Raw genomic sequence first — 55,144 nt, 5'->3', positions numbered from 1 at the left:
GCCTTATGGCGATTGATTAAGGCATTAGTCGAGAGAGTTCATTGGGCGCAGATTTCAAACGAAACACGCCTGTGCATGGAGGAGACACTGTGCTGAAGAACATTGATCCGCTGTTGAACGCCGACATCCTTTACGCGCTTGCCGCGATGGGGCATGGCGATGAAGTCGTGGTTTGCGACGCCAATTTCCCGGCGGATTCCGTCGCGCGTCAAACGGCGCTTGGAAAGCTGTTGCGCGTCGATGGCGCGAATGCACCGCGCGTCGTGCGCGCAGTGCTGTCGGTATTGCCGTTGGATACTTTCGTCGATGATCCCGCGGGCCGCATGGAAGTCGTCGGCGATTCATCCGCGTTGCCCGCCGTGCAGCAGGAAGCGCAACGCGAAGTGAACGAGGCCGAAGGACGTGCGCTGGACTTTGCACCTATCGAACGCTTCGCTTTCTATGAGCGAGCAAAGAAAGCCTATTGCGTCATTGCGACAGGCGAAGCGCGCGGTTACGGCTGCTTCATCTTCAAGAAGGGCGTGCAACTCGCGCCCGATGCACCACAAGGGGATGCGCGATGAGCGGCAGCGTCGTCATTCTCGGCATCTACGTCACCGACCTCGCGTTTCGTGCGCAACGCATGCCTTTGCTCGGCGAGACGGTGACAGGGTCCGCGTTTGCAATGGGGCCGGGCGGCAAGGGTTCGAATCAGGCCGTTGCGGCCGCACGCGCAGGGGCGGACGTGATCTTCTGCACGCGCATCGGCAACGATGCGTTCGGCAAGATCGCGCAAGCGACGTGGGCTGCGGAAGGCATTACGTCGCGCGCCACTGTCATCGACGAGGCGGCCACCGGCGCCGCGCATATTTATGTCGATGAGAACACGGGCGGCAACGCAATCATCGTTGCGTCGGGCGCGGCAGGCACGCTGGGTCCTCAGGATGTCGACGCGATCGAAGCGGACATCGCGCGTGCGGCCGTGTTCGTCACGCAACTCGAACAGCCCATTCCGGCTGCGCGACGCGGGCTCGAGCTCGCAAGAAAGCATGGCGTGACGACGGTGTTCAATCCCGCGCCCGCATTGCCGCTCTCTGACGATATCTATCCGCTTTGCGACTACATCACGCCTAATGAAACGGAAGCGGCCGCTTTGACCGGCATCGCGGTTTCATCAGTCGATGATGCACGACGCGCGGCGGCCATTCTGTTGAGCAAAGGCGCTCGCGCCGCGATCATTACGCTGGGTGAAGCGGGTGCGCTTCTGCACACGGCGAGCCAATCGGTGCTCGTGCCGGCCTTCGATTGCGGGCGTGTGGTTGAAACGGCAGGTGCAGGCGATGGCTTCACCGGCGGCTTCGCAGCGGCGCTCGCACGCGGCGATAGCCCGATCGACGCGGTGCGATTCGGCTGCGCGCTCGCGAGCATATCGGTGACACGGGCCGGCACCGCGCCTTCCATGCCGCGCCTCGAAGAGATCAATGCGTTGCTCGCCGAAAGGAGCGTTGTGCAATGAAGGCGTCGAAGTGGCTCGCTGACCGGCAGTTCAATTTCCTCGTCGGCGTGAACCTGCTTGTCATCGTCATCGCGACGTGGCTGTCGCATGGCCAGTTTCTCGACATCGACAATTTGCAGTCGATGGGCGGCCAGTTGCCTGAACTCGGCTTGCTCGCGCTCGGCATCATGCTTTCGATGGTGTCGGGAAATGGCGGCATCGATCTGTCGGGTGTCGGGCTTGCGAATCTCTCAGGCATGGTCGCGGCGTTGCTGTTGCCGCAAATGGTTTCCGCCGACGATTCTCCCGCGCTCTATACCGCCGTGTTCATAGGCGTCGTCGTGACCATGGGCCTGATCGGCGGCCTGCTCAACGGTGTCGTCATTGCGAAGCTACGACTCACGCCCATTCTTTGCACGCTCGGCACGCAATTGCTTTTCACGGGCATTGCGGTGGTGTTGAGCAACGGCGCATCGGTGCGCGTCGAATATGTCGATGCGTTATCGAATATCGGCAATGGCGTCTTCTTGCTCGTGCCCATTTCGCTGTGGATCTTCATCGCAGCGGTTATTTTGCTTGGCTGGATCCTGAAGCGCACGCCGTTCGGTTTGCGGCTGTACCTGATGGGCACGAATCCGAAAGCGGCTTTCTATGCCGGCATTCCGCGCGCGCGGATGCTGATTCTCACGTATGGCATGTGCGGCGTGCTTGCATCGCTAGCGGGTCTCATCAGTGCAACGCATACGTCCAGCGCGAAATGGGACTATGGCAATTCATATCTTCTGATTGCCATTCTGATCGCGGTCATGGGCGGCGTGAATCCGGCGGGCGGCTATGGCCGCATCGTCTGCGTGTTTCTCGCGGCAACCGTGCTGCAATTCCTGTCGAGCCTGTTCAATCTGCTTGGCGTCTCGCAGTTCTTTGGCGATTGCGCCTGGGGTTTTCTGTTGCTGGCGTCGCTTGCTTTTGCGGGTGGCGAACGCGTCCGCGCGATCTTTGGCATCGGCGGCGCCGCGCCTACTACGAAGGTTCCACCGCCGCCTGCATCGACGGGACGCTGATACTTGCCGTGTGATTGCTTCAAAAGACCAATCGAGATCTATTCGAAACATAAAGGAGACAGCGCAATGAAGCTCAAAAAATTCGGCACGGCTCTTACGGCGATCGCGCTTGCCGCAGGAGCCATCGCAGCCGCGCAGGCCGCGACCAACGAAACCATCGTGACCGTCGTCAAGGTGACGGGCATCAACTGGTTCAATCGCATGGATGACGGCGTGAAAGAGTTCGGCAAGGAAAACCCGAATATCAGCGTCTATCAGACGGGCCCCGGTCGTGCGGATGCCGCGCAGCAACTCAAGATCATCGAAGACCTGATCGCGAAGAAAGTGACCGCGATTGCAGTCGTTCCTTATGATCCGCCGACGCTCGAACCTGCATTGAAGAAGGCGATGGATCGCGGCATCAAGGTCGTTACGCATGAAGCGGACAACGCCAAGAACACGATGGTCGATCTTGAAGCATTCGACAATACCGCCTATGGCGCAGGCCTGAACGAGCGGCTCGCGAAGTGCATGGGGCAGCAAGGCAAATGGGCGGTGCTGGTCGGCTCGCTCGGAAGCCGCTCGCAAGTGCAATGGGCGGACGGCGGCATCGGCAATGCAAAGGCCAAGTATCCGAAGATGGATCTGGTCGAGCCGAAGCTCGAAACCAATAACGACGGTGAGCGCGCTTATCAGGTCGCCAAGGAAGTGTTGCGCAAGCATCCCGATCTCACTGGTTTCCAGGGCTCGTCGTCGCTGGACGTGATCGGCATCGGCCGCGCGGTGGAAGAGGCGGGCAAGGTCGGCAAGATCTGTGTCTATGGAACCGGCTTGCCGACTGAAGCAGGCAAGTTCCTCGAAAGCGGCGCAATCAATGGCATCGCGTTCTGGGACCCGAAGCTTGCGGGCATCGCGATGAACAAGGTCGCGCAAATGCTCGTCGATGGCAAGTCGGTGCAGAACGGCGCTGACCTCGGCGTGCCCGGCTACAACAAGGTCACCGTCAGCAAGGGGCCGGGTAAAGGCGTGATCGTGCGCGGCACCGGCTGGGTGGATGTGGACAAGACGAACTACAAACAATATCCGTTCTGATGTGATGCTTGCGGCGCGTGTATGTCACTCACGCGCCGCGCGAAATCCTACGCCATGACAAAAGAGACACCGCTCCTCGAAGTCGTCGATATTCATAAGCGCTTTACCGGCGTCTATGCGCTGCGCGGCGTGTCGCTCGCATTCGAGCGCGGGCAGATCTATCACCTGCTTGGCGAGAACGGCTGCGGCAAGAGCACGCTCATCAAGATTATTTCGGGCGCGCAACCCCCGGATCAAGGCGAACTCGTCATAGAAGGCGTGCGCCATGCGCGGCTGTCGCCGCTGGAAGCATTGTCGGCGGGCATCGAGACGGTCTATCAGGACTTGTCGCTGCTGCCCAACATGAGTGTGGCCGAGAACGTCGCATTGACGTCTGAACTCGCGGAGCATGCCGGAAAGCTTGCACGCACGTTCGATCGCCGCGCGCTTGCCGCCACCGCTGCACGCGCGCTCGAAGCCGTAGGTCTGCCAGGCGACGTGAGTTTTCAAGGAACGTTGATCGAACAGTTGCCGCTTGCGACGCGTCAACTTGTCGCCATTGCACGCGCCATCGCCAGTGAGGCGAAGTTCGTCATCATGGATGAACCGACGACTTCGCTCACGCAAAAGGAAGTCGACAATCTGATCGCCGTGCTCGCGAAGCTGCGTGCGCAAGGTGTTGCAGTGCTGTTCGTGAGCCACAAGCTGGACGAATGCTATGCGATCGGCGGCGAAGTCATCGTATTGCGTGATGGCCAGAAGATGGCACAAGGCCCGATCGAAAACTATACGAAAGCGCAGATCAGCGAGCTCATGACGGGCAAGCATCTCTCGACGGAGCGTTATCGCGGCGAAGGGGATAGCGTTGCTTCGCAAGTGGTGCTCGACGTGAAAGGCCTGGGACGTAAGGGGCAATTCGCGGATGTGTCATTTGCGTTGCATAAAGGCGAAATACTTGGCGTAACGGGATTGCTCGACTCCGGACGCAATGAACTGGCGCGCGCGCTGGCTGGCGTGGCGCCCGCGGATAGCGGCGTCGTGACGCTCGACGGCATGCGCGTGCGCTTGCACTCGCCCGCCGACGCGAAGGCGCAGCGAATCGGCTATGTGCCCGAAGACCGCCTGAATGAAGGCCTGTTCCTCGACAAGCCGATACGCGATAACGTGGTCACCGCGATGATTTCGAGCCTGCGGGACCGCTTCGGTCAAATCGATCGCAAGCGTGCGCAGGCGCTTGCCGAGCGAACGGTGAAGGACTTGCAGATCGCCACGCCCGATGTCGACAAGCCGGTGCAATCGCTCTCTGGCGGCAATCAGCAGCGCGTGCTGATCGGACGCTGGCTGACCATCGATCCACGCGTGCTGGTGCTGCACGGGCCCACGGTAGGCGTCGATGTCGGATCGAAGGACATCATTTACCGAATCATGCAGCGGCTGTCGAAGGAAGGTATCGGCATTGTGCTGATCAGCGATGACCTGCCCGAACTGCTGCAGAACTGCGACCGCATTTTGATGATGAAGAAAGGCCGGATTGCGAACGAGTATCGTGCGGACACATTGAACGAGGCCGACCTTTATCACGCGCTACTTTCTGAGGCAGCATGAGCATGAGTGAATCTATCCGGCGCGCAGGAAGCGAGACAATGACGGCACAGCCGAGCGAAGTCGCGCCGCGTGTGCGCAAGGGCAATCTGTATGCGCAACTGATGCGCAATCCTGAATGGTTCACGGTCGGGTTGATCGTCGTGACCTGTCTTGTCGTGGGTGGCCTCAATCCGCGCTTCTTCCAGTTCGCGACGCTGTTCGACATGCTTCATTCGGCGACCACCGTATCGCTGTTTGCGCTCGGAACGCTCGTGGTGCTCGCCTCGGGCGGCATCGACGTGTCGTTCACTGCAATTGCCGCATTGACGATGTATTCCATCACCAAGGCCGTATTTGCGTGGTGGCCCGAATGTCCGTTCGCGTTGATCCTGCTCGCCGGCGCGGTCGGCGGCGTACTGCTCGGCATCGTGAACGGCATCTTGGTGCACCGGCTGAAGGCGCCCTCGCTGATTGTCACCATCGGTACGCAGTATCTGTTTCGCGGTTTGCTGCTGACCTTCGTCGGCACGCAGTTCTTCATGAACATTCCGCATAGCATGGATACGTTCGGCCGCTTGCCGCTCTTTTTCTATCACACGGCCGATGGCTTGCGCGCGGTGCTGCCGGTATCGGTGATCGCGCTCGTGATCGCGGCGATCGTCACATGGTGGCTGCTCAACCGAACGATGATGGGCCGAGGCGTCTACGCGATGGGCGGCAGCCTCGCCATTGCCGAACGTCTCGGCTATAACCTCCGCGCGATTCATCTTTTCGTCTTCGGCTATACCGGCTTGCTTGCCGGCGTGGCGGGCATCCTGCATGTATCGACGAACCGGCTCGCGAATCCGTTCGATCTCGTCGGCACGGAGCTGGATGTGATCGCCGCCGTCATTCTCGGCGGCGCGCGCATTACCGGCGGCACGGGGACGGTGATCGGCACGCTGCTGGGTGTCGTGCTCGTTACGCTCATCAATAGCGTACTGATTCTCGTGGGTGTGCCGAGCACCTGGCAGAAGGTGATCATTGGCGCGTTCATTCTCGTCGCGGGAACGTTGTTCGCACTGGGGCGCCGACAGTAGAACCTCAGGCGCGCTTGCGTAAATCCTGTCCGTGCTCGGTGATGATCGAATCGAATTCTGAAAGCTGAGAGAAGCGCACGGCTTTGACTTTGCCGAGCTTGCTGGAATCGACGACCAGATGCCGTTCAACGGCGCTTGCCATTGCAGCCTGTTTGATCGCGACTTCGTGAAAGTTCCAGCAGGTGACGCCGCGCGCTTCGTCCACGCCGCCCGCCGACATGAAAGCCTTGTTGATACCCATGCGCCTTAGCGTCTCGCCGCTTTCATCGCTTGCGAACGATTCAGACGAAGGCACGTACACGCCGCCCAGCAGAATCATGCGGACATTGGGCTTGCGCCTCAGAATTTCCGCCACGTTGAGGGAATAGCAAACCACCGTCAAATGCATGTCGGCGGGAATCTGTCGCGCCAGCGTGATCAGCGTAGTGCCGCAATCGATAAAGATCGTCTCGCTATCCACGAGCAGGTTAGCCGCGTGTCCAGAGGCAATGGCCTTTGCTTGCGCGAAATGATCCTTTTCCTCGTCGATGGTATAGCCCGCAGCATTCGGTAAATCCGCTGCGCTGACGATATAGCCGCCAAGATAAGTGAACTGGCCGGGATTCGCCGTGATGTCCCGGCGAACGGTCATTTCGGATACACCCAGTAAAGCCGCCGCGTCGCGCAGGCGCAAGACGTTTTGTTTTTCTAGCGCGCTTGCGAGCGTGCGGAGGCGGTCGGTCTTGGCCATTGAGTTCGCAGTCTGGCAACGCGTCGCCGCGGTGTTAGCTTCTAGTCGTGGAATGAGAGAATTATAACAATGCAAGGCGAATCGATATGCGCGATACAAGCGCGCCGCGGGTAAATACGGAGTGGAAACCTACTCGCCGTCGCTCGCTTCCAGAATGACCGAGAGGGTGCCTGCTTCGCTCTGAACGCCCGCATCGAGATCGATCTGATGAGGCGTCATCTTCGCGATGGCCCTGAGAAGACGCGGCGAAAACGTTGCGCCAAAGCGGGCGATTGCATCGTCGCGTTCTTTGTCGTTTGCATTGGCAAGTGCACGCAGCTCCTCGAGAGGCAGGCCCACGAACAAGTCGACGGGATAGGGCGGGGCGTCCGGATCGGCTGTCGTCGCTGGCGACTCGGTTCCGCGCACACGCAAACCGGGCTGGAGATGAGTTTCCAGTTCCATCACGATTTCATAGTCTGCCTCCGCTTCGAGCGACGTGCGCGCTTCACTCTGTAGAAACGGCGCGATGGGTTGCAGGCGGGCGAGTTCTTCATCGGTCAGCAACATGCAGTTCTCCTTCGAGTAGTGGTCAAAGCGCTTCGGCTTTAACGCTGTAGCCAATTGCTTGCCTGATGCGCGTTGAAGAAATCGGCGATCGCGTCGTTCACCGCGCTGGCGGCGTCACGATGCGGCGAGTGACCGCAATCCGGCAACTTGGCGAGTTGAATGTGCGGTACATGTGCCTTAATTCGGTCGATCTGCTCCATCGTGGAGTATTCGTCGTCATGGCCCTGAATGGCAAGCAAGGGCCGCCGGATCGATGCAAGCTCTGCCGCAATGTCCCAGTGACGAAACGCGGGGTCGAGCCACACATCGTTCCATCCATAGAAAGCGGAGTCGACGTCATCGTGGTAGCGCGCCAGTCTTGCGCGCAAGTCAGTGGATTCATACGCGACTTTGGTCTGCGAGATTGCATCGACCGTCATCGCTTCGACGAATGTATGCGGCGCGAGCACAGCTGCGCCAGCGAGCGCGTCGGGAAACGCGCTTGCATACAGCAGGGCGATCGAGCCGCCGTCGCTGTGTCCGACGATCCACATGCGCCTGCGTTCGGCATCGTCGAAGCCAATCGCATCGAGCAATGCAGGCAAAACCACTTGCGCCTGAAGATGCAGAAAGTCGACCGGCCATTTTTCGCCCGCCGGACGCGGTGTCGAGCGTCCATAGCCCGGGCGTGAATAGACGAGGCCACGGCATCCGAGCCGATCACATAGAGACTGCGGCCAGTCTTTCCAAAGCGCAATCGAGCCAAGGCCCTCATGCAGAAACAGGACGACGGGCGCATCGGAACGATCACCGTTGATCCATTGATATCCGATGCTCAGGGGATAAGCGCCGCAATTGAGTTCGGCGAACTGCACGTGATCGTTCATGGCGTATCGGGGCTTTCAATACGCTCAAGGTTAGCAGAGACGACTCAGCCCGGCGTCGTTTCAGCCAGTTGCGCGTGGACATCGTGCGCGAGTTCGAGCATGACTTTGCGATCGATACCGCCTGACACCGCATAGCCAAACGCGCCGTCGACCCAGTAGAACACGCTCACAGGCCCATCCTGATAGAGCTTGAATGCAGTCGTGTTGGCGCTCGTCTTGCGCTGCGATATGCAGAGCGTCACGCGCTCGCCTTTTGCGTCGCGGTACATGAACTGCGCCATCGGGCCGTCCTCTCCGGGCAGAATGCGGCCGCCCATCAACTGAAAGCCGCTCTTCGTCAGCATCGGAGGATGGACATCGGTTCCGAGCTTGTTGGACAAGTACTGCACGAAGTCGTGTTCCCGGTCCTTGCCGATCTCACTGGGACGATCGACCGTCGGCATATAGACCACATGCGCGAGCGCGGCTTCGCGCGCCATCGTTTCGCTCGTGTCGGCGGCGACCGTATCAACCCGCGATGAATTGGCCCAAGGCAAATACGAACCAGTGCCAACGCCGATGCCGATGCCGAGCACGAGCGTCGCAGCAAGGGCGGCGAATTGCGGCCAGTTAGCGCCGCTCCATGCGCGCCGCTTGTTTTCCAACGCCCGCAGGCGAGGCGGTATCGGTTCATTGAGCACCCGGTCATAGCGCTCATGGAACATGTTGTTCAGCGAGAAATAATCGCTCACGCGCGCAGCCAGCGCCGGATTGAGTTCAATCGCACGTTCCACTTGCTCGCGGCGCTCGGACGATAGCGCGCCATCGACATACGCGTGAATGTCTTCTTCGCTGATTGCAGTCGGTTGCTCGCTCATCGCACCACCTTCAGTTTCGCTCCGGGCTGGGCGCCCGCCATCAAGGAGCGCAGCCGTTCGCGGCCGCGCGAGAGCCGGGACATGACTGTGCCGATCGGCACGCTCAGCGCGTTCGCCACTTCGGCGTAGCTCATTTCTTCGAGTCCGACGAGCAGGACGACCTCGCGCTGTTCCGCTGGAAGACGCTGCAAGGCATAGTCGAGATCGCGCACTTCGAGCGAATGCAACTGGCCGCCCGATGCGGCAAGCTCGGTTTCGCCAAAGGCTTCATCGTCGACGGAAACATGCACCGCGCGTGCCGAAGCCTTCCGCACCTGATTGACGAAGACGTTGTGCATGATCGTGAAAAGCCACGCCCGCAGGTCAGTGCCGTATTCGAACGTGCGGCTTCGCGAGAGCGCGCGTTCGAGCGTGTCTTGTACGAGATCGTCGGCGAGCTCGCGATTGGTCAGCAGCGCCCGCGCATAGCGGCGCAATCGTGGCACATGCTCCATCAGGTCATTGCGGATATCCATGCTCAATCCGTCGCTCGTTGCCCGTCGCAGCCGGTTGCAGGCGCGCTCCTTCAGAGAGAGAACAAGCGCGTTGGCATTTTATTCCCGATCCGTCGAACAAATTATGGGTCGGCTAAGCGCCACCGCGTTGTCTATGCGATGTGCGTCATCCGATTGGCGATGCCCGACGTATGCCGCAACTCATCGACGGTGAGCCGGATTGCATCGATCAATGCGCGCGCGGCCGGTGAGGGCGTGCTGCCCGCGCGTACCGTGAGGCCGATATCGCGACGCGTGTTTTGCATTGCAATTTCGAGTACGACGAGTTGTCCCGCTTCGCATTCGTAGTGCAGCTGCTGGGCGGATACTGCCGCCAGCATGTCCGTATGCGCGAGCAGTCCGCGAATGACGGCAAGATCCGCCGTCTCGACAGTCGGCATCGGCGGTTTGAGTTTGAGCCGCCTGAATTGCGCTTCGAACATGCCGCGCGCCGGCGCATGGCTGCGTGGCAAAACCCATTGCGCCGAGATCAATTCTTTCAGCGTTAGCGCTTGAACGCGCGCCAGCGGATGATCCCGCCTCGCGATGACGACCATGTCTTCGGACATCAACCGTTCGTTCGCGAGGCCGCTCGATGCATCGTTCGCTCTGAGCGCGCCAAGAACGAAATCGATATCGCCCGCTCGCAATCCGGCGACGAGCGGTTCATAGGCGCTTTCGTCGGTTGCGATGCGCACACCGGGATAGTGCGCCGCGACGCGCGCAATCGCGCCGGGCAAGATCAATGTCCGGCCAAGCGGCAGCGCGCCGACCGTCACATAGCCTTGAATCGTGCCGCGCAAAGCAGCGAGATCGTCGGGAATATGGCGCAATTCATTCAGCGCGCGACGCACGTGCAGTACGAAAGTCTCGCCTTCGCTGGTCAGCAACAGCCCGCGCGGGCTGCGGTGAAACAACTGCATGCCCGCGCCCGTCTCCATGATGCGAATCGCACTGCTCACTGCGGGCTGACTCAGTCCGAGCGTTTGCGCTGCGCTTGGCATATGCCGATGACGCGCGAGTGCGGAAAACAACTGCAACCGCCGCGTATTCAACAGAAACGCCGGCAACGCATTACCCGATGCCGAACGCCGGCGCGACTGCCGCGCGGCGCACCATTGCGCAAGTGTTTCGAGTTCGGAGAAGATGCGCTCGCATCGCAGCAGCACGGCGCGTCCGGCGGGCGTAGGCAACATGCCTGACGGACGGCGCTCGAGCAGGGTTTCGCCCACCGCCGCTTCCAGTTCTTGCAATGAGCGCGTGACCGCCGATTGCGCCCGGAATAGTGCGGCTGCGGCGCGCGTCGCACTGCCGGTTTGGGCGACGAGCCTGAATGCGCGCAGGTACGCCAGATTGAGCAGTTCGCGGTTGTCCATTCGCTCGAAAGAGATGACGTCGAGCCATCAGTTTAATTTATCGGACGCCTTCTTCTTCTCCGATGAACGCACTGAATCAGTCTTCGATCGTCCCATGCACGCCTTGCTCGCCGCGCTTCCAATAGGCCGACGCACGAATGCGTCGCTTGTCGATGCCTCGCTCGTTGCACAGCAACTGGCGCACTGCGCGCATGAGCGTCGCTTCGCCGCCGGCCCAGACGTAGCCGTCGCCGTCGGGCAAGAAGAGTTCGCGCAACGCAAGCAGCAGGTCGTTCGAATGCCCGTCGTCGTTGCGATAGCACCATTGCGCGTACAGATTGGCGCGGGAGTGCAGTTCAATGCGCGACGAAGGATCGGCCACCTGGATCAGCGCGGCTGCGCGTGTGCCCTCGGGCAGTTCTTCGAGGCGACGCGCGATGGCAGGCAGCGCGGTTTCATCGCCGATCAGCAGATGCCAGTCGAAGTGCGTAGGCACCACGAAGGAACCGCGTGGACCGCCGATACCAAGAAATTGGCCCGGCGCCGCCTGGGACGCCCACGCCGTCGCCGGGCCGGCATCGTGCAAAGCGAATTCAATATCCAGTTCGAGCGCTTCGCGATCGAAACGGCGCGGCGTGAAATCGCGCGAAATCGGGCGAGGCTTTGCCGGATCGAATATGGGACCATCGGGACCCGCCTCGGGAACAACGGGCATCGTCTCGCCGGGTTGCGGGAAGAAAACCTTCACGTGGTCGTCGAAAGACGCGCTTTCGAAATCCGCGAGCGCCTCGCCGGTCAGCGTCACCCGGACGAAACGCGGGTTGAGCGCATGCACGCGGGTTACTTGCAGCAACCGGAACTTGAGCGCATGGCGCACGCGCGTGACTTCGAGATGGGGGCGGTCCTGCCGCTCCTTGACGGAATAATCGTTCATCGGGTTGTCCCTGAGACCTGCGGGCGTGCGTCGCCCTGTTCGATTTCCGCCGTCGCACGCGCGAGTATCTCCGCGATACGGCGCTGTTCATCCTGCGATGCCTCGGTGCGCAGAAGCAAAGCCCGCTTCAAGGCGCGGCGGGCGGCGACCAGTTCGGGCGCCCATCCTGAACCGGCGGCTGCTTCGTCTGGTTCTTCGCCCGCATAGGCGCGACGCACGAGGTCCATCTTGCGTGCAAAATGCAAAAGTCTTGCAAGCATCAGGTCGACGCGTTCGCGATTCGCGGCAAGGTACTCACGGCCTCCGTCGGATAGCGCGTAACGCTTGCGGTTGCCTTCGAGTTCGACCGTTGCGTAGCCCAGTTCTTCGAGATACGTCAGCGCCGGATACACCATGCCGGGACTCGGCGTATAGAAGCCGTTGGAGCGGTCAGCCAGCGCCTTGATCAGCTCGTAGCCGTGACGCGGCGCTTCTTCGAGCATCGCCAGCAGCAGCAGTTGAAGGTCGTCCGACGAGAACTTGCGGCTGCGCGGCATGCCGCCCATGTCGTCGGGGCCGTCCCCGAATCCGCCGAGGCCGCCCGGGCCACCGCCGCCGCCGAAACGTCCGCCGCCGCCATGCCGATGCCGCCCGATCATGCCCCAGAGCGCGTGCGCGACGTGCGGAAGAGCGAAGGGCGAGTTGAATTCAAAATGCCGACGATGATGGTGTCCGCCGGGCTTGCCATCCCGCCCAAAATGGTGAGATCTCATGATGAGGGTCCTTAGATTGTCGTAAAACATATCTAAAGATATATATCGTAAGAGTGTCTGTCAAGGCGTTTCAGCGGGCGCCTACAATCTCGCGTCTCCACATTTCTGGCCAATTTCTCCATGACTCACTTTCTTCCCGTCGCACTCGAACACGCCAGCCGCTTGATCAACCACGGTCCGACCGTCCTCGTCACGAGCGCCCACGGCGATCGGCGCAATATCATGGCGGCGGCCTGGTCGATGCCCGTCGAGTTCACGCCGCCGCGTATCGCTATCGTGATCGACAAGAACACCTTCACGCGCGAACTGGTCGCGGCAAGTGGCACATTCGGCGTATGCGTGCCGGGCGCGGCGTTGATCGACCTTGCCTATGCCGTGGGAACGACGAGCGGCCGCGACATCGACAAGTTCGATGCATTCAAAATTCAATCGACGAAGGGACCGGTATTGAAGGTGCCGCTCATCGAGAGCGGCTGTGCGGCCTGGCTGGAATGCCGGCTAATCAGCGAGCCGCACACGGAGCAGGCTTACGACACGTGTTTCGCGGAGGTCGTGGCAGCGGCAGCGGATGCGCGCGTATTTGCGAACGGGCACTGGACCATCGATGAATCGAATGCAGACTTGCATACGATTCATCATCTGGGTGCCGGCAAATTCGTGCGGGCGGCGGAAGTGCGGCAGGCGGTGGCGATGCCGCGTTGACGGTCAAGACTTGCGATTAGGCTCGGCTTCCGTGTCGGTGCCCGTCTTGCCGTCGCTGCGGTTCGTCACTGCGCCGGTCTCGTCGAGCACATCGTCGAGGTCGTCGCTGTCGGCGTCCGCGGGCTCATCGTCTGGCGTCGACATCGAGCGGACAATCGGCGGTAGCGAATTAGATATCACGAGTTGCAGAGTCAAGATGTTCTCCTGTCTGACGTCGAGCCGCCTAAAGCAGCTTGGCAGCCGCCTTGAATCGACGCTTCTGTTCCTTATGCAACGCATGCAGCGCTCTTTCGGCTGCCGCGCCATCGACCGGTGACGAACGATGTTGCTGCAGCAAATCCAGCGTAGCGACGACATCATTGAGCGCGCCAAAGCGCTTCTGGATTCGCTTAAGATCCTTGAGGCCTTTGCGTTGCTTCTTTCCGATCAACGGCCCAAAAAATTCAACCAGGTAACGTACTTTTTTACCCGCCTTGCGCACCTCATGAAACGACGCGTAGTCATTGCGGCTGGCTTTGGAAGCCGTGTGCATCCGCTTCTCGAGTTGCTTCTGAGCCGTGGCGACGCGTTTTCTCGCGAATTTGACCAGCGGCGTCCGCTTCGCCGCCGTGTTCAGTTCGCGATTCGCCTCGCTCACCGCTTCGCGCAGCACTTGCTTCACATTGGCATGGGAAAGCGTCGCCAGGCTTCTTTGCGATGCCTCGGCACGAGCTTGCTTGAAGGATTCCGCCGCATCGTGCTCGCCCGTTGCTTCGACGAGTTGAATCAGAATGTCCCAGTCGCGTGTATTGCCAGCGGCGTTCGCAAGAAACTTGTAGATCGCCCGCTGTTGCGTACCGAACTTCGAATCGAGCATCGGACCATATGCCCAGATCAGTGTCCGCAAGCGACGAAGCGCGACCCGCAGCTTATGCAGCTTCTCTGCATCGGCAGCGGATTCGAGGGTTGCGGCTTCGGCTATGGCATCGCCGACGAGCGGTTCAGCGTATGCAGAGAAGCTGGTTTCCGCAGTCTGGTTGTCACGGGCGCCGGTATCTGCGTCAATCTTTTTCATGTCGTTATGCCGTAGTCTGGACTCATAGATGGAGGCAAGTTGCATACCGACAACGCGCGATCTACTGGTTGTCATCAAAGATTCATGAGCGACGTCCGGCGCTCGCTCAGGCTTCCTCGCGCTGCGTGTTCGTCACCGCGGCCGCTTCTGCAAGCACTTCTTGCGCTTCTCGTTCCGCTAGCGCGGCGAGCGTATCGCCGAAGCCGCCTCTTGCCTTCGATGCAGTGCGCGCGCTCGTCACGACGCACGGGGCCGCGCTCCATGCGATCCGTGCGCCGGTCTCCGCCAGTTTCAAGGTTAGCGCAACGTCTTCGCTGCATGCGAGCGGCGGAAAGCCGCCTGCCCGCCGATACGCTTGCGCCGATACACCGAGGTTCGCGCCATGCACATGCCGATGCGCGTCCGCATGCGTGTATCCGCGATAGAAAGCCTCGCGCGTGGCCGATTCGTGCAGGCTCCAGTCATCGACGGTCACGCATCCGCACACGGCATCCGCCTCCAGCCTGAGCTGCTCGACGATCCAGTCCGGCGCGACGCGGCTGTCGGCATCCGTGAAGGCAAGCCAGCGCGCACCGCGCTCCAGCATGAAGTTCGCGCCCGCTGCTCGCGCACGTCCTACATTGCGCGCATCGAGCGCCAGCACGTGCACGTCGAAACACTGCGCGATGGACATCGAATCATCGCTGCAACTGTCGAGCACGACGATGATTTCAACGGTCTCATCGAGCAGTGCGGCATGTGCGGCTGCGCGTTGCGCCGCTTCGAGGCAATCAGCAAGAAAGGCTTCCTCGTTATGCGCGGGGATCACAATGCCGATCATGCGATGCCCTCGCGCTGTGCGATCGAACGCCCGTCTTTCGACCACACGTCGAGGATGAAGTCGGCTTCCGCATGTTGGACGATGCGCACGCCATGAAACGCGGCGTCGAAGGTCGCATGAATATCCTCAGCAGATTGCAGCTTGCCTTCGAATGGGTGCCGCCAATGGCATGCGACGAGCGTGCCGTTATCGCTCAAAGAAGTCGATGCATGCCGTGCGAGTGTCGCAGTCGCTTCGGGCGAAAGATAGTACGCAAGTTCGCTGATGACGATCAGATCGAAGCGTGCGTCGGTTGGCCATTCGTCGGGAACGGCGCGCTGTTCCAGCGCGATGTTCGATGTATCCGCGAGGCGCTCGCTTGCGCTGCGCACGGCCGCCTCGCTGACGTCGCATGCGAGCAGGCGCGTGCATCGGCGAGCGATCATCGCGGATAATTCTCCGTTCGAGCAGGCCGGTTCGAAGGCTGATTCATATCGCTCGCGCGGCAGTGAAGCGAGCACGAGGTCGCGCTTGCGCCGCTCGTACCAGCTTGTGCGATACCGCCAGGGATCATCGTTGTTGCGATAAAGATCGTCGAAGTAACTTCGCGAAGTGGACATGCTCGGTCCTTGTTTGTGCTTTTCGTTATCGGTGGTGCCGCCGGACGATGAGCTTGCGCGTCATCGGTTGCTTCGTGCGTAGTCGTCGATCAGCGTCTTTGCGAGTGCTGCTTCATCGCGTTCAGCGTGGCTCTGGCGGACGAAGATCGGCAGATCCGCGAGTGCGCGCGCGAGCCATGCGTCGGTGCAGGCGGGTGCCGGACCGATCGCGCGAGTCACGTGGGTGATGACGTCCATCGCCACGCGATCGATCGCAACGCGCGCGCGCAACGCCCCTTGCTGCGCGCTGGATGAAGGATGCGCGTCGATCGATGCAGCCGTTTCGCGCAGCAATGCGGCAGCGGAGGCGAGCGCCGCGTCCACTGCGCCGAGATGCGCGAGCGCGTGCGGATCGTCGCGGCGTGCAACGTTGTCAATGAGCGTCGTTGCGATGGCCGCTGCGCTTCCGAGCCAACATGCCGCGATGCCCGCGCCGCCATGCCAGAAGCCCGGACGATTCACATATGCTTCGGCATCCCCGATCAACGTCGCCTGCACGCCGTCGAAGCGCACGCTGGCGGTGCCTGTCGCGCGCATGCCGACGGCTTGCCAACCGCTTTCGTCGATCGCGATGCGTTGCTGCGACAGGTCCACTGCGGCCAGCACGGGCTGGTCGTTGCGCCAGGCCGTGACGAGCGCATGCGTGATATGACTCGCGCCCGAGCACCATGCCTTGGTGCCGTCGAGAAGCAACGACTGTCCATTCAATGTCCGCGCAACAAGGCGGGCGTTAGGTGGTTCGGCGGCCCAGACGGCCCACGTTCCGTGTGGCGCATGCTCGGCGCAATGCAACTCCGCAAGGATGGCGAGCGCATCCGCATGGCTTTCGTAGAGTTTCGCGAGCGACAAGTCGCATGCCGCGACAGCCCCGAGCGCACGCCAACGCGATGATGTATTTCCAGAGCCGGGCAGCGGCAGTCTGTCCAGGTCAAGACCGCGCAGTTCGTTTAGCGTTGCAACACGGCTCGCGCAACGGTCGTCCGTGAAGAGCACGCCCGCGAGCACTTCTTCCAATGTGGCATTGAACGCGTCCTCTTTGTGGACGCGCCATGAAGCCGGGATCGCGCGCTTACGCGGACCGCGAGTCATATCGTTCATGCATTCCTCCGTGGCTGGCGCTGATCGCCGCGCTGGCGAATCACATCTATCGACTATGTGAAGGCAAGGACCGTACCTGTCGAGGACACGTGTCGACGGAGCGGCCTCTGGCGAGGTCGGCATGCGCGTTGCTCGCCTGAACCGGGCACTTCCTCACGAGCACGGCAATGACCGATCAAACTCCTATGCAGAAAGTCGCGGCGCTGTCGGACCTGGACGCATGCGCGATGAAGCGCGTCGAAATCGGCGATACGCCCATACTGTTGATCCGCTCCGGAGAGCGCGTCGTCGGCTATCAGGCGGATTGCCCGCACGCAGGCGCACCGCTGGAGGAAGGCGCGTTGTGCAATGGCCGGCTCATTTGTCCATGGCACAGAGGGACATTCGATATCGAAACCGGCGGGCTCGTCGAACCGCCGCCGCTGATGCCGCTCAAGCGTTATCCGGTGCAAGTCGATGGCGACGATATCCTTGCCAGCGCGATACCGTTCGACGAGCCGGCCGAATCGAAGCCAAAGGATGGCAGGACGTTTGCGGTGATCGGCCTCGGCGCAGCGGGCGCTGCTGCTGTTTCAACGTTGCGTCAGGCGGGCTTCGCGGGCCGCATCGTCGTGATCGAACGTGAACCGCACACGCCCTACGATCGAACGTCGCTAAGCAAGTTTGTACCGTCTGGAGAAATGTCGCCGGATGAAGTGCCGATGTTGCTGCCAGATGATTTCTTCGCCCTCGAGTCCATCGAAGTCATACAGGCCGAAGTTCATGCGCTGGACGCGAGTGCGAAGCGCATCGATATCGGCAGCGCACCGTCCATTCATTACGATGCCGCGCTCATCGCAACGGGCGGCGTGCCGAAACGTCCGTCGCTGCAAGGCGGCGATGCCGAAGGTGTCGTCGAATACATACGGCTTCTGCGTGGCCGCGACGATGCACGGCGTCTCGTGGACAACGCAGTAAAGAAGAGTCACGCGCTCGTGCTGGGCGCGAGCTTCATCGGGCTGGAAGTCGCGGCTGCGCTGCGCGGGCGCGATGTCGCGGTGACGGTGGTATCGCCCGGCAACGTGCCGTTCGAAAAGCAGTTCGGCCCCGAAGTCGCGCGGCTCCTGCAAGGTCTGCACGAAACGCATGGCGTGCAGTTCCGCATGCGGCGGCACGCCGTCTCCGTCGCGCGCAACGAAGAGGGCAGCGACCGGCGCTTGCGCGTGACGCTCGATGACGGCAAGACCATCGACTGCGACTTCATCGTCGCCGGCCTGGGCATTCGGCTGGCGACCGACTTCATCGTCAACGTCGATCGAAACGACGACGGCAGCCTCGACGTGGACGCGTCGATGCAAGCCGCCGACGGCCTCTTCGCGGCGGGCGATATCGCGCGCTTCGAATTGCCGATCGAGCCGGGCGGGCGCATACGCGTCGAGCATTGGCGGCTGGCGCAACAGCACGCGCGCATCGCCGCGCACGCGATGCTCGGCGCGCCGCCGAGAGAGCCTTTCGTGCCTTTCTTCTGGACGTATCACTTCGGCAAGAACATCGAGTATCTCGGGCACGCGCGTCATTGGGATCAGACCGTCATTACAGGATCGCCAGAGAGTTTCAAGTTCATCGCGCTGTTCGGCGACAAGGGCAAACTCGTCGCGGCAGTGGGATGTGAACGTAATCGGCAGATGAGCGCGCTTGCCGAGGCGATGCGGCATACGTTGACAATCGACGATGCACTCAGCATCGCGAACGAGCAATGAACATCATGCGGTGGGCATTAATGCGGAGGGGCATACCATCATGGATCTCGACTACAAGCAGTTCCGCATCGAAGCTTCGTGCCTGAACGAGGGCGGCCGCTACTATGCGCGCGCGAAGATTCTTCGAGTTGCATCGGAAGAAGGCACGCTTGAAGAGGTGAAGTGGTCGGGGGATATCGGCGAATACAGAAGCGAGGCCGAGGCCGTCGATGCAGCACAGCAGTGGGCAACGCGATGGTGCGACGAGCAAGCGGATTGAGAAGGACGTAGCCGTGAAGACCCGCGCCGTCGCCGCCGCCCTGGTAGTGACCATGGCCTGCACGGCATGCTCGTCATCCGACGAGGAACAGACTGATGCGCGCATTGCGCTGTCATTCGCGCGATCCGCGTCGATGTGGCTCGACGGCTGGATGAACGACGGCGTACCGCGCGCCTACGTGAAGCGTTCGCTGGAAAGCACCGGTGAGGCGCTCGGCAAGCGCATCGACAAGCTGCCAGGCTCGATATCGTCGTCCGTGAGCGCCCCGATGAAAGACATCGCGCATGACCTCGATACAGCGAGTCATGCAGTCGATGCCGGGGACAAAGCGCGCGTCGAACTCGTGCTGTCGCGTCTGCGCAAGTCGACTGCGGCACTTGACGCGTGGAAGCAGACTCATCGGGAATCCGGCTCATGAAGAAGCTGCTTGAAATATCGCTGGGCGTGGTGACGAGCATCGGCGGGTTCCTCGAGATGGGCGAGATGTCCACGGCCGCGCAAGCCGGCGCAGCGTTCAACGTGCAGCTCGTCTGGGCAGTCGTGCTTGGCACTATCTGCGTTGCGTTTCTGGTCGAAATGGCCGGGCGCTTTTCGGCGGTAAGCGGGCATACCATCATCGATGGCATTCGCGATCGCTTTGGCATCAAGGTGCTGGCATGGCCGCTCGTGACGACGGTGCTCGTCAGTCTGCTCGTCCTCAGCGCCGAGATCGGCGGGGTATCCATCGCACTCGAATTCGCGACCGGAATCACATATCGATGGTGGGCGGTCCCCGTGGCTGTCGCATCGTGGTTGTTTCTATGGCGCGGCACGTTCGGCATGCTGGAAAAAGGCGTGACGTCGCTGGGCCTCATCACGCTATGCTTCGTCGTCGCCGCGTTCAGGCTTCAGCCGGACTGGGCGCAAGTCGCCGCCTCCGCGATACCGAGCAAGCCGCACACGCAGGCCGCTACATACTGGTTCATGGCCGCGAGCATTCTCGGCGCGTCGCTGTCGCCGACGCTTTTTCTTTTCTATTCCTCCGGGGCCATAGAAGACCGATGGGATCGCAGCTATGTCGGCGCTAATCGAGCGATTGCCGCGCTAGGCATGACGTTCGGCGGCGTCATCTCCGCGGCGGTGCTCGTGGTCGCGGCGCAGTCGATGCACGCGCACGGCATTGAGAGCATCGAGGACTTTCATCAACTGCCGCTGCTGCTCATCGACACGTTCGGAATGTGGGGCTTTGCGCTGTTTGCGGCGTCGCTGGCGATTGCATCGTTCGGTGCAGCGGTGGAAGTCGCGTTGTTGCAAGGCTATCTGTTCGCGCAGAGCTTCGGCTGGAACTGGGGACAGGATTGCCCGCCGCGCGCGAATCCGGGCTTCAGTCTCGCCTATACGTGCGCGCTCGTCATCGGGGCAATACCGATTGCCGCCGGCGCCGACCCGCTCAAGCTGACTATTCTTTCGATGGCGCTCACCGCTGTGAACCTTCCGTTGATGGTCGTCCCGTTCATTGTTTTGATGAACGACGAGCATTACATGGGCGAACATCGGAACGGGCCGGTATCGAATGCGGCGGTGCTTGGCATCACCGGGCTTGCTTTCGTGCTCGGCGTCGTGACCCTTCCTTTGCAAATCATCGGAGGCACATGATGGACCTCGTGCACGACGTGCTGGACAAGCAACTCGTCGATCGCAACGGCGTGCGAATGGGCCGCGCCGATGGACTGATAGCCGAACTGCGGGAAGGCCAGTTGCCACGCCTCGTTGCAATCGAAACAGGTACGATCGTCATCGCACGGCGCTTCGGATCGCGCACCGAGGGCATGGTGCGGGCACTACTTGTAAAGGCAAGGCTTTCGCATCGAACGGAACCGTATCGCATTGCATGGACGAATGTGCGCAAGATCGGCGTGGATATCCAGCTCGACATCGGCTGCGACGATACGCCGGTGCATGACTGGCAGCGCTGGTTGCAAGCGCGCGTGATTGATCGCCTGCCAGGAGCGCGATGATGAACGTCATCGCGCTAGACGGACTTGTCGGAATGCCAATCCATTCGCGCAGTGGAAAAAGCGTCGGGAGGATTGCGGGAATCGTCGCAGAGGAGCGGGGTGGCGAATGCGTGGTCGTCGGAGTGCAAGTGAACTCGCATGGTTTCAGTGGCCGCGTAATGCGCTGGATGCTCAATGCTTTTACGCCGAGTGTTTGGCGAGGCCGCAGCGAGAATTCGGTGCGTACCTATGCGTGGGAAAGCATCGATTGGACTGATCTTCAGAATCTTCGTTTGCACGATGCTTGATGCGATAGCCATGTGCTCGCTGGGGCCTTATGAAAACCTTCTCTCACTGCTCCATCGCACCGAGCAGATCGTCTGCATGAACCATCAATTCGCGCACCTGCCGCAGCATCGCGTATTGGTCGAGCACGCTCTTCCATCGCGGCGATTCGATCAATGCCTGCCATACGGGCTCCAGCGCGCGGGAGTCGGCGTGCGCTTCGTCCATCAACGTGCTTGCATAACCGAGACTGCCCGGCGCGGACAAGAGCTGCATCCTGCTCGCCGCGTTAAGCAGTCGCGGGGGCTCGTCGGGTAGGGCGTCGCAGCAATACAGCACCGTGTTCGCGACGCGGTCGCCCTCTACAGGCAGCGCATGCAGTGACGCTCCTCGAATACGCACGATGCCTTGTTGCGTTTCAAACGAGTAATCGGCGGTTGCGTCGGCGCTGGCGAGCAGGCGCATGCCACGCAGGAGCCGCGCGAAGTCCGTCGTTGCCGCATCGACGGAAGCCTTCGCTTCGATCAGAAGGCACACGTCCCAGACTGCTGCATCGTGGACCGTCGCTGCTTGCCGCAACAGCACGGCGCCCCATTCAGTCTTCGCGTGCTCGTGACTCGAAGGCATCGATGCTGGAACACGCATTGACGTGACAACGCGATACGACACTGGCGCTTCCGCCTCGTTCAGTCGTTGAGCCAGTGCTTCGAGTGCGCGGGCGGCGAGCGCTTCGACGTCGGCACCGCGCTGCTTTGCGGCGACTCCTTGTGCGGCGGCGGCAACGCTTCCCGAGCGAGGACCATGCTGGTCCAGAAGCAATCGATATCGTTGAACGGATACATCGCCTCCCAATGACTGAAGCGTTCGTAGCCGCACGAGCGCTCCGTCGTTCAACAACTGCTGCGGGCGCCGATTGACGGAGGCATCGCCGGCGCTGTCAGGCAGATCGAGCAAACGTCGAGCATGATCTTCGACTTGTCCCCACGACGATGAAGTCGCCGACGCATGCAACGCAGCCAGCAGTTCTCGTTGCTGTCCAGGCACCATGCGTTGCAGCTTCGCCGGATGCGCGATCCCATTGACGGCGGCGTGAACGAATCGGCGATCGCGTTCGGCTTGCGCGGACAGCGACGCGTATTCTTGAACCGTCGTTTCACGATGCCGAAGCAGCATCGCCTGAAAGACTGCATCGCCGGTGTGAGGATGCATCGCACAGGCGATCACGCGCGCGAGCGTATCGAAGAAGCGCTGTCTCAGCGCCGCATCCGGCACCGTGCCGCCTGCCGTCGCGATGCGAACCTGTTCGATGACGAGCGCCAGCGCCGTCTCGGGACTGAGTGCATGGGTATCGAGTGAATGCACATTGAAGTTCGGCAGACGATAACGACGGGCGATGGTGTCCAGCGTGCGTTCCAGTAGGGAAGACGTTTGCGGCATGACGGTCGGTTCAGTGCGAGCGCGCGTGTTAGCCGATCGGTCTCGGGCCAGATGCACGCCTCCTCGTCACTTGATGAGTTCGGGCGCCTCGCCACGGCTTCCGGCACGACTTCCGCCAATCATCTCCGCAAGCCAGCTCACGACGAGCGCCGTGTACGCGCGTTGACTGCCTTCGTCGGACAGGCCGTGATCCGCGCCCTCGATCACGCGATACGTCAGCGAGTGAGCCTGCAAAAACGCTTGCAGATAACTGGCGAGCACCGTATGCGGCACGGTTTCATCGTGCTCGGATTCGACCAGCAGCACGTCGCCGCGAAATTCGGCGGCCGCCCGCAGCGCGCGATTCTCGCTGGGCGCAACGATGCGTCGTCGATACGCGGCGAGATCGTGCTCCTTATGCAGCGCGCGCTTGGGCAGCGTCCATCCCTCGTCGAGATAGAGCGCCGGCACCCGAAGCCCCAACCAGCGCACGGGCCGCAGCGACGTGACAATCGACGCGAGATAGCCGCCATAACTGCTGCCGACCACGGCGATCGACGTTGCATCGACGAGCGGATGCGCGACGAGCGTGTCATATGCCGCGAGCACGTCGTTGAGGTTCGTCTCGCGCGTCACCGTCTCCTGTTCTTCCTGCGTGCGCGCATGGCCGGTCAAATCGAACGTGAGGCACACGCAACCGAGCGCCGCCGCCTGCCGTGCGCGCTCCATGTATTGCTCCTGATTACCGCCCCAGCCATGCACGAACAGGATGCCCGGAATCGCGGTCTGAGGCACGACGAGCGTGCCATCGAGATAGCCGCGATCGACGGAAATTTGTATCTGCTGGCGGCCTGCTGTCATTCCCTTGCTCCTCTCGTGCGCGGGCCGGGCTCGACCGTGAAGAACTTGGTGACGCGTCCCGAATGCGCGTCGACGCCCTGATAGATGATGCCCGCGTTAGCAGGAACATCAACGTCTTCCCCATACAGTTCGACGGTGGATGCCCGCACGACAGTCAGCGCCGGATCGTTCTCGAACGCGCGAAGCGCGCCGATTTCCGCGCCGCTTGCACCGCCGATCCTCCACGACTGCTCCAGCACGCCGCGATAGGCATGACCGTTCTCGTCGACGCCCGAGGCAACATCGTAGTTTCTTCGCGATGCAATGAAGCCGGGGAACGCGCTGCGAATGGCGTCATCGAATTCGCGCGCGCATTGCACGGCGGCGCGCGCTTCGCCGGGCATATCCGTGCGTTGCAGCGCATCCAGCGTGCCGCGCACGACGACAAGCCCCGAGCCGCCATAGACCGCGTGACCGTGGTTATTCTGCGTGAGCCGTTGCACGCCGTAATAGCTCGCATGATGCCCACGCACGCGGACTTCTCCGACGCTGAACGTCGTGATCTCGCGCAAGTTGCGCTCCAGCACGATGCCCTCGGTCATGAGCGTGGCATCGCCGATGCCGTTCAGTTGCGTGTCGAGTTCCCGTCGATCCGCGATAACCGCCTGTCCAGCGCCCCCGATGCCCGAAGGGCGTTTGAGGCGTACCGGGCCGTTCCTAAGAAGCAGCGCGGCGGCGGTGTGCGCATCGTCGCGAGTAAAGGCAGAGAAACCGGGCAGCACCAGTTCGCTTACGCGTTCGCCGAGTGAGTCTTGCCATCCTTCCGGCTTGACTTGCGCGCCGGGCGGCAGACCATGCACGACGACTTTTGTACCGACGAACGGATATGGCACGACGCCGCCGAAAAGATCGTCGTCAGAGGCGATGCCTAATCGACGGGCGGTCTCGAGAGGCAGTGTGTCGTCGGGGACAAAGTACCGTTGCGGCGGATAACTGCGTTCGGAGTCGAATTCGACGCAATCTGACGCGTGCAGCAGCAGCGCGAGTTGCCCAGCGAGCGCGCGTTGCGTGTCGACTTCATGCTGCGATCGCGCGCTCCTTGTGCCGCCGTGGCACACGACCACGATCGCACGTGGCTCGGTAGACGAGGTATGCATTCGCGCGTCCTCCGTTGGAAAGCCTTCTGCCGGGTTTCCCAGAGCTTGCAGTTGGCCTGCTGTTCAACGTTGGGAGCAAGGTTTGTTCCGCACTATCAGCGCGACTCATTCCGCCAAAGACAAAGGCCGCGCATGTTCGCGCGGCCTTTGTCCATTGCGGACGATTTGAAGCGGAGATCAACGTCCGTCGTCGTCCCTGTCCCGCGAACGCAGCACGGACAGGTCGATCGCATTCGCCATCGCAACATAACCCGCGTCGTTCGGATGCAGATGATCGCCGCTATCGTATTGAGTCTGCATCGAGGTCGGTTGCGCCGGATCGCGAATCACGGCATCGAAGTCCACGACGGCATCGAACGCGTGGCTATTGCGAATCCAGGCGTTGACGGCCTGCCGCACGGATTCCTTCTGCGCCGTGTAATACCCTACGTTGGGCGTGCCCTGCAGCGCATTGCGGAACGGCGTGAGCGTGCCGCCCATGATCCGTATGCCGCGCAAATGCGTGCGCGCGATGATTTGCTTGTAGCCATCGATGATGTCTTCCGCGGTGGCCTGCGGCGCCGATGGATCGAGCGCCGTGCCGGGCCAGCCGATATCGTTGATGCCTTCCAGCATGATCACCCACTTGACGCCTTGCTGGCTCAGCACGTCGCGGTCATAGCGTGCAAGCGCGCTGATGCCCGCGCCATCGCTCAGGACGCGATTCCCGCTGATGGCTTCGTTGAGAATCGCCGTGCCGTGGTGCGACTGCCCGTTGTTCAGCCGTTGCGAGAGATTGTCCGGCCAGCGGCGATTGGCGTCGACGGTCGACGAGAAGCCGTCGGTGATGGAATCGCCGAACGCGACGATGGCATCCGTACGCCCGCGCGTGTTGACGAGCACGCCCGACAGATAGAAGCGGTTCGTGTAGGTCTTGGGCGAGGGCTGATCAGGCGAGGCGGTGTTGTCGCCGCTCGATACATACGCGTTCTGCACCGCAAGCTGGTGCACGGTCTCCAGCTTCGTCGCCTGTGGCAGGAACAGGCTGATCGCCAGATTCGCGAACGGACCCACGGTGATATCGAGAGGATCACTGAGTATCGGTGCGCCGGCGTAGAGCGTGACCGATGTCTTCCCTCCGAAGGTCAGCGTCCTGTCCGTGTTCGGATAGATCTTCGATCCACCCGCCGATACCGCGATATGCACGGGACCGACCGTGACCGGCGAAAGACCGAATTCATTCGTGAGCCGCACGCGCACCTGATTGCCGCCAACGCTCGTGTGCACGATTTGTCGAATGGTCGTGGCAGCGTTGAAGTTCTGCGGCGTCGTGATGTTGTTGTTGCGGTCGGCGCTTGCAGTCCATGTCGACAGCCAGCCATCGCTCGGATCGCGGTCGCCTCGATCATGGGAGAAGGAGGCGGGCGCGGCCAGCATTGTCGCTATTGCAAATAGCGGCACGACGGCGCGAGCCAGCAGCCTCGTTAATGAACGGTTTTGCATTCTTGCTCTCCAGACTCGTAGTTGGCCGCGCCGGGAATCGGTCGGACACCGAATGAAAATATGGTGGACGCGCTTACATCCGAAAAGATCGTTTACCCGTATGTGCTTGCATCATTCAGAGAGGCCGGCAAATCCGTCTCATGCAGATGCGCATCGAAACGAAACGTGATGCGAACGCGCGCCTATGAAAGGCTTGTAATGATCGGCATTGAGTCGAGCCGGCGGCGCACATGCTAGGGGATTACACCGTCCTTAGGGCAAGTCATAGCTTCCATATAACCGGCCATTACCGCACATTTTTCCGCCCTTAGACTTCGCATCAAAGGAGGAACGACCCATGTCCTGAAACTGATTCACACGATGATCCGCGTGCGGGACCTGGACAAGTCGCTGCGCTTCTATCAGGACGCGCTCGAACTGCGCGTTGCGCATCGGCTGGATTTTCCGGACTTCACGCTGGCGTACCTGCGTAACGATGAAAGCGCGAGCGAACTCGAACTCACCTGGAACAAAGCCCGCACGGAGCCGTACACGCACGGCGACGGGTACGGGCATGTCGCGGTAAGCGTCGCCGACGCGAAGGCGGAACGCGACCGATTGATTGGTCTCGGCATGGAGCCACTCGACCTGAAGGAGTTCAAGGGCGACGATGGTCAGCTCATCGCGCGCTTCTTCTTCATCCTGGACCCGGACGGATACAAGATCGAAGTGCTCGAGCGTCACGGGCATTACGAATAAGCGCAAAAAACAGACGCCAATACATGAGCTGGAGCGGTACCCCACAAGGAGAGAGACATGCGAGACACGATCATCCCGATCGTCGCGCCGGCTCGCGCGCACGACGGTCAGCACAGTCATGCCGAGTCAACCGCGTCGCCAAGGATCGCACTGACGCGACGCGAATTCCTGCGCGGCTCGGGCGTCCTCGTGGGGACGCTCGCTTTCACGTCGATATTCGCTGGCCTCGCGCCGAGCCGTGTCTGGGCGCTCGAGCTTCAGGGACTCGACACGCATCAGGGCGAAGTGCTGCTCGCGTTCACGAAGCAGGTATTTCCGCACAAGACGCTCGACGATGCCGTCTACGCCCTCGTCGTCAAGGATCTCGATGCGAAGGCCAAGGCCGATCCTTTGGTGAGACAGCAGATGGCCGACGGCATCGCCAGGCTCGATGCAACCGCCGGTTCCGACTGGAGCAAGCGCGCGCCCGATCAGCAGGCCAAAGACGTCGCCGCGCTCGCCGGCACGCCGTTCTTCGAGACGATCCGCACCACGGCCGTCGTCTCGCTCTATAGCAACGCGATGGCCTATGCGCACTTCGGATACGGCGCTGCACAGGGCGATGGCGGCTATCTGTATCAAGGCTTCAATAATCTGTCATGGCTGCCCGATCCGCCCACTGGCGACAGCGGTCCGATTCCGAAAGACGGTTGAGGCGCAGACCTCGCGGCATCGAACGGAACGGACAGCGGATTACGGAGACAGTCATGTACGCAGAGAACAAGGCACAGTTCAAACACAACGACAATCACGTCGTCGTGGTCATCGGATCGGGAGCGGGCGGAGGCACACTTGCCAACGAACTCGCGCAGAAGGGCATCGACGTGGTCGTGCTCGAAGCCGGTGCGATGCATACGCAAGGCGACTTTTCGACGGAAGAGTGGAACGCATGCAAGCAGCTCTCGAGGCTCGACAAGCGCACGACATCCGGTTAAGGCTGGATGAATCTCGTTTCCGCAGTCCATCTGCGGAACGCATCTTGCTCGCTCGGCATGAGCCTTACGTCCGGCTTCGCCGGTTGACGAGGCCCATCAAGGGGGATGACGAGATGCGCATCGACAGGTCTTTCACGTTTCCCGCCGCCCGATACCGCATCGGCCGCGTATGCCGCGCATCGATGTTCGCGTTGCTTGCAGCGTGGGTTTCGGTGTCGAGCGCGGCCACCAATGACAGTGCCGAGAAGTTTCTCGCCGATGCGCTGCAGGATGGACGCGCGGAAATACAGACCTGCGAGCTTGCGTTGAAATCGTCGCATGAACCGGCGGTGCAGGCATTCGCGAAGCGCATGATTAAGGACCATCAGGCGATGAACGACAAGATCGTCGCGCTCGCGAAACAGAAAGGTTACCGCTTGCCCGACGAACTCACGCTCACTCAGCGCGCAACGTACACCGCGCTCAAGCCGTTGAGCGGCCATGCGTTCGACAGCCTGTTCATGAAGCACAACCTCTCCGACCACGAGTCCGATATCAAGCTGTTCGGCGACCAGGCCGTCCATGCGAGCGATGAAGACGTCAGGGCGCTCGCCGGCGATGGACTGGCGACCTTGCGCGAACATCTCCAGCTTGCGAAACAGACCGACGCGGCGTTGAAGAAGTAGGCAGTTCTCGCGACGAATGAACCTTGGGCCGGAACCGGGCGGTTCCGGATGGATCTTCAACACGAGACGTGCGGATGACGACGATTGTCCTGATTGTATCGACGGTTGTAGTGACGCTCATCGCCGTGCTGCTGGTGGCGAACCTTACCAGCGGCGAGAAGAAGATCGAACACAGGATCGAGCGCCTTTACTCCAGCGACGATCCGCAGTTCATCCGCTCGATGGGCCTGTTGCTCGGGCCGCCCGTCGTCGACAGCAATCGCTTCAACGTGCTCGTCAATGGCGACGAAATCTTTCCGTCGATGCTCGATGGCATTCGTTCGGCGCGGCACACGATCACGCTGGAAACATTCATCTACTGGAAGGGCGCGATAGGCGAGGACATTGCGCGTGCGCTTGCCGACAAGGCGCGCGCTGGCATCGCGGTGCACGTGCTGCTCGACTGGGTCGGATCGTCGAAGATGGACAAGCGCTATCTCGACACGTTGCGCGAAGCGGGCGCCGAGGTGGTCAAGTATCACAAGCCGCACTGGACGGGTCTTGGCCGCATGAACGACCGCACGCACCGCAAGCTGCTCGTCATCGACGGACACATCGGTTTCACGGGCGGCGTGGGTATCGCGGATGAATGGACCGGGCATGGGCAGGACGAGAAGCACTGGCGCGACACGCACTATCGCATCGAGGGTCCGGCGGTCGGGCAGATGCAGGCGGTCTTCATGGACAACTGGGTAAAGGCGACAGGCAACGTCCTGCACGGCCCGAAGTACTTCCCGCAAATCGAAGCGGCCGGCAATGGCCTCGCACACATGTTCAGCAGTTCGCCTTCAGGCGGCAGCGACGACATGCAATTGATGTATCTGATGGCGATCACCGCCGCAACGCACTCCATCCACCTGTCGAGCGCCTACTTCGTGCCGGACAAACTGACCATCAACGCGATCGTCGAAGCGGCGAAGCGCGGGGTGAAGGTACGCATCATCACGCCGGGCAAGCGTATCGACACGCATACCGTGCGCGAGGCTTCGCGGGCGTGCTGGGGCGATCTGCTTGCTGCGGGCGTGGAGATGCACGAGTATCAGCCGACGATGTTCCATTGCAAGGTGATCGTGGTCGACGAGTATCTGGTCTCGGTCGGTTCGACGAACTTCGATAGCAGGTCGTTCAAGCTGAACGACGAGGCGAACCTCAACATCTATGACCGTGATTTCGCCCGGCAACAGCGGGAGATTTTCGACAGCGATGTCGCAAAGTCGAAGCGCATTACGCTCGACGAGTGGCGGCGGCGTCCGTTACTCGAGAAGTTGCTGGACCGTACCGTTGCGCTGTTCGATCCGCAATTCTGACGGTGCGTTCAGGGCGCGTCGGCGCGGCAGATTCAGCGCCCGCGCTCGCTTACCTTGTTCAAGCTACGCCGCGCCAGCACGCTGATGAAAAGCGTGCCGCTGACGAGCGCCGCGAGATACACGCCGGCCATCATCCATTCGAATTCGTTCACGGTCATTCTCCTTTCGACTCTGCCGCGGTGTGAGTGCCGCGGTAGGTGATTTACGCGATTGCAAGCAGGTCTTGCCTGGATTAACGGCAGGCGCGCGCAGAGGTTTAGCGGCTGATGGCAAAAACGACACGTTTCGCGTTCTTCGCCGGGTGGATCGCAGATCGAGGGACGGATGCGCACGAGCGTTCGACAAGGCGATTTATACGCTGTCAGCGCACGGCTTCAATGGAATCTGGCTGTGGAGAACGGAGCCGCGAAATCTTGGCTCCCTTTGCTCGTTGATTGGGCGGACAGGCTTTCACGGAATTGTGTCCAAGTGGCGAGATAAGACACGCAGTGCCCGCATTCTGACTATCTATGAATATAGTTAGTATGGCTATCGTTGTTGCGCGAACAGATCCCTTAGGCGCCAACGCGTTTCCGGTCGGCGCATGCTCTTTGAAGATCCAAATGGACAGCACCCGGGCGCTGGGCGTCACGTCGAAAACGCAGGCCGATGTTCATCTCCGCCTGCGGCAACCCTTCTAACGTCACGCAGCCTGCGCAGTGACGACGGCGCGCAATGCGCTGCGGTCCTGACGCGGACTTGCATTGAAGCGCGCGCGATACGTCCGCGAGAAATGCGAAGGCGACTCGAACCCGCATGCGACACAGACCGCAAGTATCGACATGTCGGTTTGCTGCAGCAGTTCGCGGGCGCGCGTCAGACGCAGGCCGAGATAGAAGTGCGTCGGCGTATCCTTCAGCGCCGCGCAGAAGAGACGTTCAAGCTGCCGCCGCGTGACGCCGATCGACTCAGCGAGTGCATCCGGCGACAGTGGCTCCTCCATGTGCTGCTCCATCACGCCGATAACCTGTATCAGCTTGCGATTGTGGATGCCGTAACGCGCCGCGATCTTCATGCGCTGATGGTCGCTGCGCTGCCGAATGCGCCCGAGCACGAACTGCTCCGACACCTGCGCGGCGAGTTCGGCGCCGTGATCGCGTGCAATGATATCCAGCATCAGATCGATGGACGCCGTGCCGCCCGCGCACGTGATGCGCCGCGCATCGATTTCGAACAACTCCTGACTCGTTTCGATCGAAGGATAGCGTTCCGAGAACGCAGCCAGCGCCTCCCAATGCAGCGTCGTGCGCTTGCCCGCGAGCAGACCCGCCTCGGCGAGAATGAAGCTGCCGGTATCGATGCCGCCGAGCGTCGCGCCCGCACGATCCAGCCGGCGCAACCAGTCGCCGATGCCGCGCGTGTAGCGTGCAAGCGGCTCGAATCCCGATACGACGATGACCATGCGCGCATCGGCAGTCTCGTCAATGGACGCATCTGCATTGAGCGAGATGCCGTTGCTCGCGACGACCGGCCCGCCATCGACCGACACGATGCGCCAGCGGTATAGCTCGCCTCGAAAGCGGTTCGCGACGCGCAGCGGTTCGATCGCCGACATGAATCCGATCGACGAGAACTGCGGCAAAACGAGGAAGTGAAAGTCTTGAGGGGCGGGCATCGAATGATTGGGCACCAGGCGGCGATCCTGCACGCTAACAAGCGCAAAAACCGGGCGCAATCGGGCGTGTCCCTGAAAACCCTGACGTCGCTGGCAGTCAACTCGCAGTCGCAATCGGACGTTTGGGTGTTTTAATGCGGCGGTACTTTCTACTCACGTTCTCCAGACGGACACTTAAACATGAAACATCGCCTGCTCTCGATTCTCATTGCATCCGCCTGCGCTGCGAACGTCGCCTGCGCCTTTGCTGCCGACGACGCGTCATGCCGTACCGTGCGCTTCGTCGATATCGGCTGGACCGACATCACTTCGACGACCGCGCTTGCGTCCGTCCTGTTCGAAGGGCTCGGCTATACGCCCCGCACGACGGTGGCGTCGGTGCCCATATCGCTGGCGGGCCTGAAGAGCAAGCAGATCGACGTCTCGCTCGGCTACTGGTGGCCGGTGCAGGAAACTGCGGTGCAGCCTTTCCTGGATGCGAAAAGCATCGACAAGATCGAACCGCCGAATCTCTCGGGCGCGAAGGCGACGCTCGCCGTGCCGGGTTATGCATACGACGCGGGCATCAAGACGTTTGCGGACATCGCCAAGCACAGGGACGAACTCGAAGGCAAGATCTACGGCATCGAGCCGGGCAGCAGCGCCAACGCCAAGATTCAGAAGATGATCGACACCAACCAGTTCGGTCTCGGCGGGTTCAAGCTGGTGCAATCGAGCGAGGCGGGAATGCTGGTGACGGTCGAGCGCGCCATTCGCGAGAAAAAGCCGGTGGTGTTCCTCGCCTGGGAGCCGCATCCGATGAATATCCAGATGAAGATCAACTATCTGTCCGGCGGCGATGAGGTATTCGGCCCCAACTACGGCGAAGCCCGCGTCTATACGCTGACCAACACGGATTTCCTCACGCGCTGTCCGAACGCAGGCAAGCTCGTCAAAAACTTGCGCTTTACGACCGACCTCGAGAACCGCCTGATGCAGCCGGTGATGAACAAGGAGCGTCCCGCCGAAGCCGCCAAAGCGTATCTCAAGAAGAATCCGCAACTGCTCGATTCATGGCTTGCGGGCGTGAAGACCGTCGATGGAAAAGACGGGCTGCCCGCAGTCAAGCAGTACCTCGGGCTCTGAATGGCTGGCCGGTGACGCGTTCACCGGCTTTTATGAACGATTAGGCATCCATATCGACCATGAACTACGACGTCATCGTAACGTGTGCAGTAACCGGGGCGGGCGACACCACTTCCCGGCATCCCGCGATTCCCGTCACGCCGAAGCAGATCGCCGATGCGGCTATCGAAGCAGCGCGCGCCGGCGCGACGGTGGCGCATTGCCATGTGCGCGATCCGCGCACCGGTCGCGGCAGCCGCGATCCCGCGCTGTATCGCGAAGTCGTGGACCGCATCCGTTCTTCGGACGTGGATGTCGTCATCAATCTGACGGCCGGCATGGGCGGCGACCTCGAGATCGGTCCGGGAGAAGAACCGATGCGCTTCGGCAGAGGCACCGATCTCGTCGGCGGCCTCACGCGTCTTGCTCACGTCGAAGAACTGCTGCCTGAAATCTGCACGCTCGATTGCGGCACGCTCAATTTCGGCGATGGAGACTACATTTACGTGTCGACGCCCGCGCAGTTGCGAGCGGGCGCGAAGCGCATACAGGAACTCGGCGTGCGGCCCGAACTCGAGATATTCGACACGGGCCATCTATGGTTCGCGAATCAGCTGCTCAAGGAAGGACTGCTCGATGCGCCGCCGCTCTTTCAGCTTTGCATGGGCATTCCATGGGGTGCGCCGCCGGACACGGGCACGTTGAAGGCCATGGTCGACAACTTGCCGCCCGGCGCGCATTGGGCGGGCTTTGGCATCGGCAAGATGCAGATGCCGATGGTGGCGCAAGCGATGCTGCTCGGCGGCCACGTGCGCGTCGGACTGGAAGACAACCTGTGGCTCGATCGCGGCGTGCATGCCAGCAACGGAACGCTGGTGCAGCGAGCGGTCGAGATTATCGAACGGCTGGGCGGCCGCGCGCTCACGCCGGCCGAAGGGCGCAAGAAACTCGGCTTGCCGCCGCGCGGCGAGCGTCCGCTGGAAAAGCGTGCAGTCGAACAATTTGCCTGAGCGTCGAAGGGGAAATACATGCAAGTAAAGAAATTTGCCGCGCTTGGCGCCGGAGTCATCGGCAGCGGATGGGTCGCTCGCGCGCTCGCGCATGGTCTCGACGTGACCGTGTGGGACCCGGCTCCGGACGCCGAGGCGGTCGTCCGCGCGAACGTCGCGAATGCGTGGCCTGCGCTGGAGCGCGTCGGACTCGCGCCGGGCGCATCGCAGGAACGGCTGCGCGTGGTGGATACGGTCGAGGCATGCGTCGCCGATGCGGATTTCATCCAGGAAAGCGCGCCGGAACGCGAAGAACTCAAGCTCGCGCTGCATGAGCGCGTGAGCCGCGCAGCGAAGCCTGACGCCATCATCGCATCATCGACGTCGGGACTCTTGCCGAGCGACTTCTACGCGAGCGCGGTTCGTCCCGAGCGATGCATCGTCGGACATCCGTTCAATCCGGTCTATCTGCTGCCGCTGGTCGAAGTGCTGGGCGGCGGGCGGACGTCGGAAGAATCGATCGACGCCGCCATGACTTTCTATTCGTCCATCGGCATGCGGCCGCTGCGCGTGCGCGCGGAGGTGCCGGGATTCATCGCCGACAGACTGCTCGAAGCGTTGTGGCGCGAGGCGCTTCATCTCGTGAACGAGGGCGTCGCGACGACCGGCGAAATCGACGACGCGATACGCTACGGCGCAGGCATCCGCTGGTCGTTCATGGGCACGTTTCTGACCTATACGCTTGCAGGCGGCGAGGCGGGCATGCGGCATTTCATGCAGCAGTTCGGGCCGGCGCTCGAATTGCCGTGGACGAAGCTGGTTGCACCGAAGCTGACCGATGAACTCGTCGATCGCGTCGTGGACGGCACCGCCAAGCAGACGAACGGGCGCAGTATCAAAGATCTGGAACGGTATCGCGACGACTGCATCACGAGCGTCGTCGAGGCGATTGCGCAAGCAAAGGCGCGTCACGGCATCGAGGACTGAACGATGATCTATCGCGACACGGTCAAGCCCGAATGGGTCGACTACAACGGCCACTTGCGCGATGCGTTCTACATGCTGATCTACAGCCTCGCGACCGATGCCTTCATGGACGGCATCGGTCTTGGCGATGAAGCGCGACGCACGCGGCACCGCACGTTGTACACGCTGGAGGCGCATATCAGCTATTTGCGCGAACTGAAGGAAGGCGCGGCCGTGCGTGTCGATGCCCGCGTCATCGCACATGACGCGAAGCGCATCCACCTGTATCTGCAGATGTTCGAAGGTGAGGGCGTCGATCCGGTCTGCGCGTGCGAACAGATGCTGATTCATATCGACACCAGCGGCGCGCCCAGGTCCGCTCCGTTCGACGAAGACATCGCCGCGAACATCGCCGCACAGGCGACGATCGCAGCGGCGGATGCCAGTCATGCGGGACGTGTGATTGGCTTGCCGGTGAACCGGCGTTAGTGAACAACGGCGAACGCGGTCAGATGGCCTCGGTGTGATAGCTGATCTCGCGCTTGGCGGCTGTCAAGACGCGGATCGGCTTTCCGTCCATCCAGGCCCTGATATTCTCTACCGACTCGCCGTAATAGAGATGATACGAACTCTCGGTCACGTAGCCGATGTGTGACGTGCCGATCACATTGCCGAGCGACCTCAAAGCGTGTTCCGCCGGCAACGGCTCGATGTCGAAAACATCGAGCGCAGCGCCCGCGATGCGCTTCTCCCTTAGCGCTTCGATCAGCGCGTTTTCATCGACGATGGGCCCGCGCGCCGTATTCACCAGCAGCGCATGCGTTTTCATCTGCGCGAGTTCCTTTGCGCCGATCAGTCCGCGTGTCCGGTCCGACAAGCGAACATGAATGGAGACGATGTCGCTCGTTGAGAGCAACTCGTCCTTGCCGACGTATTGCGCTCCGTGCTCGGCGGCCGTCTGCACGGTCATGTTCTGGCTCCATGCGATCACTCTCATGCCGAAGGCGCGGGCGACGCGCGCAGTGGCGCTTCCCGTGTAGCCAAGTCCGAGCAGACCGATCTTCTTGCCGTGAAGATCGCTGCCAACGGAGACTTGCCAGCCGCCGCTTTTGAACGAATCGACCTCTCGCGGGATGTGGCGCATGGCAGCGAGGATCAGCGCCCACGTCAACTCCGCCGCAGCCGTCGGTGAAGACGCGGTGCCGCAAACGGTGATGTTCAGCTCATCGGCGGCTTCGATATCGATGGCGGCATTCCACGGCCCCGTGCTCGCGATCAGCTTCAGGTTCGTGAGCCGCGACAAGACGCTTCTCGTGAACCAGGTGCGTTCTCGCATGACGCACAGAATGTCGAAGGGCTGCAGGCGTTCGATGAGTGCTTCCTCATCGCTGATGTGATCGTTGAAGATCGTCACTTCGGCGCGATCCTTCAGGCTGTTCCAATCTCCGAAGCGGAGCGCCGCGTTCTGATAGTCGTCGAGGACTGCGATTTTATGCATGGTGAGCCGGGTATGTGCGGACTGAGAAAAGAATGGACGACCCGCGCAACGCGTTGTGGCGGGCGTGACGATAACTCATGCGTTTGCCGCTTTCTGTGGCCTGAACCCCAGCAGCATCACGAAGATACCGAGCACCAGAATCGCTGTCATGACGTACAGCCCGCTGACGAGCGTGCCTGTCGCCGTCTTGAGCCATCCGATGACGAACGGACTGCAAAATCCACTCAGGAGACCGATGCAATTGACGAATGCGATGCTCGTCGCAGCGGCGGGCGAGCCATGCAGGTAATCCGCGGCGAGCGACCAGATAAGCACGTTCGTCGCAAATATGCCGACCGAGGCCACGCTCAGCAACGCGACGGTCAACGCAGGCGAATGATTCGGATGCGACACCAGCAGCAATGCAATCGCACCGATAGCGCCCGCAATGGCCGCGTGCCAGCGGCGTTCCAGCATGCGATCGGAACTGCGGCTGATCGCGACCATGCCGACCGCCCCGAGCGCATAAGGAATCGCCGCAAGCCAGCCGAGCAGCGAAAGATCCGAGAGGCCGGAGTCTTTCAATACGGTCGGGAGCCAGAACGTCACCGAGTAGGTGCCGCAGACGAAAGCGAAGTCGATGAACGCCAGCATATACACCTTGCGATCCGACAGCGCTTCTGCGAGTCTGCTATGGCCGCGTTGATTGGTCCTGCGCTTGCGCTCCGTTTCAACCAGAAAGCCTTGCCGCAAGACTTCCTTTTGCGCTTGCGTCAGCCACTTGGCCTTGTCGATGTTGTCGTCCAGCAGGAAGAGCGTGACGAGGCCCAGCAGCACCGCAGGCAACGCTTCGACGATGTACAGCCATTGCCATCCGGCGAGATTGCCGACATGAGCGAGCTTCGTCATCGCCCATCCCGAGACCGGCCCGCCTGCCAGACCCGCCACCGGAAATCCCACCATGAAGCACGCGATGATCACGCCGCGCCGGCTTTCGGGAAACCATGAGCTCAGGTAGAAGATAACGCCCGGAAAGAAGCCCGCCTCGAAGACGCCGAGAAGCAATCGCACGATATAGAACTGCGTGACGTTGCTGACAAACGCGGTGCATGCACCGACGATTCCCCAGCAAATCATGATGCGCGCGATGGTCTTCTTCGCGCCCATGCGCTTGAGAAGCATGGCGCTGGGCACTTCGAGCAGACAGTAGGAGAGGAAGAAGATGCCCGCTCCGAGGCCGTAGACGCTGTCGCTGAAACCCAGCGCGTCCTGCATCTGGAGTTTGGCGAATCCGACATTGATGCGGTCGAGAAATGCGACGACGTAGCATACGAACAGCAGCGGCACGATACGCAAAGTCACTCTGAGATAGAGCGCGCGCTCTTCGGCGCTGGATGTGGAAATCGACGACAGGGGATGACTTGACGCTGGTTCTGATTCGAGTGCGGTTGGTTGCACGCGTGTCTCCTTCGCTTCAGTTGTCTAATGGCGATTCAACATGTCCGTTTCTGTTTTCATGTAACTAACGAATGACTCATATCCGCACGACATGCGACGCATTCGGCAATGCGTCGACGCGGATGCGAGCGTGCAAGCAGTGTAGGTGGCAGCAATTGCTGCACATAATGAATCGTTTCGATCAGGTGAGACGCGGCGGTTATATCGGTGCTAACCAGTAGACGTGTTGAACGGGAAGTCGACGCCACGGCGCGCCGCAGGCGAGCGCATCAGGCAGGCACGGGTTCCGGCTGGCGCACGCCCTTCGATCCACGCACGGTAGCCAGCAGCGATGCCGCCACGATCAACCCTCCGCCAGCCCATGCAGTGAGCGAGATTTTTTCGCCGAGCCACAGGCATGCGAACAACGCGCCAAACGCCGGCTCACTGCCCATCAATAGCGCGACGCGCGTCGGACTGCTGTGCTTGATGCCGTAGTTTTGCGCGAAGAACGCGAAGAGCGTGCAGGCAAGCACCAGATACAGGACGCATCCCCAGAACGTGAGATGGCCTGTGATGGACGGCACGTGTTGCCACTGCGCAGGCGAGAGCATGAGCGCCGCCGCGCCGCTGCCGAGCGCCACCACGCCGGATTGCACAGCGGTCACCGTCAAAGGCGGTAGCGCCGCATCGCGCATCAACTGCTTGGTCACGCAGACGGTAATCGCGCGCAGGACCGCGGCTGCAAGAATCAGCAGATCGCCGCGACCCAGCGTCAGCGCGCCGTCGCCGGTCAAAAGCCACGCGCCGAGCAACGAGACCGCAACCGCGATCCATTCGATGCGCGCTGGCCGGCGCTTCAGAAGCGACCACTCGACGAGCGGCGTCAGCACCACGCAAAGGCCAATGAGAAACGCCGCGTTGGCTGCGCGCGTGAGCAGCAAGCCGAACGTCTCGCACAGAAAGATGGTGAGCAGTAGCAGGCCGGCTCCGGTCACGCCGCTCAACGCGCGCAAATTCACGTGACGCATCGGGCGCAGCGCGGGCAACAGCAACACGAACGTCATGCCGAAACGCAGCGCAAGCAGCCCGAGCACCGGGTAATACGCGAGAGCGCTTTTGGCAATGCCGTAGCTGGAGCCCCATACGACGGCGACTGCCAGCAGCATGAGGTCGGAGAGTAATTGCAAGCGATACGGTCTGGACATGGCGAACCCCGGTAAAAGGAGTCGCATTGTCGGTCTTTGCAATCGCGGTGATAATCGGGTCGCGGCGCATAGCAATTGTGCATGCTACGCATCAATCCCCAGGCGCTTCCCGGACACGATGGACTCCAACGATCTCTTCGCCTTATTGCCCGATATGGCGGTATTTGCGCGCGTCGTCGATGCCGGCAATTTCTCGCTGGCCGCGCGCCAGCTAGCCAGCACGCCATCGACGGTCAGCCGCCAGATCAAGCGTCTCGAAGAGGCGCTGGCTACCCGCCTGCTCGAGCGTTCGACGCGCAAGGTGCGTGTCACGGAATCGGGCGCACAGGTCGCGCGATACTGCCGCGAGATGCTGAGCGCCGCCTCGGCCGCCGTCGATGCCGCCGGTCAACCCGGCGACCGGCCCCAAGGCAGAGTGAGCATCAGCGCGCCCAGCCAGTTCGCAAAATCGGTGCTTCATCCGCTTGTGCCCGAGTTCTTGCGCGCGTATCCGGAAGTCGATCTCAAGTTGTTGTATTCCGACCGCGACATCGATCCTTTGACCGACGACCTCGATCTCGTAGTCCGCCTGACCGAGCGGCCACCGCCCGGTCTCGCGGGCCGGCAGCTCGGTTCCGTGCGCTGGGTGCTCTGCGCGTCGCCGGCTTATCTCGATGCACGCGGAACACCGCGCGAGCCGCGCGATCTCGCGCAGCACGACTGCATCTATCTCGGCGAAACGCCGGGGGACAATCGATGGCGATTTCGGCTCGGCACACATGCCCAGACCGTCGACGTGCATGGGCGCTATATCGCCAATCATGCCGGTGCGCGGCTCGAAGCCGCCCTTCAGGGCTTCGGCATTGCGAACGTGCCGGCGTTCACGGCAGCGGAAGCGTTCGCGCGTGACGAACTGGTGCAGGTGCTGCCTGACTGGTCGCTCGACGGGCAGCCGTACGCTGGCTCGTTATGGCTGCTGTATCCGCCGAACCGGTTCTTGCCGCTGAAGGTGCGGGTGTTGATCGACTATCTGGTCGCGCGTCTGCACAGCGGCGTCGCCGGTCAGAGCGAGACGTCCTCGATGAGCGCGAGACGCAGTGCGCGGATTCGCCGGTCGACGAAATAGCCGCCGCCTTCCGTGTAGCGCAGATAGAGACGTCCGCACGACGAGCATTCCCACACGCCGCAGCGGTTGTACGGAAAGTAGCGCGGCGCGATGGGCGCGCCGGCGGACCAGTAATCGAGCTTGCCCGGAAGATACTCGGCAAAGGTCGGCTCGGGGTCTTCTTCGTGCAGCAACGTGCCGATCTCACGGAGCTGCGTTTCGTCGAGCGAAAGCGGCTGCGATTGCCAGCCGTCGAGCGGCGTTTTCGTGCACGCGCATGGGCCGGGGGCGCGGGCTTCGGCGGCGCGCGCAAGGGCGATCAGCGTGGCTGTGTCCAGATATTCGGGCATCGTGAATCAGGTCAGGGAAGCGGACCCGCCATTTTGCGCGCGTCCGCCGCGGTTATCGGGCCGTCAGCCGTTCATCATGCGATCGCGCTGCACGGCGACCCACGAACGGTCGAAGCGTCCTTCCGCGATCGATTGCAGCGCCACCGCTTCCTTCGCCGCGGTCTTGCGCGCACCTTCGATTACCGCGTCCACATCCGCCGGCGCGATGGCAAGCACGCCATCGTCGTCGCCGACGATGATATCGCCCGGATGCACCACCATCCCGCCGACGCACACCGGCACGTTGATCTCGCCCGGCCCGTTCTTGTACGGCCCGCGATGCGTGACGCCGCGTGCGTAGACCGGAAAGTCACGCTGGCTGAGCGCGCCGACATCGCGGATCGCGCCGTCGATCACGAGTCCCTGAACGCCGATGCTTTCCGCGTAGCTCGCCATGATGTCGCCCATCAGCGCCTGCGTGAGTTCGCCCGCGCCGTCGATGACGAGCACGTCGCCCGGACGGCAGAAGTCGAACGCGCGATGAATCGCGAGATTGTCGCCGCCGCGCGTTCGCACCGTGACGGCGGTGCCGGCCATCGGCCTCGGCCGATGAAACGCGCGCAGCCCGGTCGTGCCGCTCACGCGGGCCATGTTGTCGCTCAGAAGCGATACCGCAAGCTCGCGCAGCGCCGCAAGCGTCGCGGGGCTGGCCTGCGCCGCCGAGTCGTATTCGCGCCATCCGGCCGGATTCATGTCGTCGCTCCTTCAGTCGATTGTTGCCGCGCGAGTTGCGCGGACAGACGCCCGTACACCGCGCGCGCGTTGCCTTCGAAAATGAGCTGGCGGTCGGCGTCGCCGAGCCAGTCGATGCCATCGATATAGCGGCGCGTATCGTCGAAATAGTGGCCGGTTTCAGGGTCGATGCCCTGCACCGCGCCGATGGTCTCCGACGCGAACAGAATGTTCTTCGCCGGAATGACCTTCGCCAGCAGTTCCGCGCCGGGCTGGTGATAGACGCAGGTATCGAAGAAGACGTTGTTGAGCAAGTGCTCGGTCAGCAGCGGCTGCTTCATGTCCTGTGCAAGCCCGCGATAACGCCCCCAGTGATACGGCACCGCGCCGCCGCCGTGCGGGATGATGAACCGCAGCGTCGGGAAATCGGCGAACAGGTCGCCCTGCAACAACTGCATGAACGCGGACGTGTCGCCGTTGATGTAATGCGCGCCGGTCGCATGAAAATTCGGATTGCACGACGACGACACGTGAATCATCGCGGGCACGTCGAGCTCGACCATCGCTTCATAGAGCGGATACCACGAGCGGTCGGTAAGCGGCAGCCCGGACCAGTGGCCGCCCGAAGGATCGGGATTCAGATTGCAGCCGACGAAGCCGAGTTCTTCGATACAGCGGCGCAACTCGGCGATGCAGCTTTCCGGCGAAACGCCCGGCGCTTGCGGCAACTGGCAGACGCCGATGAAGTTGCGCGGAAAGAGCGCGCACACGCGATGCACGAGGTCGTTGCATGCGACCGACCACACCGCGTTGGCTTCCGCCGTCGCCAGATGATGGCCCATGCCTGCCGCACGCGGCGAGAAGATCGTGACGTCGGTGCCGCGCTCGCGCTGGATGTGAAGCTGGCCGCCTTCGATGCTCTCGCGGATTTCATCGTCGGTGATGACGGGACGCGGCGGCGCAGCGACGCCGTCTTTCAGCGCGGCGACCTGCTTCGCGCGCCACGCTTCGTGCTGCGGCGGCGAGGTCGTGTAGTGACCGTGACAATCGATGATCATGCGGATTTCCGTATCGTTGTAGGCGGATTCAGGTGCGCGCGGCCGGATCGGCCGTCGGCAGCGATGCGTCTTCGTCGTCGGCGGGCTTCACGCGCATGACGAGCGCGATCAGCGTCGCAACGACGAGGAACGCGGCAATCGTCAGCAGCGCGAGCTTGAAGCTGCCCGTCGCGTTGCGCACGAGGCCGATGCTCCACGGACCGACCAGGCCGCCGAACTGCGCGATGGTATTGATCAGGGCGATGGTCGCTGCGCCCGCCGCGCCGGTCCTGAACGATGACGCGAGGCTCCAGAACAGCGGGTTGCCCGCGTAGATGAAGAGGCCCGTCACGCACAGCAGCGCGTAAGCGATGACGGGACTCGGCGCATAGGCGCTCCCCGCGATCGCGACGGCGCTCATCCCGTACACGAACGCGAGATGCTTCTTGCGGTCGCCGGTGCGGTCCGAACTGCGGCTGATGATGAACGTGCCGAGCACACCGAGTAGCGGCGGCGCGGCGGAGAGAAAGCCGACCTCGATATTGCTCAGATGCCCGAGACTCTTGACGATCTGCGGAAGCCACAGAAAGAGCCCGTAGATGCCGACAAGCGCGCAGCCGAACAGGCACGCCAGGCTCCACACGCGAAGGTCGCCCGCCACGCGCAGCAGCGGAAAATGCGCGTTGCCGCCGACCGCTTCGCGTTCCGCCGCGAGCGTCGTTTCGAGCCATTGCTTTTCGTCGTGGGCGAGCCAGCCGGCATCGGCGGGGCGCTCGGTCATGATGCGCAGCGTGAGGACGCCGAGCAGCATCGCCGGGATGCCTTCGAGAATGAACATCCACTGCCATCCCTGCAGGCCGAGCACGCCGTTGGCATAGGTCATCAGCGCGGTCGAGATCGGGCCGCCCAGCACGGCGGAGAACGATCCCGCGATGATGTAGCCGCCCACCGCGCGAGCGCGATACCGCACCGGAAACCACTTCGTCAGATACACCGCGACGCCCGGCAGGAAACCCGCTTCCATCACGCCGAGCAGAAAGCGCAGCACGTAGAAGCTCTTGTCGTCGAAAACGAACGCCGTGGCGGCGGCAACCGCGCCCCACGTGAGCAGGATGCGCGCAATCCAGCGGCGTGCGCCCACGCGATGCAGCAAGAGATTGCTCGGCACTTCGAGCACCATGTAGCCGACGAAGAAGATGCTGCCGGCGAAGCCGAACACGGCGGGCGAAAAGCCGAGCGCCTTGTTCATGTCGAGGGCCGCGAAGCCGATGTTGATGCGGTCGAGATAGTTGAAGAACATCATCGCGAAAAGCAGGGGCATGAGCCGCCCGTAAACCTTTCGCATGGTTGCCGCTTCGTTGAATGAGGTCATGCCGTCTCCACGTTCTTTTCGTCGAATCGCGAGGGCTCTGCGGCCCTGCCTGGCGAACGGCTTTCACCGTGCGCAAGCCCGAAACCGCCGCGCGTCGGGCGAGACGGTTCGGAGCATGGAGACCGATGATAAGAAGCGTGTAGGCGCGCGTCCAAGACGCGATTTTTATGCTTCCATATAAGTTTGCTTATAGTGTCGCGCTTTCGAGCGGCCGGGGAAGGCAGGCAAGAAAGGCGCGCAGATGCGGCGAGTCGTCGTCCGTGCGGAAGGTTGCGGCGAGCGTCGACCATTGAGCGGCGCCCGGACCCGCCAGATGACGGAACGCGACGTCGGTGCGTCCGTGACGCGCCACCGATTCGCCGACGAACGTGACGCCGAGCCCCGCCGCGACGAGCGCGATGGCAGTCTGTATCTCGTACGCCTGATGAGCGACGAAGGGCGTCACGCCCGCATCGCGATACAAGGACTGCACGGTGCGCTTGAACTGCGCGTTGTGATGCTTCGGATACAGGATGAGCGGCGTATCTTCCAGTTCGGCAATGCGGATTTTCTTCCTGCCCGCCAGCGGATGATCCGGCGCAAGCACCGCGACGATATGTTCCCGCAGCAGCGGATAAGACGTGCAGCCGGGAATGTCGAGCGGCTGCCGTCCGATGCCAACGTGGATGCGCAAGTCGCGCAGCGCGTCCGTCTGTTCCTCGGTGAGCATTTCGAACAGCTTCAGTTCGACTTCCGGGTAAGCGTGATGAAAGCCTTTGAGCGCCGGCGGCAGGATGCTGTACATCGCGGAGCGCGTGAAGCCGATCGACAGCCAGCCGCGTCGCCCAATGCCGATTTCCTGCGCGCCGAGACTCGCCTGCTCCCACGAGCCGAGAATCTGCCGCGCTTCCGTGGAGAAATACTGACCGGCTTCGGTGAGCCGCAAAGGCCGCCTCGCGCGATCGACGAGTTGCGTGCCGAGGCGCTCTTCGAGCAGGCGAATCTGCTGGCTGAGCGCGGGTTGCGCGATATGCAGGCGTTCCGCTGCGCGGCTGAAGTTCAGTTCCTCGGCAAGGATGATGAAGCACTGCAAGGACCTGAAATTCATGTCGACGTTCCTCGATTCAGTGGGCCACGCTCGTGGGCGACGCGAACGCGATAAGGCTCGTCCGGCTCGCCTTCGTTGAAGGAATGTACCGGACTGCGGCGGACATCGACGGCCATCGTATAGAAGGAGAACGGGAAGGATCATGCAAAATACCCGGCATCTGAATGCGGAGACCGGCCCGTGGGCGTCAACTTTGATCTGAACGATTTGCAGGCGTTTCGCGCGGTGGTCGAACTGGGGAGCTTCCGAAAGGCGGCGGAGGCAGTCAACATCTCGCAGCCCGCCTTGAGCCGCCGTATCGAAAAGCTCGAGGAAGCGCTCGGCGTGCGTCTGTTCGAGCGCACGACGCGCAGCGTCACGCTGACCACCGTCGGCCGCGTGTTTGCGCCGAGCGCCGAGCAGTTGCTCGACGATCTCGACGTCGCGCTGCTCGGCATCCGCGATGTGTCGTCGAGCCGCCTGGGGCATGTGAATATCGCGTGCGTGCCTTCGGTGGCGTACTACTTCTTGCCGAACGTCATCGCGAGCTATCATCGCCGCTTTCCGCGCATCCGCGTCAAGCTGCTGGATTCGAGCGCGAACGAGGTGCTGGGCGCGGTCATCAGCGGCGAGGCTGATTTTGGCGTGAGCTTCATGGGCAGCCAGGAGCCCGAGGTCGAGTTCAAGCTGCTGCTGCAGGAGCGCTTCGTGGCCGCCTGCCGCCGTGACCATCCCCTCGCGCGCAAAAAGCGCGTGACGTGGAACGAGCTCTACGAGCACGAATACGTGTCGGTGGACAAGACTTCCGGTAACCGTCTATTGCTCGATCAGGCGCTCTCGGGCGTCGCGCCGCCTGCGCCGAGCATCTGTGAGACGCGTCACGTCACGACCATGCTCGGCCTCGTCGAAGCCGGGCTCGGCGTTGCGGCGGTGCCGTCGATGGCCATGCCCGGACGCGATCATCCGATCCTCACCAGCGTGCCGCTCGTCGAACCGGTGGTGAAGCGGCGCGTGGGCATCGTGCGGCGGCGCGGGCGGCCGCTGACGCCGGCGGCACAGGAGTTTCATCGGGCGATTGTCGAGTCGAAGCGCGATGGCTTCGCCAGCAGCGATGGCCCCGGCGACGGCCCCAGCGAAGGCGCAGCGGCGAGCGAGCGGGCCAAAGGGAAGCGCGCATCGTGAGGCTGGCGAGACCGCTTCGCTTGCTCTACGTGCAGGTCCTGCTCGCGATGGTCCTCGGCATGTCCCTCGGGCACTTCTGGCCGTCGGCGGGCGCGCTCCTCAAACCTCTCAGTGATGCGTTCGTCGGTCTCGTGCGAATGATGATCGCGCCGATCGTCTTCTGCACGATCGTCCTCGGCATCACGTCGCTTGCAAGCGGAAAGGCCATCGGGCGCACCATCGTTCAGGCGCTAGCGCTGTTCTATTTCCTGACGGCCGTCGCGCTCGCGTTCGGACTCGTCACCGCGTTCGTGCTGCGGCCCGGCGCCGGCATGCATGTCGACGTGCATCAACTGGATGTCGGCATCCTCGCGCCTTATACGAAACACGCGCAGACGCGCGGGCTCGTCGAATTCGCGCTGAGTGTCATCCCGGAGACGATGCTCGGTGCGTTCGAAAAGGGCGACGTGCTGCCGGTGCTGCTCCTCTCGCTTGTCTTCGGCTTCGCGCTGAATGGGTGTCCGAAGGCGGCGCGGCCGGTGCTGGCGCTCATCGACGGTGTGGCTCAGGCGCTCTTTCGCGTGCTCGCCCTGATCATGCGGCTGGCCCCGCTCGGCGCATTCGGTGCGATGGCTTTCACGGTGGGGCGCTTCGGCATCCGCTCGGTCGGCTCGCTCGGCATGCTGATGGTGTCGTTCTATGTGGCTTGCGTGTTGTTCGTCGCGCTGGTGCTCGCGCTGCTCGCGCGATTGCACGGTTTCGCGCTCTGGCGGCTTCTGCGTTACATGCGTGAGGAACTGCTCATCGTTCTCGCGACCTCTTCAACCGAACCGGTCCTGCCGCGCCTGATCGGCAAGCTGGAGGCGCTCGGTTGCGACAAGGGCGTCGTGGGGCTCGTGCTGCCAGCGGGCTATTCGTTCAATCTGGACGGCACCGCGATCTATCTGACGCTGGCTTCGCTGTTCATCGCGCAAGCGTGCGATGTCCCGCTTTCCGCGCAGCAGATCGCGACGATGCTGGCCGTCATGCTGCTCACATCGAAGGGCGCGGCGGGCGTGTCGGGCAGCGGACTGGTCGCGCTCGTCGCGACGCTCACGGTGATTCCCGATCTGCCCGTCGCCGGCGTGGCGCTGCTGGTAGGCATCGACCGCTTCATGTCGGAGGCCCGCGCCCTGACGAGCGTAATCAGCAACGCGTGCGCGGTGATCTTCGTCTCGATGTGGGAAGGCGCGTGCGATCGCGCCCGCCTCGCGCGGATGCTCGGAGCAGCCGAGCCAGCCGCCCCGGATTGAAGGGCGGCTGCCTCAGGCGAGCATGGCCGATAGTCCGCGTCAGTGTGCGGAGACGGAATCCAGTCCGGTCGATCTCACTTCCGCTTGCACATCGGGCGAAGCGAGATAGTCGAGCAGCGCCTTCGCTTCGTTCGGATGCTGCGCGCCGACGGGGATGCCCGCGGCGAAGCGCGTCACGGACTGCAAAGACTCGGGAATCTTCCCGGCGAAGGCCGCGCCCTGCACCGGCAGCAGTTCGCTGACCTGCTGGAAGCCGATCTCGTAGTCGCCGTTCGCCACCACCGACGCCACCGGAATGCGCGGAATCATCTTCGCTTTCGGCTTTACCTGGTCCTCGATGCCGAGCTTCTTGAACAGCTCCCGCTCGATATAGACGCCGCTCGCGCTGTCCGAGTAGGCGATCGATTTCGCATGAAGCAGGGTCTCCCTGAGGGCATCGACCGAGCCGATGTCCGGCTTCGGCGCGCCTTCGCGCACGACCATGCCGATGCGCGAATCGGCCAGCTCGACTCGCGATCCGGGTATCACCTTGCCTTCCTTGATCAACTCGTCCAGCGCGTAGCCGACCATGATGACGGCGTCCGCAGGCTCGCCGCGTCCGAGCCGGTTGGGAATCGCTTCGGGCGATTTGCCCATCGACGGACCAAGCGCGGTCTCGAGCGTATTGTCCGTCTGCGACGCAAACTTGGGCCCGAGCACCTTGTATGCCGCAGTGAAGCCGCCCGAGCTCATCACGTGCAGGTCGGCAGCCTGCACGTTCGACGCGGCGGCCGAGGTTGCGACGAGCGCTGCCGCGCCGAGTTTCAGAAGCAGTTTTCTCATGGTCGTGATTCGTGCAGGGTCGTGTGGGTCCAGAAGCGTGCGCAAGGGATTGCGCTTCAGTGCGCCGGAGTCAGCGTCGTGGCGCGGCGGCGATAGAGCGCGAACGTCGCCAGCAGCGCACAGGCTGCGGCAAACGTCATCCAGTAGCCGGGCGCGGCCTTGTCGCCGGTCATATGAATCAGCCCCGTCGAGATGACCGGCGTGAAGCCTCCGAACACCGCCGTCGCGAGGCTGTAAGCGAGCGAGAAGCCAGCAACGCGCACGTGCACCGGCATGACTTCCGTGAGCGCGACGACCATCGCACCGTTATAGATGCCGTACATGAACGAGAGCCAGAGCAGCACGAACAGCATGTTCAGGAAGCTCGGCGCGTGGGCGAGCAGCGACAGCGCCGGATACGCGGTCGCCATCGCGAGCACGGTCATGCCGACGAGAAGCGGACGGCGACCGATGCGGTCGGAGAGCGCGCCGCCGATCGGCAGCCACACGAAGTTGGACACGCCGACGCACAGCGTCACGAGCAGGCTGTCGGCGGTGCTGAGGTGCAGCACCGTCTTGCCGAAGGTCGGCGCGTAGACCGTGATGAGGTAGAAGCTGGTGGTGGTCATCGCGACCAGCATCATGCCGGCGAGGACGACGGTCCAGTTCTGAGCGAGCGTGCCGAACACTTCCTTCATGCCCGGACGATGCCGGCGCGCCTTGAACTCCTGCGTTTCCTCGAGATTGCGGCGCAGCATGAAGATGAACGGCACGATCATGCAGCCGACGAAAAACGGCACGCGCCAGCCCCACGCGGCGATCGCCGGTGCGGTCAGCCACTGATTGAGCGCGAAGCCGAGGCCCGCCGCCACGACGATCGCCACCTGCTGGCTCGCGGACTGCCAGCTCGTGAAGAAGCCTTTGCGGCCCGGCGTCGCCATTTCGGCGAGATACACCGATACGCCGCCCAGTTCCGCGCCTGCCGAGAAACCTTGCAGCAGCCGTCCGAACAGCACGAGCGCGGGCGCAAACAGGCCGATGCTGGCGTATCCCGGCACGAAGGCGATGAGGATGGTGCCGCTCGCCATGATCGAGAGCGTCACGATGAGGCCCTTGCGGCGGCCCACTTCGTCGATGTAAGCGCCCAGCACGATGGCGCCCAGCGGCCGCATCAGGAAGCCGGCGCCGAACACGGCGAACGTCATCATCAACGAGGCGAACTCGCTCTGCGCGGGAAAGAACACGTTGGCGATCTGCGTGGCGTAGAAGCCGAACAAAAAGAAGTCGAACTGCTCGAGGAAATTCCCGGCCGTGACGCGGAACACCGCGGCGGCCTTTGAATGCCCGGGGGGAAGACTGGATGAAGGATGCATCGAGGTGTCTCCTGAAATGCAGAAAGTACGCGGTGTCTGGTCGACTGTATTTTTCGCCATATTCTCTCGGGACGGCCGGAACGATAAGTGCAATTTTCGGAACGATTGATGTCGTGCGGTTATCAATCGGTTTCGTTGCCGCCCCTGGCCACGCGCTGAATGCGTGGGCCATTGTTGTCGCCGGGGCAGCAGCCTGTGCGCGTCGAGGACGCTACTGGCGATCGAGGTGCGTCACTACAATCGGCCACACGATCGCGGCGCGTAAAAAACGAAGCGCGCCGCAAGACGTGATAGTGCTCGCCAGCACTCGTGACCCGTGCGCTTCGCCGCACTAACCGAAGAGGATTACTGAATATGGAAACGACCAGAAATGTGCAGCCCGTTACCGTCGATCTCGGCAAGGAAGGATCAGGCGAACTCGTGTCTTCCCGCTATGCCGTGCGCGTGGGCGACGTCAATGTCGTTGTGATCAGCGATGGGGTTCTGCCGCTGCCGACTTCCACCATGTCCACCAACGTGAGCGAAGCGGACCGCAACGAATGGTTCGACGGCCGCTTCCTGCAGCGCGACACCTTCGACTGGGCGCTGAATGTCGCGCTCGTTCGTAGCGGCGAACATCTGATCCTGATCGACTCGGGCGTCGGCGACGGCTTCGAGTACTTCGCGCGCGCAGGTCAGTCGGTGCGACGCCTCGAATCGGCTGGCATCGACCTGGCGGCGCTCACCGACATCGTCATCACGCATATGCACATGGATCACGTGGGCGGCCTCAATGTCGACGGCGTCAGGGCCAAACTGCGTCCCGATGTGCGTATTCACGTCGCGGCGGCGGAAGTCGCGTTCTGGGAGAACCCCGACTTCAGCAAGACGGTGATGCCGGAAGCGGTCCCGCCCGCGCTGCGCAAGGCCGCTGCGAAGTTCATGCAGCTCTATGGCGAAAACGTCGTGCCGTTCGACCGGACGGTGAACGTTGCGCCGGGCGTGTCGGCTCGCGTGACCGGCGGGCATACGCCGGGGCACTGCGTCGTGGACGTCGCATCGAAGGGCGAGAAACTGACGTTCGTCGGCGACGCGATCTTCGAAGTGAACTTCGATCATCCCGATTGGCAGAACGGCTTCGAGCACGATCCCGAAAAGGCGAAAGACGTGCGTATTGCGCTGCTCGACGAAGCGGCCGAGACCGGTGCGCTGCTGGCCGCAGCCCATGTCGGGTTCCCGTCCGTCTGTCACGTTGCGAAGGACGGCGATCGCTTTCGTTCCGTGCCCGTCGTGTGGGATTACTGAGTCGGCACTGAGCGCGCGCTCGGCGTCCCGTCTGCGCATGAACGGCTCCGGTTCGCTGCTATTCTTCCGGAGCGAGCGTCGGCGTTCGCGCAATGCCGTTGTCGAACCATAGGGCCATGAGCGATGAAGAAAGCCGTCTCACCGACTTCCTCCCCCGAAAACGTGGACGATGCGACGCGCACATTCGACCGGTTGCGCTCGCGTCTTCAGGGCATCGCGTATCGGATGCTGTCGTCGGTCGCCGAAGCGGAAGACGTGGTGCAGGACGCCTGGCTGCGTTGGTACGGCGCGGATCGCACGCAAATCGACAACGGCGAGGCGTGGCTCGTCGCTGTCACCACTCGCCTGTCCATCGACCGTTTGCGCGCGGCCAAGGTACAGCGCGAACACTATGCGGGCATCTGGTTGCCCGAGCCCCAAGCGACCGACGCGCCGCATACCCCCGAACAGATACGCGAACGCGCGGACGATATTTCCGTGGCGTTCCTGATGCTTCTTGAACGTCTGACGCCCGAGGCGCGCGCCGCGTTTCTGCTGCGCGAAGTGTTCGACGTCGACTACGACGAAGTGGCCGCCACGTTGGGAAAATCCGAGGCGGCCTGCCGCCAGCTGGTGAGCCGCGCCAAGAACCAGCTACGCGAAAGCCGTCCGCGACTGTCCGTTCCGCGAGAGATTCATCTGCGCTTGCTGACGCAGTTCGCCGAGGCGCTTCAGAAAGGAGACTTCGCCGGAATCCACAGCATGCTCGCCGACGATGCAACGCTGATCGGCGACGGCGGCGGGCGCGTGCCGAGCTTCCCGAAGCCGATGGAAGGCAGCCGGCGCATCGCGCAGTTGTTCTATGCGGCGCAGCTTCGCTTCAAGGACCAGTTGCGCATTGAACTGGCTGTGCTCAACGGACAGTGGGCGCTTCTGCGCTTCATCCATGGTCAGCTCGAATCCGCGCAATCGTACGAAACGGACGGCGAACGCATCGTCCGCATTCAGGTGCAGCGCAACCCGGAGAAGCTCGTGCGGCTTGCTGCGACCTTCGGCGGTTGCTAGACGCTGCACGTCGTGACGTCACGTTTGTTGCGGCTTGATCAACAGCGTGAGTCCGCGCCCGTGGCTTTCGAAGCCGGTCGCCGTTCTCTACGATGGTCTCCGTGCGATATCGACGCGCCGGTGCCTTGAAACAAGGCATCGAACGATACTTTCGACTGGAGCAACCATGAGCCAACGCATCAACTACGTGCAACAATCGCCGGAACTCTTCAAGCGGTTCATCGCCTTCAGCATGGCAACGCATGAAGGCAGCATCGAGAAATCCGTCTCCGAACTGATCGCGCTGCGGGCGTCACAGATGAACGGCTGCGGCTTCTGTGTCGACATGCACGTCAAGCAAGCGACGATTCACGGCGAGCGCGCATTGCGTCTCCACCATGTGGCGACCTGGCGCGAATCGACCTTGTTCTCCGCACGCGAGCGTGCCGCGCTGGCGTGGACCGAAGTGCTGACGAAACTCCCCGAGCACGGCGTTCCCGACGAAGTCTATGAACGCGTTCGCACGCAGTTCACCGAACAGGAGCTGTCGGAGCTGACGTTCAAGGTGGTGGAGATCAACGGCTGGAACCGCATGAACGTGGCGTTCAGAACCGAACCGGGCTCGTCCGACAAGGCTTACGGACTCGAGAAAGCCAACCTGACCTGAGCGTGCGCTGCGAACGGAGGACCTCATGTCCATACTGAAGAAAGCCGCTTGCCTCGCGTTGCTGGCTTGCGCGCCGCTCGTGCAGGCCGCACCCGAAGCGGTCGTGACGCCGGTGATGGAGCAGCCGTTGCCTGACTATCCCGGCAAGGAAGCATTGATGATCACGGTCGATTATCCGCCGGGCGCCGTCGATCCCGTTCACGTTCATCGCGCGCACGGGTTCATCTACGTGCTGGAGGGTTCCATCGTAATGGGTGTCAAGGGAGGCAAGGAGGTGACTCTGACGCCCGGACAAACGTTCTATGAAGGCCCGAACGATGTTCATACGGTTGGCCGCAACGCCAGCGACACGAAGCCGGCGAGGTTTCTCGTTCTGTTGCTGAAGGACGAGAAAGCGCCTGTGCTGATACCGGTGAAATGAAGCCCGCAGTCACGCAGTGATTCACCGGCACGCCCGTCAGAGAAAAAAATGGCGGGCGGTGTCACAACTTGCTCGTATCGGACGTCTTGTGGATGTGCTTTCTTCGATACGGGCAAACTCATGTCAATCACTCAACTTCCGTCTCCGCCGGCCAGCGATGATTCGCTCGCCAGCAGTTTCGCGACGAGCTACGCAGGCGTGGTCGCTTTCCTTGCCGTGGCGAGCGAAGGCAGTTTCGCGAAGGCGGGCGACCGCCTCGGCATCGGCCGATCCGCCGTCAGCCGTAACGTTCAAAAGCTCGAAGCACAACTCGACGCGCGGCTTTTCCTGAGGACGACGCGCAGCACATCGCTCACGCGCGAAGGCGAACTCTTCTATGAGCATTGCCATCCGGGTGTCGAGCGAATCGTTCAGGCACTGGAAGAGATGCGCGAGTTGCGAAACGGCCCGCCACGTGGCCGCCTGCGCATCTGTTCGACGACGTGCTTCGGGCGCGCGATTGTCGCGCCGCTTCTGCGTGGATTCCACGAGGCGTACCCCGACATATCGCTGGAACTCGTGCTCGACGATCATCCCGTGAACTTCACGATGGATCGGATCGACGTCGCCTTCCGCGATGGCCGCATGGAGGACAGTCAGATCGTTGCACGGCAGCTCATCCCGATGCAGATGCTGGTTTGTGCATCGCCTGACTATGCCCGCGAACATGGCTTGCCGCGCAATGTCGCCGAACTGGGCGCGCATCGTTGCATCAACCTGCGGACCGCGTCCGGGCGAATCGCCGAGTGGCAGTTCAAGGTGGACGGCCGCCCTTGCAAGGTGATGCCGGGCGCGTACCACACGTTCAACTGCCCGGAGCTCGTCCTGCAAGCGGTGCACGCCGGACAGGGTCTGGCGCAGCTTGCGGCGTTTCAGGTCTGCGATGCGTTGCGCGACGGACGCCTCGTGACGTGCCTGTCGCAAGATGCGCCCGATGACAGCGGTCACTACCTGTGCTACCTCAGCCGCAAGCACTTGCCGGCGCGCATTCGCGTGTTCGTCGATTACATGACGGAGCAGATACGCGCGCTCGATCTCGATTGCCTCGATGCCGTGCCACTCGCCCAGCCGACTAATTGATGCCGCATCGGCAACAGTGCGAGTCCTCGAACGGGTCTTCTGAACCGCACATTCGACGCCTACCATCCGTCTTGTACGTTGGCCGCTCGCGAAACCGGTCCGCAAGAAGGGCAGCGCGAATCACGCGGCGCTGGCGCGGCTCCATGCCGCTTCGAAGTCATCGAGGAGAACATCATGAAAATCGTCGTCATTGGCGGTAGCGGGCTGATCGGCGCGAAGGTCGTCGGTCATCTGCGCGCGCGTGGTCACGAAACCATCGCGGCATCGCCATCTTCGGGTGTCGATACCCTCACGGGCAAAGGTCTTGCCGAAGTGTTGACAGGCGCACACGTCGTCGTCGATGTCGCCAACTCGCCGTCGTTCGAAGACGAAGCGGTGCTGGCGTTCTTTGAGACCTCGGGCCGCAACCTCTTTGCGGCGGAACGGGCGGCGGGCGTCGGTCATCACGTTGCGCTGTCCGTGGTCGGCACCGACCGGCTTGCCGAAAGCGGCTACTTTCGCGCCAAGATCGCGCAAGAGAAGCTCATCCGCGAATCGGGCGTGCCGTACACGATCGTGCGTTCGACGCAGTTCTTCGAGTTCGTCGGCGGCATCGTGCAAGCGGGTTCCGACGGCGATACGGTGCGGCTCTCGCCCGCCGACATTCAGCCGATCGCATCCGACGATATCGCGCTGGCCGTGGCGGATTACGCGCTCGCGGCGCCGCTCAATGGCATGGTCGAAGCGGCGGGCCCCGAGCGGATGCGGCTCACCGAACTGGTTCGACGCTACCTCGTTGCAACCGGTGATCCGCGCAAGGCTATCGAGGACGGCCAGGCCCGCTACTTCGGAGCAAAACTGGACGACGACACGCTCGTACCGGGCGCTGATCCACGGCTTGGAAGCATCGGGTTCGACGCGTGGTTCGCCCGTTCCCGTGCCGCAGCAGCGCACTGACCGGAGCGGCAGTTCTACTCATGGCCTCCTTGCGCCCGCCGCCGACATCATTGCTCGACAAGTTCCACGGGCAGGACCCGCGCGAGCTGTATTCGACGTCCGTTACCGTCTCAGGCGGCGACGCCGGGCACGGCCGCGCTTCAGGCATCGCACGTTCGGATGACGGCAGCCTGAACGTGCATCTGCGCCTGCCTGCCGAACTCGGCGGCTCCGGCGGCGGCACCAATCCGGAACAGCTTTTCGCCGCCGGCTACGCAGCGTGCTTTCACGGCGCGCTGATTCTTCTGGCGGCGAGAGAAGGCGTGAAGACGAACGGTGCGGCAGTCGTAGCGACGATCAGCTTTTCACGCGATCCAATGGACGGCCTCTTTATGCTGGCAGCCGATATCTGCGTGCATCTGCCGGGCGTCGAGCGTGAACTCGCCCGTGCGCTGGTACGCAACACCGAGCGGTTCTGCCCGTACGCGAAGATGGCGCGGCAGGGCATCGTGAATGTCGTCAGGCTGGCATCGCCCGACGAAGAACTGCCCGACGCCGCCCGCATCGGAACACCCGGCCGGCGTGCGGACTGAAAGCGGCTTACTTCGCGGCTTACTTCG

The 55,144-nt window shown here is 62.2% G+C and carries 61 protein-coding genes and 1 pseudogene (2 of these 62 only partly in view); 33 read left to right on the top strand and 29 right to left on the bottom strand.

Going from position 1 to position 55,144, the window contains the following annotated elements:
* The 7 genes from BG57_RS17225 to BG57_RS17195 all read left to right on the top strand — a co-directional run.
* Positions 1-16, top strand: the 3' portion of a protein-coding gene (locus BG57_RS17225; protein ID WP_035966468.1) for an aldehyde dehydrogenase family protein. The gene continues 2,375 nt to the left of window position 1, outside the view; the window shows 16 of its 2,391 coding nt (coding positions 2,376-2,391); its start codon lies off the left edge, out of view; the stop codon is at positions 14-16.
* 73 nt (positions 17-89) lie between these two features.
* Positions 90-563, top strand: coding sequence for an RbsD/FucU family protein (locus tag BG57_RS17220; RefSeq protein ID WP_035966467.1), 474 nt, complete (start codon positions 90-92; stop codon positions 561-563).
* The gene (rbsK, locus tag BG57_RS17215) at positions 560-1,495 is read left to right on the top strand and encodes a ribokinase (protein WP_035966465.1); all 936 of its coding nucleotides are present in this window, start codon (positions 560-562) and stop codon (positions 1,493-1,495) included. The genes BG57_RS17220 and rbsK overlap by 4 nt, the downstream gene beginning before the upstream one ends.
* Positions 1,492-2,535, top strand: a complete 1,044-nt coding sequence (locus BG57_RS17210) for an ABC transporter permease (RefSeq protein WP_035966464.1) — start codon at positions 1,492-1,494, stop codon at positions 2,533-2,535. Before rbsK ends, BG57_RS17210 begins: the two co-directional genes overlap by 4 nt.
* A 66-nt stretch (positions 2,536-2,601) precedes the next feature.
* On the top strand, positions 2,602-3,606 hold the full coding sequence (locus BG57_RS17205; protein ID WP_035966463.1) for an autoinducer 2 ABC transporter substrate-binding protein: 1,005 nt from the start codon (positions 2,602-2,604) through the stop codon (positions 3,604-3,606).
* Between the two features lie 54 nt (positions 3,607-3,660).
* On the top strand, positions 3,661-5,190 hold the full coding sequence (locus tag BG57_RS17200) for a sugar ABC transporter ATP-binding protein (protein WP_035966502.1): 1,530 nt from the start codon (positions 3,661-3,663) through the stop codon (positions 5,188-5,190).
* A 38-nt stretch (positions 5,191-5,228) separates the two neighbouring features.
* Positions 5,229-6,248, top strand: a complete 1,020-nt coding sequence (locus tag BG57_RS17195) for an ABC transporter permease (protein ID WP_229753995.1) — start codon at positions 5,229-5,231, stop codon at positions 6,246-6,248.
* Between the two features lie 4 nt (positions 6,249-6,252).
* On the opposite strand, the gene BG57_RS17190 is transcribed toward BG57_RS17195, so the two are convergent.
* From BG57_RS17190 to BG57_RS17155, 8 genes are all read right to left on the bottom strand, one after another.
* Positions 6,253-6,978 carry a DeoR/GlpR family DNA-binding transcription regulator gene (locus BG57_RS17190; RefSeq protein WP_035966461.1) on the bottom strand — a complete coding sequence of 242 codons (726 nt, stop codon included), beginning with the start codon at positions 6,976-6,978 and terminating at the stop codon, positions 6,253-6,255.
* Positions 6,979-7,107: 129 nt separating this feature from the next.
* Positions 7,108-7,527, bottom strand: coding sequence for a hypothetical protein (locus tag BG57_RS17185; protein ID WP_035966459.1), 420 nt, complete (start codon positions 7,525-7,527; stop codon positions 7,108-7,110).
* Positions 7,528-7,565: 38 nt separating this feature from the next.
* Positions 7,566-8,393: an alpha/beta fold hydrolase gene (locus BG57_RS17180; RefSeq protein WP_035966458.1), complete on the bottom strand. Its 828-nt coding sequence runs from the start codon at positions 8,391-8,393 to the stop codon at positions 7,566-7,568.
* A gap of 44 nt (positions 8,394-8,437) precedes the next feature.
* Positions 8,438-9,250, bottom strand: coding sequence for an anti-sigma factor family protein (locus BG57_RS17175; protein WP_035966457.1), 813 nt, complete (start codon positions 9,248-9,250; stop codon positions 8,438-8,440).
* Positions 9,247-9,765: an RNA polymerase sigma factor gene (locus tag BG57_RS17170; RefSeq protein WP_035966456.1), complete on the bottom strand. Its 519-nt coding sequence runs from the start codon at positions 9,763-9,765 to the stop codon at positions 9,247-9,249. The genes BG57_RS17175 and BG57_RS17170 overlap by 4 nt, the downstream gene beginning before the upstream one ends.
* Positions 9,766-9,896: 131 nt before the next feature.
* Entirely contained in the window at positions 9,897-11,159 is a 1,263-nt protein-coding gene (locus tag BG57_RS17165) for a LysR family transcriptional regulator (RefSeq protein WP_035966455.1), read from the bottom strand.
* Positions 11,160-11,235: 76 nt separating this feature from the next.
* Positions 11,236-12,072: a siderophore-interacting protein gene (locus BG57_RS17160; protein WP_035966447.1), complete on the bottom strand. Its 837-nt coding sequence runs from the start codon at positions 12,070-12,072 to the stop codon at positions 11,236-11,238.
* The gene (locus BG57_RS17155; protein WP_035966446.1) at positions 12,069-12,824 is read right to left on the bottom strand and encodes a PadR family transcriptional regulator; all 756 of its coding nucleotides are present in this window, start codon (positions 12,822-12,824) and stop codon (positions 12,069-12,071) included. Before BG57_RS17155 ends, BG57_RS17160 begins: the two co-directional genes overlap by 4 nt.
* Positions 12,825-12,944: 120 nt before the next feature.
* Here BG57_RS17155 and BG57_RS17150 point away from each other — a divergent pair, with 120 nt between their 5' ends.
* On the top strand, positions 12,945-13,526 hold the full coding sequence (locus BG57_RS17150) for a flavin reductase family protein (protein ID WP_035966445.1): 582 nt from the start codon (positions 12,945-12,947) through the stop codon (positions 13,524-13,526).
* A gap of 3 nt (positions 13,527-13,529) precedes the next feature.
* Here the strand turns inward: BG57_RS17150 and BG57_RS32625 are convergent, their stop codons facing one another.
* From BG57_RS32625 to BG57_RS17125, 5 genes are all read right to left on the bottom strand, one after another.
* A complete protein-coding gene (locus BG57_RS32625; protein ID WP_152562626.1) occupies positions 13,530-13,721 on the bottom strand; it encodes a hypothetical protein in 192 nt (63 codons plus the stop codon).
* Positions 13,722-13,749: 28 nt separating this feature from the next.
* The gene (locus tag BG57_RS17140) at positions 13,750-14,580 is read right to left on the bottom strand and encodes a CHAD domain-containing protein (RefSeq protein WP_035966444.1); all 831 of its coding nucleotides are present in this window, start codon (positions 14,578-14,580) and stop codon (positions 13,750-13,752) included.
* 106 nt (positions 14,581-14,686) lie between these two features.
* Positions 14,687-15,400, bottom strand: coding sequence for a glycosyltransferase family 2 protein (locus BG57_RS17135; protein WP_081850926.1), 714 nt, complete (start codon positions 15,398-15,400; stop codon positions 14,687-14,689).
* Positions 15,397-15,999 carry an SAM-dependent methyltransferase gene (locus BG57_RS17130; protein ID WP_035966439.1) on the bottom strand — a complete coding sequence of 201 codons (603 nt, stop codon included), beginning with the start codon at positions 15,997-15,999 and terminating at the stop codon, positions 15,397-15,399. Before BG57_RS17130 ends, BG57_RS17135 begins: the two co-directional genes overlap by 4 nt.
* Before the next feature lie 60 nt (positions 16,000-16,059).
* Complete coding sequence (locus tag BG57_RS17125; RefSeq protein WP_035966438.1) at positions 16,060-17,136, bottom strand: acyl-CoA dehydrogenase family protein; 1,077 nt, start codon at positions 17,134-17,136, stop codon at positions 16,060-16,062.
* Positions 17,137-17,303: 167 nt separating this feature from the next.
* Here BG57_RS17125 and BG57_RS17120 point away from each other — a divergent pair, with 167 nt between their 5' ends.
* Genes BG57_RS17120 through BG57_RS32620 form a run of 6 tightly spaced genes read left to right on the top strand, consistent with a single transcriptional unit; the run spans position 17,304 to position 21,418 of the window.
* Positions 17,304-18,875, top strand: a complete 1,572-nt coding sequence (locus BG57_RS17120) for an FAD-dependent oxidoreductase (protein WP_035966436.1) — start codon at positions 17,304-17,306, stop codon at positions 18,873-18,875.
* Positions 18,876-18,915: 40 nt separating this feature from the next.
* A complete protein-coding gene (locus BG57_RS17115; protein ID WP_035966435.1) occupies positions 18,916-19,134 on the top strand; it encodes a hypothetical protein in 219 nt (72 codons plus the stop codon).
* Positions 19,135-19,147: 13 nt separating this feature from the next.
* Positions 19,148-19,552 carry a hypothetical protein gene (locus tag BG57_RS17110; RefSeq protein ID WP_152562625.1) on the top strand — a complete coding sequence of 135 codons (405 nt, stop codon included), beginning with the start codon at positions 19,148-19,150 and terminating at the stop codon, positions 19,550-19,552.
* Entirely contained in the window at positions 19,549-20,769 is a 1,221-nt protein-coding gene (locus BG57_RS17105) for an NRAMP family divalent metal transporter (RefSeq protein ID WP_035966431.1), read from the top strand. Before BG57_RS17110 ends, BG57_RS17105 begins: the two co-directional genes overlap by 4 nt.
* Positions 20,766-21,131, top strand: a complete 366-nt coding sequence (locus BG57_RS17100; protein WP_229753994.1) for a hypothetical protein — start codon at positions 20,766-20,768, stop codon at positions 21,129-21,131. Before BG57_RS17105 ends, BG57_RS17100 begins: the two co-directional genes overlap by 4 nt.
* The gene (locus BG57_RS32620) at positions 21,128-21,418 is read left to right on the top strand and encodes a PRC-barrel domain-containing protein (RefSeq protein ID WP_152562624.1); all 291 of its coding nucleotides are present in this window, start codon (positions 21,128-21,130) and stop codon (positions 21,416-21,418) included. Before BG57_RS17100 ends, BG57_RS32620 begins: the two co-directional genes overlap by 4 nt.
* Before the next feature lie 43 nt (positions 21,419-21,461).
* On the opposite strand, the gene BG57_RS17095 is transcribed toward BG57_RS32620, so the two are convergent.
* The 4 genes from BG57_RS17095 to BG57_RS17080 form a co-directional block, all read right to left on the bottom strand.
* Positions 21,462-22,832 (bottom strand): hypothetical protein, encoded by a 1,371-nt coding sequence (locus BG57_RS17095; protein WP_035966428.1) that lies wholly within the window; start codon positions 22,830-22,832, stop codon positions 21,462-21,464.
* 66 nt (positions 22,833-22,898) lie between these two features.
* On the bottom strand, positions 22,899-23,672 hold the full coding sequence (locus BG57_RS17090; protein ID WP_035966426.1) for an alpha/beta hydrolase family protein: 774 nt from the start codon (positions 23,670-23,672) through the stop codon (positions 22,899-22,901).
* On the bottom strand, positions 23,669-24,808 hold the full coding sequence (locus tag BG57_RS17085; RefSeq protein ID WP_035966425.1) for a DUF3182 family protein: 1,140 nt from the start codon (positions 24,806-24,808) through the stop codon (positions 23,669-23,671). Before BG57_RS17085 ends, BG57_RS17090 begins: the two co-directional genes overlap by 4 nt.
* A gap of 177 nt (positions 24,809-24,985) precedes the next feature.
* On the bottom strand, positions 24,986-26,290 hold the full coding sequence (locus BG57_RS17080; RefSeq protein ID WP_035966423.1) for an SGNH/GDSL hydrolase family protein: 1,305 nt from the start codon (positions 26,288-26,290) through the stop codon (positions 24,986-24,988).
* 360 nt (positions 26,291-26,650) lie between these two features.
* On the opposite strand from BG57_RS17080, the gene BG57_RS17075 reads away from it, so the two are divergent.
* From BG57_RS17075 to cls, 5 genes and pseudogenes are all read left to right on the top strand, one after another.
* Complete coding sequence (locus tag BG57_RS17075; protein ID WP_035966422.1) at positions 26,651-27,028, top strand: VOC family protein; 378 nt, start codon at positions 26,651-26,653, stop codon at positions 27,026-27,028.
* A gap of 57 nt (positions 27,029-27,085) precedes the next feature.
* On the top strand, positions 27,086-27,721 hold the full coding sequence (locus BG57_RS17070; RefSeq protein ID WP_035966421.1) for a twin-arginine translocation signal domain-containing protein: 636 nt from the start codon (positions 27,086-27,088) through the stop codon (positions 27,719-27,721).
* A 53-nt stretch (positions 27,722-27,774) separates the two neighbouring features.
* Positions 27,775-27,999 (top strand): annotated as a pseudogene (locus BG57_RS17065) (NAD(P)-binding protein); the annotation flags it as partial.
* Positions 28,000-28,115: 116 nt separating this feature from the next.
* Positions 28,116-28,667 carry a DUF4142 domain-containing protein gene (locus tag BG57_RS17060; protein WP_035966419.1) on the top strand — a complete coding sequence of 184 codons (552 nt, stop codon included), beginning with the start codon at positions 28,116-28,118 and terminating at the stop codon, positions 28,665-28,667.
* A 74-nt stretch (positions 28,668-28,741) separates the two neighbouring features.
* Positions 28,742-30,013, top strand: a complete 1,272-nt coding sequence (gene cls / locus BG57_RS17055; protein WP_035966417.1) for a cardiolipin synthase — start codon at positions 28,742-28,744, stop codon at positions 30,011-30,013.
* A gap of 682 nt (positions 30,014-30,695) precedes the next feature.
* Here cls and BG57_RS17050 read toward each other — a convergent pair.
* Positions 30,696-31,667 (bottom strand): GlxA family transcriptional regulator, encoded by a 972-nt coding sequence (locus tag BG57_RS17050; protein WP_035966416.1) that lies wholly within the window; start codon positions 31,665-31,667, stop codon positions 30,696-30,698.
* 180 nt (positions 31,668-31,847) lie between these two features.
* On the opposite strand from BG57_RS17050, the gene BG57_RS17045 reads away from it, so the two are divergent.
* From BG57_RS17045 to BG57_RS17030, 4 genes are read left to right on the top strand one after another with little or no spacing between them, the layout of a single operon-like run.
* Positions 31,848-32,792, top strand: coding sequence for a choline ABC transporter substrate-binding protein (locus BG57_RS17045; protein WP_035966414.1), 945 nt, complete (start codon positions 31,848-31,850; stop codon positions 32,790-32,792).
* Between the two features lie 59 nt (positions 32,793-32,851).
* Complete coding sequence (gene cdhC / locus BG57_RS17040; protein WP_035966412.1) at positions 32,852-33,781, top strand: 3-dehydrocarnitine:acetyl-CoA trimethylamine transferase CdhC; 930 nt, start codon at positions 32,852-32,854, stop codon at positions 33,779-33,781.
* Between the two features lie 18 nt (positions 33,782-33,799).
* The gene (locus tag BG57_RS17035; RefSeq protein WP_035966411.1) at positions 33,800-34,747 is read left to right on the top strand and encodes an L-carnitine dehydrogenase; all 948 of its coding nucleotides are present in this window, start codon (positions 33,800-33,802) and stop codon (positions 34,745-34,747) included.
* Positions 34,748-34,750: 3 nt separating this feature from the next.
* Positions 34,751-35,215, top strand: a complete 465-nt coding sequence (locus BG57_RS17030) for a thioesterase family protein (protein WP_035966410.1) — start codon at positions 34,751-34,753, stop codon at positions 35,213-35,215.
* A 19-nt stretch (positions 35,216-35,234) separates the two neighbouring features.
* Here the strand turns inward: BG57_RS17030 and BG57_RS17025 are convergent, their stop codons facing one another.
* The 3 genes from BG57_RS17025 to BG57_RS17015 all read right to left on the bottom strand — a co-directional run bounded on the left by BG57_RS17025 (position 35,235) and on the right by BG57_RS17015 (position 38,848).
* Positions 35,235-36,224 carry a D-2-hydroxyacid dehydrogenase family protein gene (locus tag BG57_RS17025; protein WP_035966409.1) on the bottom strand — a complete coding sequence of 330 codons (990 nt, stop codon included), beginning with the start codon at positions 36,222-36,224 and terminating at the stop codon, positions 35,235-35,237.
* Between the two features lie 75 nt (positions 36,225-36,299).
* Positions 36,300-37,661 carry an MFS transporter gene (locus BG57_RS17020; RefSeq protein WP_035966408.1) on the bottom strand — a complete coding sequence of 454 codons (1,362 nt, stop codon included), beginning with the start codon at positions 37,659-37,661 and terminating at the stop codon, positions 36,300-36,302.
* A gap of 269 nt (positions 37,662-37,930) precedes the next feature.
* Entirely contained in the window at positions 37,931-38,848 is a 918-nt protein-coding gene (locus BG57_RS17015; RefSeq protein WP_052005864.1) for a DMT family transporter, read from the bottom strand.
* Between the two features lie 118 nt (positions 38,849-38,966).
* Here BG57_RS17015 and BG57_RS17010 point away from each other — a divergent pair, with 118 nt between their 5' ends.
* Positions 38,967-39,953, top strand: a complete 987-nt coding sequence (locus tag BG57_RS17010) for a LysR family transcriptional regulator (RefSeq protein WP_081850924.1) — start codon at positions 38,967-38,969, stop codon at positions 39,951-39,953.
* Here the strand turns inward: BG57_RS17010 and BG57_RS17005 are convergent.
* The 5 genes from BG57_RS17005 to BG57_RS16985 form a co-directional block, all read right to left on the bottom strand.
* On the bottom strand, positions 39,890-40,282 hold the full coding sequence (locus BG57_RS17005; RefSeq protein ID WP_035966407.1) for a hypothetical protein: 393 nt from the start codon (positions 40,280-40,282) through the stop codon (positions 39,890-39,892). The genes BG57_RS17010 and BG57_RS17005 overlap by 64 nt on opposite strands.
* Positions 40,283-40,345: 63 nt before the next feature.
* On the bottom strand, positions 40,346-41,014 hold the full coding sequence (locus BG57_RS17000) for an RraA family protein (protein ID WP_035966406.1): 669 nt from the start codon (positions 41,012-41,014) through the stop codon (positions 40,346-40,348).
* Entirely contained in the window at positions 41,011-42,051 is a 1,041-nt protein-coding gene (locus tag BG57_RS16995) for an amidohydrolase family protein (RefSeq protein ID WP_035966405.1), read from the bottom strand. The genes BG57_RS17000 and BG57_RS16995 overlap by 4 nt, the downstream gene beginning before the upstream one ends.
* 28 nt (positions 42,052-42,079) lie before the next feature.
* Positions 42,080-43,402 (bottom strand): MFS transporter, encoded by a 1,323-nt coding sequence (locus BG57_RS16990; protein WP_035966404.1) that lies wholly within the window; start codon positions 43,400-43,402, stop codon positions 42,080-42,082.
* 187 nt (positions 43,403-43,589) lie between these two features.
* The gene (locus BG57_RS16985; RefSeq protein ID WP_035966402.1) at positions 43,590-44,489 is read right to left on the bottom strand and encodes a LysR family transcriptional regulator; all 900 of its coding nucleotides are present in this window, start codon (positions 44,487-44,489) and stop codon (positions 43,590-43,592) included.
* A 180-nt stretch (positions 44,490-44,669) separates the two neighbouring features.
* On the opposite strand from BG57_RS16985, the gene BG57_RS16980 reads away from it, so the two are divergent.
* Together BG57_RS16980 and dctA are read left to right on the top strand one after the other, a co-directional pair.
* Positions 44,670-45,650, top strand: a complete 981-nt coding sequence (locus BG57_RS16980; RefSeq protein ID WP_035966401.1) for a LysR family transcriptional regulator — start codon at positions 44,670-44,672, stop codon at positions 45,648-45,650.
* A complete protein-coding gene (gene dctA, locus BG57_RS16975; protein ID WP_035966400.1) occupies positions 45,647-46,921 on the top strand; it encodes a C4-dicarboxylate transporter DctA in 1,275 nt (424 codons plus the stop codon). Before BG57_RS16980 ends, dctA begins: the two co-directional genes overlap by 4 nt.
* Before the next feature lie 39 nt (positions 46,922-46,960).
* Here dctA and BG57_RS16970 read toward each other — a convergent pair whose 3' ends face one another.
* Positions 46,961-47,743 carry a substrate-binding domain-containing protein gene (locus BG57_RS16970; protein ID WP_035966398.1) on the bottom strand — a complete coding sequence of 261 codons (783 nt, stop codon included), beginning with the start codon at positions 47,741-47,743 and terminating at the stop codon, positions 46,961-46,963.
* 56 nt (positions 47,744-47,799) lie between these two features.
* On the bottom strand, positions 47,800-49,095 hold the full coding sequence (gene tcuC / locus BG57_RS16965; protein ID WP_035966396.1) for an MFS transporter: 1,296 nt from the start codon (positions 49,093-49,095) through the stop codon (positions 47,800-47,802).
* Between the two features lie 354 nt (positions 49,096-49,449).
* Between tcuC and BG57_RS16960 the strand changes: the two genes are divergently transcribed.
* The 7 genes from BG57_RS16960 to BG57_RS16930 all read left to right on the top strand — a co-directional run bounded on the left by BG57_RS16960 (position 49,450) and on the right by BG57_RS16930 (position 55,117).
* The gene (locus BG57_RS16960) at positions 49,450-50,379 is read left to right on the top strand and encodes an MBL fold metallo-hydrolase (RefSeq protein ID WP_035966395.1); all 930 of its coding nucleotides are present in this window, start codon (positions 49,450-49,452) and stop codon (positions 50,377-50,379) included.
* A gap of 123 nt (positions 50,380-50,502) precedes the next feature.
* Positions 50,503-51,423 carry an RNA polymerase sigma-70 factor gene (locus BG57_RS16955; RefSeq protein ID WP_052005863.1) on the top strand — a complete coding sequence of 307 codons (921 nt, stop codon included), beginning with the start codon at positions 50,503-50,505 and terminating at the stop codon, positions 51,421-51,423.
* A gap of 166 nt (positions 51,424-51,589) precedes the next feature.
* On the top strand, positions 51,590-52,069 hold the full coding sequence (locus BG57_RS16950) for a carboxymuconolactone decarboxylase family protein (protein ID WP_035966392.1): 480 nt from the start codon (positions 51,590-51,592) through the stop codon (positions 52,067-52,069).
* A 25-nt stretch (positions 52,070-52,094) separates the two neighbouring features.
* Complete coding sequence (locus BG57_RS16945) at positions 52,095-52,490, top strand: cupin domain-containing protein (protein ID WP_035966390.1); 396 nt, start codon at positions 52,095-52,097, stop codon at positions 52,488-52,490.
* A 120-nt stretch (positions 52,491-52,610) separates the two neighbouring features.
* A complete protein-coding gene (locus tag BG57_RS16940) occupies positions 52,611-53,609 on the top strand; it encodes a LysR family transcriptional regulator (protein WP_035966388.1) in 999 nt (332 codons plus the stop codon).
* Between the two features lie 174 nt (positions 53,610-53,783).
* Positions 53,784-54,545 carry an SDR family oxidoreductase gene (locus BG57_RS16935; RefSeq protein WP_035966496.1) on the top strand — a complete coding sequence of 254 codons (762 nt, stop codon included), beginning with the start codon at positions 53,784-53,786 and terminating at the stop codon, positions 54,543-54,545.
* 20 nt (positions 54,546-54,565) lie between these two features.
* A complete protein-coding gene (locus BG57_RS16930) occupies positions 54,566-55,117 on the top strand; it encodes an Ohr family peroxiredoxin (RefSeq protein ID WP_035966386.1) in 552 nt (183 codons plus the stop codon).
* A gap of 19 nt (positions 55,118-55,136) precedes the next feature.
* On the opposite strand, the gene BG57_RS16925 is transcribed toward BG57_RS16930, so the two are convergent.
* Positions 55,137-55,144, bottom strand: partial view of an NAD-dependent epimerase/dehydratase family protein gene (locus tag BG57_RS16925; RefSeq protein ID WP_035966385.1) — the 3' portion only. 886 nt of this gene lie beyond the right edge of the window; 8 of the gene's 894 nt are visible here — the last part of the coding sequence; its start codon lies beyond the right edge, outside the window — the gene reads right to left on this strand; it ends in the stop codon at positions 55,137-55,139.

This window comes from Caballeronia grimmiae (assembly GCF_000698555.1).
Classification (GTDB): domain Bacteria; phylum Pseudomonadota; class Gammaproteobacteria; order Burkholderiales; family Burkholderiaceae; genus Caballeronia; species Caballeronia grimmiae.
The sequence above is the reverse complement of the archived record's forward strand: the minus strand, read 5'-3'. Positions and strand labels throughout refer to the sequence as shown.

Excerpts from the sequence above, each read along its gene's own strand:
- BG57_RS17120 (WP_035966436.1), top strand. The coding sequence starts at position 17,304 with ATGACCGATCAAACTCCTATGCAGAAAGTCGCGGCGCTGTCGGACCTG.
- BG57_RS17015 (WP_052005864.1), bottom strand. The coding sequence starts at position 38,848 with ATGTCCAGACCGTATCGCTTGCAATTACTCTCCGACCTCATGCTGCTG.
- cdhC (WP_035966412.1), top strand. The coding sequence starts at position 32,852 with ATGAACTACGACGTCATCGTAACGTGTGCAGTAACCGGGGCGGGCGAC.
- BG57_RS17010 (WP_081850924.1), top strand. The coding sequence starts at position 38,967 with ATGGACTCCAACGATCTCTTCGCCTTATTGCCCGATATGGCGGTATTT.
- BG57_RS17150 (WP_035966445.1), top strand. The coding sequence starts at position 12,945 with ATGACTCACTTTCTTCCCGTCGCACTCGAACACGCCAGCCGCTTGATC.
- BG57_RS17180 (WP_035966458.1), bottom strand. The coding sequence starts at position 8,393 with ATGAACGATCACGTGCAGTTCGCCGAACTCAATTGCGGCGCTTATCCC.
- BG57_RS16960 (WP_035966395.1), top strand. The coding sequence starts at position 49,450 with ATGGAAACGACCAGAAATGTGCAGCCCGTTACCGTCGATCTCGGCAAG.
- BG57_RS17170 (WP_035966456.1), bottom strand. The coding sequence starts at position 9,765 with ATGGATATCCGCAATGACCTGATGGAGCATGTGCCACGATTGCGCCGC.
- BG57_RS17105 (WP_035966431.1), top strand. The coding sequence starts at position 19,549 with ATGAAGAAGCTGCTTGAAATATCGCTGGGCGTGGTGACGAGCATCGGC.
- BG57_RS17115 (WP_035966435.1), top strand. The coding sequence starts at position 18,916 with ATGGATCTCGACTACAAGCAGTTCCGCATCGAAGCTTCGTGCCTGAAC.
- BG57_RS17185 (WP_035966459.1), bottom strand. The coding sequence starts at position 7,527 with ATGTTGCTGACCGATGAAGAACTCGCCCGCCTGCAACCCATCGCGCCG.
- BG57_RS16955 (WP_052005863.1), top strand. The coding sequence starts at position 50,503 with ATGAAGAAAGCCGTCTCACCGACTTCCTCCCCCGAAAACGTGGACGAT.
- BG57_RS17025 (WP_035966409.1), bottom strand. The coding sequence starts at position 36,224 with ATGCATAAAATCGCAGTCCTCGACGACTATCAGAACGCGGCGCTCCGC.
- tcuC (WP_035966396.1), bottom strand. The coding sequence starts at position 49,095 with ATGCATCCTTCATCCAGTCTTCCCCCCGGGCATTCAAAGGCCGCCGCG.
- BG57_RS17210 (WP_035966464.1), top strand. The coding sequence starts at position 1,492 with ATGAAGGCGTCGAAGTGGCTCGCTGACCGGCAGTTCAATTTCCTCGTC.
- BG57_RS17005 (WP_035966407.1), bottom strand. The coding sequence starts at position 40,282 with ATGCCCGAATATCTGGACACAGCCACGCTGATCGCCCTTGCGCGCGCC.
- BG57_RS16935 (WP_035966496.1), top strand. The coding sequence starts at position 53,784 with ATGAAAATCGTCGTCATTGGCGGTAGCGGGCTGATCGGCGCGAAGGTC.
- BG57_RS17080 (WP_035966423.1), bottom strand. The coding sequence starts at position 26,290 with ATGCAAAACCGTTCATTAACGAGGCTGCTGGCTCGCGCCGTCGTGCCG.
- BG57_RS17030 (WP_035966410.1), top strand. The coding sequence starts at position 34,751 with ATGATCTATCGCGACACGGTCAAGCCCGAATGGGTCGACTACAACGGC.
- BG57_RS17200 (WP_035966502.1), top strand. The coding sequence starts at position 3,661 with ATGACAAAAGAGACACCGCTCCTCGAAGTCGTCGATATTCATAAGCGC.
- BG57_RS17190 (WP_035966461.1), bottom strand. The coding sequence starts at position 6,978 with ATGGCCAAGACCGACCGCCTCCGCACGCTCGCAAGCGCGCTAGAAAAA.
- BG57_RS17060 (WP_035966419.1), top strand. The coding sequence starts at position 28,116 with ATGCGCATCGACAGGTCTTTCACGTTTCCCGCCGCCCGATACCGCATC.
- cls (WP_035966417.1), top strand. The coding sequence starts at position 28,742 with ATGACGACGATTGTCCTGATTGTATCGACGGTTGTAGTGACGCTCATC.
- BG57_RS17205 (WP_035966463.1), top strand. The coding sequence starts at position 2,602 with ATGAAGCTCAAAAAATTCGGCACGGCTCTTACGGCGATCGCGCTTGCC.
- BG57_RS16940 (WP_035966388.1), top strand. The coding sequence starts at position 52,611 with ATGTCAATCACTCAACTTCCGTCTCCGCCGGCCAGCGATGATTCGCTC.
- BG57_RS17130 (WP_035966439.1), bottom strand. The coding sequence starts at position 15,999 with ATGTCCACTTCGCGAAGTTACTTCGACGATCTTTATCGCAACAACGAT.
- BG57_RS17035 (WP_035966411.1), top strand. The coding sequence starts at position 33,800 with ATGCAAGTAAAGAAATTTGCCGCGCTTGGCGCCGGAGTCATCGGCAGC.
- BG57_RS17175 (WP_035966457.1), bottom strand. The coding sequence starts at position 9,250 with ATGAGCGAGCAACCGACTGCAATCAGCGAAGAAGACATTCACGCGTAT.
- BG57_RS16990 (WP_035966404.1), bottom strand. The coding sequence starts at position 43,402 with ATGACCTCATTCAACGAAGCGGCAACCATGCGAAAGGTTTACGGGCGG.
- BG57_RS17000 (WP_035966406.1), bottom strand. The coding sequence starts at position 41,014 with ATGAATCCGGCCGGATGGCGCGAATACGACTCGGCGGCGCAGGCCAGC.
- BG57_RS17195 (WP_229753995.1), top strand. The coding sequence starts at position 5,229 with ATGACGGCACAGCCGAGCGAAGTCGCGCCGCGTGTGCGCAAGGGCAAT.
- BG57_RS17075 (WP_035966422.1), top strand. The coding sequence starts at position 26,651 with ATGATCCGCGTGCGGGACCTGGACAAGTCGCTGCGCTTCTATCAGGAC.
- BG57_RS17140 (WP_035966444.1), bottom strand. The coding sequence starts at position 14,580 with ATGAAAAAGATTGACGCAGATACCGGCGCCCGTGACAACCAGACTGCG.
- BG57_RS16945 (WP_035966390.1), top strand. The coding sequence starts at position 52,095 with ATGTCCATACTGAAGAAAGCCGCTTGCCTCGCGTTGCTGGCTTGCGCG.
- BG57_RS17090 (WP_035966426.1), bottom strand. The coding sequence starts at position 23,672 with ATGACAGCAGGCCGCCAGCAGATACAAATTTCCGTCGATCGCGGCTAT.
- BG57_RS17155 (WP_035966446.1), bottom strand. The coding sequence starts at position 12,824 with ATGAGATCTCACCATTTTGGGCGGGATGGCAAGCCCGGCGGACACCAT.
- BG57_RS17165 (WP_035966455.1), bottom strand. The coding sequence starts at position 11,159 with ATGGACAACCGCGAACTGCTCAATCTGGCGTACCTGCGCGCATTCAGG.
- BG57_RS17045 (WP_035966414.1), top strand. The coding sequence starts at position 31,848 with ATGAAACATCGCCTGCTCTCGATTCTCATTGCATCCGCCTGCGCTGCG.
- BG57_RS17135 (WP_081850926.1), bottom strand. The coding sequence starts at position 15,400 with ATGATCGGCATTGTGATCCCCGCGCATAACGAGGAAGCCTTTCTTGCT.
- BG57_RS17095 (WP_035966428.1), bottom strand. The coding sequence starts at position 22,832 with ATGCCGCAAACGTCTTCCCTACTGGAACGCACGCTGGACACCATCGCC.
- BG57_RS16950 (WP_035966392.1), top strand. The coding sequence starts at position 51,590 with ATGAGCCAACGCATCAACTACGTGCAACAATCGCCGGAACTCTTCAAG.
- BG57_RS16995 (WP_035966405.1), bottom strand. The coding sequence starts at position 42,051 with ATGATCATCGATTGTCACGGTCACTACACGACCTCGCCGCCGCAGCAC.
- BG57_RS32620 (WP_152562624.1), top strand. The coding sequence starts at position 21,128 with ATGATGAACGTCATCGCGCTAGACGGACTTGTCGGAATGCCAATCCAT.
- BG57_RS17125 (WP_035966438.1), bottom strand. The coding sequence starts at position 17,136 with ATGAACGATATGACTCGCGGTCCGCGTAAGCGCGCGATCCCGGCTTCA.
- BG57_RS16985 (WP_035966402.1), bottom strand. The coding sequence starts at position 44,489 with ATGAATTTCAGGTCCTTGCAGTGCTTCATCATCCTTGCCGAGGAACTG.
- BG57_RS17100 (WP_229753994.1), top strand. The coding sequence starts at position 20,766 with ATGATGGACCTCGTGCACGACGTGCTGGACAAGCAACTCGTCGATCGC.
- BG57_RS17085 (WP_035966425.1), bottom strand. The coding sequence starts at position 24,808 with ATGCATACCTCGTCTACCGAGCCACGTGCGATCGTGGTCGTGTGCCAC.
- BG57_RS17160 (WP_035966447.1), bottom strand. The coding sequence starts at position 12,072 with ATGAACGATTATTCCGTCAAGGAGCGGCAGGACCGCCCCCATCTCGAA.
- rbsK (WP_035966465.1), top strand. The coding sequence starts at position 560 with ATGAGCGGCAGCGTCGTCATTCTCGGCATCTACGTCACCGACCTCGCG.
- BG57_RS17050 (WP_035966416.1), bottom strand. The coding sequence starts at position 31,667 with ATGCCCGCCCCTCAAGACTTTCACTTCCTCGTTTTGCCGCAGTTCTCG.
- BG57_RS16970 (WP_035966398.1), bottom strand. The coding sequence starts at position 47,743 with ATGAGAAAACTGCTTCTGAAACTCGGCGCGGCAGCGCTCGTCGCAACC.
- BG57_RS16930 (WP_035966386.1), top strand. The coding sequence starts at position 54,566 with ATGGCCTCCTTGCGCCCGCCGCCGACATCATTGCTCGACAAGTTCCAC.
- BG57_RS17070 (WP_035966421.1), top strand. The coding sequence starts at position 27,086 with ATGCGAGACACGATCATCCCGATCGTCGCGCCGGCTCGCGCGCACGAC.